Genomic DNA, 55217 nt, shown 5'->3' with positions numbered 1-55217 from the left:
TCAATCTGGCTTCGCAATGACCTAGAGAACTTCAAGAAACGTCTTATCGCACTGGAGAAACAGGTCGCAGAGAACGGTATTATCCTAACGGACGAGCAAGTCGCGGCTCTTGAGCGTAAGAAGCACGATGATGAGGCTTGTGGTGAGATAGAAACAGCGCATCCAGGTTATCTCGGCTCTCAAGACACGTTCTATGTTGGCAACTTGAAAGGTGTTGGGCGCATCTATCAACAAACCTTCGTTGATACCTACAGTAAAGTCGCCTTTGCCAAGCTCTACACAACGAAAACACCAATCACAGCAGCGGATATGTTGAATGATAAGGTTCTACCGTTCTTTGAGGCGCATGAACTGCCAATGCTGCGAATCTTGACTGACCGAGGCACTGAATACTGTGGTCGTGTTGAACAGCACGATTACCAGCTCTACCTAGCCATTAATGATATCGACCACACGAAAACTAAAGCGATGTCACCACAAACAAATGGTATCTGCGAGCGCTTCCACAAGACCATATTGAATGAGTTCTACCAAGTGACATTCAGAAAGAAACTGTATGGTTTTATCGAAGAGTTGCAGAAAGATCTGGACGAATGGATGGACTACTACAACAATCACCGTACTCATCAAGGAAAAATGTGCTGTGGCAGAACGCCGATAGAAACATTAAAGGATGGGAAATCAATCTGGGCTGAAAAGAATCTAGCCCAGATATAATCTGACAGGCACCAAGTCGAAAAGTGGGTAACTGTCAGATCAGGTCTGAATTAGTACAACAGATATGTAAAAGAAAGTATCTCTTGTTCTGTTTGTAACGTACCGCCTGCTCTTAGAAAGGAGGCAAGATGTTGAACTACCGATGCATCACCATATACACAAATACGAGATTTCGCATCCGCTAAGTTAGAAAGCTCTCTCTCGACCTCTTTACGATCATTTAACCGTTGAGCTACTGCAATTTTCGACGCTGCATTTAAAAAATCTGCGTACGATTTATTCTGCAGCTCCGAAAGATGACTAACTTTCTGATTTTTTCTGTTTAGGAAAGCTTGAAGTAAAGCACCGATTATAACGCCACACAATCCTATGAATGGAACGACAAAAATTAGTACGACGTCCAAGATTTCCTCCTATAAGGCTAACGCCCGCCTAAGGGGCTGGCAACGCATAACACTAAACCCAAACACAACAACTGCAACCACCGCGGCTCATTGGGACTGGAAACGCCGCGCGTTGACAGTCCCTCTTGAGGCGTTTGTTATGGCGCAATTTCACCCGTTAACTCTTGAATATCAATCAAATCAACTTCTCGGCCAAGCACACGTTTGTAAGCAACCAAATCATCAACAGGTATTGTCGGCACTACAACACCCAAGTATTCACCTGAAACTGAACGCTCAAAATTGGTATGTAGCTCATGCCACTTATCACCTTCCGATGCTCGTATTTTAGTTCCTGGCGCTAGGCCTATTTCGATTTTCTGTGAGCCATAAATCAACTGAAAATACTCTAAATCCCAAGAGCCTTCGATGTAATGAGTAAGAGGCTTTGAAATGTATTGGCTAACATCCGCCAAGATTTTATGCACGTCACTTTTGTGAATATAGAGGTCAATATCTGCGACTTCTCTTGAGCCACCGTGGATTTTGGCAGCCAAACCACCCACTATTTGATATGAAATTTGCTTCGACTCGAGAATATCTTTGAGCCACAGCAATGCAACTTTTACTTTCTGGCTCACAATCACCTCACTGGTTGTTTCATATTGCGCCATAACGCCCGCCTAAGGGGCTGACAACGCATTACACTAAACTCAACCACAACAACCGTAACCACCGCGGCTCATTGGGACTGGAAACGCCACGCGTTGACAGTCCCTCTTGAGGCGTTTGTTATAACCGTTTTTCCATTCGCACCAGATCCCATAACTTACCATTAAAAGCTCTTGTACCAATTTCTGTCGAAACCACTTCAAAACCTAATGACTCATAGCATTTTCTAGCAACTGTGTTCTGTTCAAAAACGCCTAAGCTAAGCTTGGTTGCAGAAAAATCTAATCGGGCTTTATCGATTAATAACATCAACATCGATTTTGATAGCCCTTGCCCACGATAAGCATTTGAAATAAAGACACGGCAAATCCGATATTGCTCATCGGTGACTTTGTACAACTCAACAAACCCGACATGTCTACCTTTCACTTTTAGCAGATAGGGAAATACTTCCGCTTTGCTACAGTGGGAATGGATCTGTTCATAAGTCAGCGGGAAAACATACGCAGGGCCACCCCATAAATAGTTCAACTCATCTGAGTCAATCCATTTTATAAGCAGGTCAAAATCCGATTCTTGAAACTCTTCTAAGTTCATGATTTCCCATTAGGTTATAACGCCCGCCTAAGGGGCTGGCAACGCATAACACTAAACTCAATCACAACAACAGTAACCACCGCGGCTCAATGGGACTGGAAACGCCACGCGTTGACAGTCCCTCTTGAGGCGTTTGTTATGCTTAAGCTTCAACACTTTACATTTGAACCAACTCAAGGATAACCAACTGAAATCATTGACCAAACTTCGAATTTTCTTGAACTAGAACTGACTCAACTTTTACCTATGAACTGACCCAATGCAGGCTTTCATTTAGCAACTAGGCCAATGTGGAAACCCTCTCCGACAAACTCACTCACCACGCATGGGCGCGACAACTCAATGAGGCAATAACACTGAAATTTACAGCGACAGACACATTGCTGTTTCATTAGACAGCGCAAAACAATATTGAATTGCCGACAAAACCTGAACGAAATGCCAAGGGAATCAACAAACACAACCTACTGATTTTTATGGATTAAGCATAACGCCCGCCTAAGGGGCTGGCAACGCATTAACACTAAACTCAAATACAACAACCGAAACCACCGCGGCTCAATGGGACTGGAAACGCTACGCGTTGACAGTCCCTCTTGAGGCGTTTGTTAGGCAAATTATTGAAATGGTGCTAAACAATTAAAAACTGGAGATGCATAGCCCCAAACAACAGTACCTATGCCTCCCAAGATGATCTCCATTTTGGTCAGGCGGTCATACTGTTCTTCGTTTGTTTTAATCGATTGTTTTACCGCTGGCACATTAATATCTAGAGCTATGAAAGGTTCCGCTTTTCCCTCTTTTACCTGTTCATATTGACTTTCGACTATAGATTTATAAGTTAACAATGATTGAGAAAGCTTCTTCTTTCGTGCCAGCCCAAACTGCCAAAAAGACGAAATGGCAACAACTACGACCAAAGAGCCAGCTCTCTCTAGCCACGACCAGTCTGAATAAACGAAAGATGTAAAAACTCCAAAAAGAATGCATAGAGTAGCTAAAACACATATCAATATCTCAATTTTGTATTTCCTGATTGTCAATTTACACTCCTTTTGCCTAACGCCCGCCTAAGGGGCTGGCAACGCATTACCACTAAACTCAAAAACAACAACCGTAACCTCCGCGGCTCATTGGGACTGGAAACGCTACGCGTTGACAGTCCCTCTTGAGGCGTTTGTTAGTTTCGTAGCCTATTGTTTAGCAATGACTTTTTTAACACATTTGCTTGAAAGTCATTTTATGCAAATGCATCACACAAACACACGTCCAACGCCAAAAGCTGTGAAGTTGGCTGCCAAAATTTAAAACGATCAAGGTTGAGTTGACCACGGTTAAGAGTCCGCGACAAAGAAAACCAGATCACAGCGATGATGCAGCCTTTATGAAACCAAACTTTCCGTGTGGAGCATCCAACAATATTGAAGCATCGAGGCTTGTTGGCTTTCAGCGACTTTGAAATAGCTGAACTTTCAACACTTTCTATCAAATCAGCATCAGGCAAGACTCAAAAGCCAAATAGTGCGACTTGAACGCTTAAGGCTGATTTTTCAGGGCATTGAATCTGAGCTTTTGATGATTTTTTCTAGATAGAAACTAACGCCCGCTTAAGGGGCAGCCAACGCCACTGCCAACTTGCCGCATAACATCGTAATCACAAAAGCCAACGCATGGTAAAAATGCCACGCGTTGGCTGTCCCTCTTGAAGCGTTTGTTATGTACGTGCGCTTTGTTCCAGCGAAACAAACAACGGCTTTACAAACTTTGCTTCTTCTTGATAACGATTTCTCGTATCCCAAAGGTCAACTGCATGTTGAATGTTAAGCCAAAATTCTGGTGTGTTGCCTAATGCCGCTGCTAACTTGATTGCTACCGGAGCTGTTAACACACCACCATTAATCAAATTACTCACCGTATTTCTGTGTACGCCCATCGCTTCAGCGAGCGCTTTTGATGTGATGCCCATTGGTTCAAGAAATTCAACTTTTAACATTTCCCCAACGCTAACTGGACGACGTTTTGTCTTACGCATAGTCGTTACCTCAATACTTATGTGGGTCTAAGTAAGTATTTAGTGCAACACCATCAACCCACTGAAAAATCAAACGATACTGTTTGTTCACTCGAATTGAACACCAACCTTTAAGATTTCCTTCAAGATGTTCAAAACGATTACCCGGTGGAATTCTTAAGTCTGATTCAGCTTGAGCTGCATCTAAGATTTCCAGCTTCCGAAATAGAGCATTCTCTATGCTACTTGGAATTAAACGATGTCGTTTATCATCCTCGTAAAACTGCTCTAACCACTTATCTTTAAATTCTAATGCCATTGCAACTTGCACTGTCTCATTGTGCATCCATAGACAAAGACTAACGCATAATGACACTGTGCACAAGTTTGATTTGTAGGAAGGATTTTAGAAAAGTACATAACGCCCGCTTAAGGGGCAGCCAACGCTACTACCAACTTACCGCATAACACCGTTACCACAAAAACCAACGCATAGCGAAAATGCCGCGCGTTGGCTGTCCCTCTTGAAGCGTTTGTTATGTTGCTTTACACGCCAGCCCAAAAAAACTCGATTCGAATACCGCTTGGGTCGTAACACATCAAATGTTTTGCCGGCCCCTCTCTTACAAGTTCAGGTTCAAACTCAATCAAAACCCCTTCTTCTTTCAAACGCTCATGGAGCGACACTAAAAGCTCTTCAGTTTCAATCAACAAAGCTAAGTGGTGCAAGCCAACATTAGCTTTTCTATCAAATTCAGTTGGTGAGTCAGTTTTCGTAGACCAAAGTGTCAACATTACCGTTCCGTCACTAACAAAAATAGCTGGATAATCAGGGTTTCTTTTCACCTCTTTCCAACCAAGTACACCAGTGAAGAACTTAGCACTTTCTTCTAATCTTGAAACGGTTAATCCGATGTGATGCACACCCTTTGTCGATGGAGTCATTGTTTTTCCTTACTGTTGAATTAATCTTCCATGGAAAATACATCAGAAATTTATATGCAACAATGCGAACTATTGGAGCAATATATTCAGATATTTAGAATGAGCTACTCGAATGCAACATAACGCCCGCCTAAGGGGCTGGCAACGCATTACCACAAAACTCAAACACAACAACCGCAACCACCGCGGCTCAATGGGACTGGAAACGCCACGCGTTGACAGTCCCTCTTGAGGCGTTTGTTAGTTTTCTTGACATCTACCGCCCAATTTTGCTCATAGCTTCCATATATTCCTCCAAGCCTCCCATGGCACTTATCATTCTGAACGGGTTTCGTTGAGCTGCGATTTCTCTATGGGACTCGGTGATAGTACACCATGGACAAAGCTCATTGTCGTTTACTAGAGGCTCGGAGCAGAGATTGCAATTGTGATCTGATAAAACTATTTGCTTATCTTTGAAGATGAAAACATCGCTATTATCATCTTTGACATATGGCTGAGGATGACTTTTCCCAATAACAAGCTCATACCATTTCATGTCCGCAATAGCAGTAATTTCATTTGAACGTTGAACCATATCGGAAGGGAATTTTGGGCCTGCAATAAATGCTGTTACAAATTCTAATGGTATAAACAGTATGTCATTACCTGCTACATTTTCAGTTACTTTTTTCATATCAACAAAGCGGCACTCTTGCTCATATGACCATTGATCATATTTTGAGAAATACGATTCAACAAAAACAGCCTCCTGCAATGCGTAAGAATGGCGAGGCTTTAGCGTACCTGCTGCTCTAGCAAGTATTCCCTTTAAGCTTTCGAGAGGAGCTTTACGATAGGATACTTTCCAGATTGGATTTCCCTCAAAATGTTTCTGTAAGCTATCAAGATCGAATTCAAGAACAAAGCCCGAATGATTATTAGCATAATGAGCCCACATTGGTGAAACGATAGGTGAATAAGAAAAGCAAGTTGTGGGGTTCTGAGGAATTCCGCTTATTACATCGTGATAAAAAGCCAAATGTTCTGTTGGAATAGACAAGTCCATTCCCAAGAAAAGCTCATACGGGTCATTGTAGTCTTTTGGCAACGAACATTTAACTCCACAGAACCCTTCTCTAGCAAAAACCAAATCTAAGACATCGTAGCTAAAGTATTTATAAATTTTTTCCATTCTTCCTAACTCATTTGTCGTTGAATTGCGGTTAATTTCTGATATGGCTAACTTTAGCCTTTTCATCTTAATTTTTTTACCAACACGTCCCATATTCAAACTCTACCGCTGAAAACTAACGCTCGCCTAAGGGGCTGGCAACGCATGACCACTAAACTCAAACACAACAACTGCAACCACCGCGGCTCAATGGGACTGGAAACGCCACGCGTTGACAGTCCCTCTTGAGGCGTTTGTTATGTGTTAGACAGACCAACCAAAACTTTTTCTGTAAACCAATCCCAGTCTGGTGCACTGAAAGCAATATCACGAACATCCTTTACTGCCGACATTGATTCTTCTACACCGAACCCTTTGGATTTTAAAAGGTATGCTGCTAATGCTAGCCCTGTCCGATCTTTGCCTGATTTGCAATGTACTACAACTTTGCCTTGAGTCTCATTTTGTTCAATAAACTTGATAATTCGAGGTAATGCATCAAGACAAACCTCAAAATCACCACTTTGAACTGGTGCATTACTCGAAAGAGGAATGTGTTCATACGCAAAACCAATAGCCTTTAGGCGTGAAATATGAACACTCTCTCCGTCATTGACCGAAATAATTGCTCGAACTCCAGATGACCACAACTCTTCTAGGTCCCACATGACTTTATCTGGCCCACAGCGCCCTGCTACAGAGTTTGTTACGAAAAAAAAGATTTTCCAATTGAGCCTCAAAACACATAACGCCCGCCTAAGGGGCTGGCAACGCACTACCACTAAACTCAAACACAACAACCGTAACCACCACGGCTCATTGGGACTGGAAACGCCGCGCGTTGACAGTCCCTCTTGAGGCGTTTGTTAGCTTCGTAGCCTATTGTTTAACAATGATTTTTAAACACATTTGTTTGAAAGCCATTTTACGCAGAAGCATCACACAAACACACGTCCAACGCCAAAAGCTGTGAAGTGAACTGCCAAAACTTAAAACGATCTAGGCTAAGTTGGCCACGGTTAAGAGTCCGCGACAAAGAAAGCAAGATCACAGCGATGATGCAGCCTTTTGTGAAACCAAACTTGCCGTGTGGAACATCCAACAACCTTGAAGCATCGAGGCTTGTGGGTTTTCAGCGGCTTTGAACCTGCTGAACTTTCAACACTTTCTACCAAATCGGCATCAGAAAAACTCGAAAGCCAAGTTGTGAAATTTGAATGCTAAAAGCTGAGTTTTCAAAGCAATTAAACCCAGATTTTGATAATTTTCGCTTTAAGAAGCTAACGCCCGCCTAAGGGGCTGACAACGCATAACGCCAAACTCAATCACAACAGCCGAAACCACCGCGGCTCAATGGGACTGGAAACGCCACGCGTTGACAGTCCCTCTTGAGGCGTTTGTTATGTTGCGGTGCTAACTATTATGCATGTTAGAAATGCAGGTAACCCTGAAACAAAAAGTTTGATACAAAGCATCGTGTTTGATGAAAAACGCTCACTGTCAATTTCATTAGCCACCGAGCTATCCACCATTGAACCCGCTACACTCTCTGCCCTATCACCACCAAAACCGCCTTCTGGTGGGTACATAAAAAATAAGGCTGCTAACCCCCAAAGGATCACCACAACAAAGAATGCATAATCGGGCCAAGACCTCAGGCCAAAGAAACCTGTAGATTTCTCAAACATGACCACAACTGCTGATGCAGTGAGATTGCTTATGAGAAAAAACCTCAATAAATTTAGCATGTTATTCCAACGTCCATCCTTAGCAACATACTTGTAACTTTTTTTTCTCCCTTCCAACTCCTCTTCAACAACACCCAACACAACACTCACTACCCCCATCCACTTATTTCCACCCACAATAATTAATAAAATACAAATAACCATCAAACAATCACTCCACTCATACCCCCCACCCCAACCAATTCACCATAAATCATCTTTAAATAATAACCCCCAACACCTATCACAACTTTAAACCAACTTAACCACTACCCTACACCCAAATCCCCTAAATCAACATAAAACACCCACACTCAATACTTACCCATCCACCCCTATACACACCAATAAAACCCACACATACATCAACCCCACAAAATTAACATCCCAACTACATCTCCCACACTTACCCCCAATCCCTAACCCCCCCACTCATACCTCACCAAAACATTATCACTTACTCCACCCAACCACCCAAAACAAAACTCTTCCCCACCTTCACTACCCAAAAAAACTCTCCATCACCCCCACATTATTATTCTACTCCTATAAACATACATCACAATTACCTATCCCAACACTCTCTACCCCTGATCCCATCCTCTACAAATCCCACCAAACTATACAACCTCCCAACTCATCTAACACTCTCATGCACTTTCGCTCACTTACAACCTTTCATACCAATATCTTCCCATTTACCATTATACACTCATTCTACAAAATATCCCCCATGCGAACACTCAAAATCACCTTCCAAACACCTCTATAACCCCAAAATTTAGGAGTACATGCTCCATAGTGTTTCCCTCTGCATCGCACATGTAACATTTTTCCACACTATCTCCTTTATTCATAACGCCCGCCTAAGGGGCTGGCAACGCATAAAACTAAACTCAAACGCAACAACCGTAACCACCGCGGCTCATTGGGACTGTAAACGCAACGCGTTGACAGTCCCTCTTGAGGCGTTTGTTATGTGCCCGTACTCATTGTGTACTCTGGATACCCTGTATGTTCATCTAATTGCTCACTGACCACGTTAAAACCTTGGGACAAGTAGAACTGATAACTAGCCTGATTTTCTTTATATACCGATAGCGTCAGAATCGTTCTCTGACTTTTTGCGTGATTCAGCAATTGCTTACCAATGCCTTTACCTTGCAGCTCGGGAGCTACAAATATGGCAGCTAAACGACTTTCATATAGAGCGTAAAATCCAACAACTTTCGAGTCCATTTCGTAAACGTAGACCTCTGAAGCCGGGATATAAATATTACGCATGTTCTCGACTTGAGATTCCCAAAACTCAGCCGAGATAAAATCGTGAGCTTTAACTGACGCATTCAGCCAGATTTCAAGAACTGAATCCAAGTCATTTTCGTTGTACTTTCTTATCATTTTCGGACTCTAGACAATCAAATTTATTAGGGGGCAACATAACGCCCGCCTAAGGGGCTGGCAACGCATAACAACCAAACTCAAACACAACAACCGTAACCACCGCGGCTCAATGGGACTCGAAACGCCGCGCGTTGACAGTCCCTCTTGAGGCGTTTGTTAGCTCGATAGTGTGAATATTTTACGGTATTCCGAGGCTTTGTTGCGTAAATCGATGGAACTAAATCAATAGCTTACGATCTGATCGGCTACATTCATTCACTCTGTAGCCTCATGCCGAAACCACGTTACAAAACAAACAACTGGAAACAATACAATCAAGCTCTCATCAATCGTGGTTCTCTGACTTTTTGGATTGACGAAGAAGCGATAAGTGAGTGGAAACAAGGGAAGCAAAACAAGCGTGGGAGACCTCGTGTTTTCAGTGATTTAGCCATCACTACTGCTTTGATGGTAAAGCGTATCTTTTCCATGCCACTGCGTGCTTCGCAAGGCTTTATGGATTCCGTTTTTCAACTTGCCCAACTCCCACTGCGCTGCCCACACTACAGTTGTATCAGTCGTCGAGCCAAAGACGTTAACGTGAGTTTCAAAACAAAAACCAAAGGACCGATTCAGCACCTTGCTATCGATGCTACTGGCCTCAAGGTTTATGGTGAGGGTGAGTGGAAAGTCAAAAAACATGGCACGGATGGTAAACGCAGAGTGTGGCGAAAATTACATCTCGCAGTAGATACGAGTACACACGAAATTATTGCCGCAGAGTTGAGCTTATCTTCGGTCACTGATGCAGAGGTGCTGCCTAACTTGCTCAAGCAAACACGGCGAAAAATCCTTGAGATATCAGGCGATGGTGCTTATGACACAAGGGGTTGCCACGCAGCAATCCGCATTAAACGAGCGATAGCGCTCATCCCTCCACGAGAAGGCGCAGCATTCTGGGAGCGAGGTCATCCAAGAAACTTAGCGGTGGGTTGTCAAAAGTTATTCGGTTCGAATAAACATTGGAAAGAGCGGTATGGCTACCACAAGCGTTCACTATCCGAGACGGCGATGTATCGCGTGAAACAGTTGCTTGGTGGACGATTAAGTCTAAGAAATTACAACGCACAAGTTGGTGAAACTTACGCGATGATCAAAGCGTTAAATAAGATAACAGGGCTTGGTATGCCTAAAACTTGCCGTATTGGCTAACTATCAATCTAAGTAGGGCTACTCGGCTTCGAAAACGAATTACGCAACAAAGCCGTATTCCGAATAAATTGATTCTGCTTCTCTCTGTATAGCTGGAACAAAGAAACGTGCATTAATATTGGGTTTTAAATCACATGGGTATCGACCAGACCACATAATAGCTTCGGTTAGCCTCTCTAATGTAAATTTGTATTTTTCTGACAAACCTGTATCTATCAACTCTGCAAGCTTTATTAGGTCATGTGTTTGGATTGTTTTCGGAAACCTCGACTCTGGCATCCAGTCCTCACTTAATGGCGAGCCATACTGCCTATAAATCCAAACTGCTTTGAATAGATTTTCTAACGCCAAACCATACAAAAGGTAGCAAACACTTTCTAATTCTTGCCGCTCAGTTTGGTTGATTAAGATATCTACTCTCTCCATTGAAATTCTTGCGGAAGCAATCAACGCTCTTGAGCGCTCAAACCAACAATTTGCATCACAAACAACATTTGCAAAACTAGCATTTTTCATTGTGTCTAATTCTGTATCTTCCAAATTTCCTCCCGAAAAGCTAACGCCCGCCTAAGGGGCTGACAACGCATTACACTAAACTCAACCACAACAACCGTAACCACCGCGGCTCATTGGGACTGGAAACGCCACGCGTTGACAGTCCCTCTTGAGGCGTTTGTTAGTTTCGTAGCCCATTGTTTAACAATGACTTTTAACACCTTTACTTGAAAAATATTTTACGCAAATGCATCGAACATGCACACGTCCAACGCCAAAAGCTGTGAAGTGAGCTGCCAAAACTCAAAACGATCAAGGTTAAGTTGGCCACGGTTAAGAGTCCGCAACAAAGAAAGCAGGATCACAGCGATGATGCTGCCTTTTGTGAAACCAAATTTGCCGTGTTGAATATCCGACAACATTGAAGCTTCAAGACTTGTGGGTTTTCAGCGACTTTGAAATAGCTGAAATTTCAACACTTTCTACCAAATCAGCATCAGGCAAAACTCAAAAGCCAAATTGTGCGACTTGAACGCTTAAAGCTGATTTTTTAGGGCATTTAATCTGAGCTTTGGATGATTTTTTCTAGATAGAAACTAACGCCCGCTTAAGGGGCTGGCAACGCTACCGCACGGCTTAACTAAACTGCCGTAACCACAAATGCCCACTCAAACCGAAAATGCCATGCGTTGACAGTCCCTCTTGAAGCGTTTGTTATGAGCGTGCCAATTAGAACCACATTACACTGTAAATTCAACCTCATAGCTCACATTGATGCATATCTACTGGGCAAATTTTTGCCTGTGAACTTTTGGGGTTATGATAGGGCAACTTACAAAACGTCAGAGAAAGAACATGCCCATATACGATATTTTTGATAAGACAAAACTCTATCGCTGCCCTTTTTGGAAAGACCCCATTACTTGTACCTGCTCGTCATGCCACATGCGTCGGGAATGGGAAAAAAGCTCTGCGGCATTAAAAGCCGCTGAAGCCCGTAACTTTGCACCACTTGGCTCTTCTGTGCCCAGTGTTCAATCGTTTCTAAAGCCTGAGCCTATCCAAGAAACAACACGAGAAAAAGTTGAGCGTCAGCGTAAAGAGCGGCTAGAACAATCAGAAAAAGATTGGGCAAAGCTTCAAGACCAACAAAAGAATAAAGAAGAATTTATGTTAGGCTGGATGCAAAACGCCGTTACTCAACCACAAGCGCAACTTTGGGCGGACTTATTTACTGCTGAAACCAGTGAAGAACAGAAACAATTTATTAAACAATGCAATACGCACCTCAATAATCCCGTCAGAGAAGGGGAAATTGTCATCGTCCCCACGACTAAACCGACTAATGAGCAAGAGAAGAAAGCACTCGCTGATTTACAAGAAGACGCACAAGCAGCAAGTACCGAGCTAGCAAAATTAACCAATGAATTAGTAGCAACAGTAAACCGACACTTAGAGCTGTTGGATTATTATGCAAATCAAGCATTTGCCAAAATTAAGCAAGATGGCCTACCCAGTGACTATTACGCTTATGCTTCTTTGGGTGTAGGCATGGCGACAGCTGGTGTTGAACAACGGTTAAAGAATATTAGTGATGTATTACTTGAGATTAATGACCTATACGCCTCTCAAGTTGCAATGGCGAGCAGAACTGGCGGCATCAATTACGGGCCATTTGTAGCCGAACGCGCAGAGCTTTTTAAAAAGCTAGATGGTTCATTTGCGGGTTTATCTAAACGCAGTGTCAAGTTACCGATTTACACACAAGTAAAACGCAACCTAAAACTGTCTACAAAATCAGTTATTCACAACGCTGATGAAATTCTTAAGACAGGTTTTGTTAAAAACCTCGGGAAACGTATTGCTAACGTGTCTATAGGCATAACAGCAGCAAAAGGCGTTGGTTACGTTGGATTGGTTCTTGGCGCTGCAAGTGGCGTAAATAATATTTATGAAGCCTGTAAAGTTGATAGCACAGGGAACTGTGGAAAAACAACATCAGTAGAAATTGGTGGCTTTGTTGGTGGCTTAGGTGGAGGAACTATTGGAGGCAAAATCGGAGTTGTGCTGGCTCTAAGCATTGCAGGTGCGGCCTCTGCCCCAATAATTGCAATAGCAACAATCAGTGGGTTTGTCTTCGGTGGTGCGATAGGTGGAATTATTGGATCTACAACTGGCAAAGCTGGAGCTGAATTCATTTATGAGCATACTTTAGAGCTAATGGATTAATATCAGATGAATAGTTTGATCATTGTTATTTTCGGTTGGTATGCATTGGCTTGGTCAATTCCAGGTGGAATTATTCTATTTACCATTTCACACGGAAATATAAAGCACATAATAAGCTTAGATAAAATTTTAGCTAAAAATATAGAACAACTTTATGACTCTAAAGGCCAATTAATTGACCAGCTTTCCGTAACGATTGGAACTAGATACATAAAATACCTTATTAAATACCCATTTATACGCTCAAAAAATCATGCTGAATCTCTCAAATTTCGTGCATTTATGTGGATTAATTCACTATGGGTTTGGTCGTGGGTTTTCATATTAGTGCTAATGTTGTTTGACAACTGGATATAAACACACCAAATTTCGGAAAGGGCTGATCGCCCTTTCTATTAACCCCAAAAAGCTCATAACGCCGCGTTAAGTGGTGAACAACGCCAACCACCAAACCTAAACCATTGTGCCGTAAACACTAAATTCAATGCAAACCGAAAATGCCAAGCGTTGTGAATCCGTCTTAAACGCCTTGTTAGCAATACGAACTCATAGGTTGAGATAGCCTCTTATTCTTTGCTGGTTGGATGGCACAGCGTCTGAGAGGGCTAAGTACGTTTCTATGTCCATAAGCTTCCAATATTGCCCCTCATCGCCAAACTGAATTTCGCGTAACTCACTTTCGGTTATCGTAACCGCTAGAAAATACGCACAACCAAAGCCTGTATGACTTTCCACTTTTTGCTTGTAATGAATACGCGATGGGCACAGTTCGATACCGAATTCTTCTTTCAATTCTCTTAGTGCACAATCCTCTGGCGTTTCGTTCCCTTCACGACCGCCACCAGGTAAATCCCAGCAATTTGGGTATGAGATGGAAGAAATATTATCTCTTTTATAGGTAAGAATTTGCTCGTTACAATGAACAACTAATTTGCATCCCTTAAAATGTTGCACACTGTCTCTCCTAAGATTGCTAACGCCCGCCTAAGGGGCTGGCAACGCACTACCACTAAACTCAAACACAACAGCCGTAACCACCGTGGCTCAATGGGACTGGAAACGCCACGCGTTGACAGTCCCTCTTGAGGCGTTTGTTATGTGGCCGAGCACCGCTATACGATGAAGCAAAAAATCAATGACAATAGACTGGCGATTAAAAATCTATGCCCTAAACCAGTGCTCTCCAGTCTTGTAACCACGGTCTTTTTAGCTGAATCGTTGTCGATCAAGCTACTCGCTGCAACTCCCGCAACATTACTTGGATCGCTGTAACCAACACCATGTCCAGAGAAGGAAAAAATGCCCCTAGCGCCAGAAGAATAAGCATCGAATAAAACGCATAATCTTTGAGAAAAGCAATTTTTAAGTATCCAAAACTGAACTCAAATAGATAAACACATGCTACTGCAATTAGATTGGACAACACTATGAATGCTAAGAATTTCTTCATTTGGGCTCCCTTTCTGGATTGCCACATAACGCCCGCCTAAGGGGCTGGCAACGCATTACCACTAAACTCAAACACAGCAACTGCAACCACCGCGGCTCATTGGGACTGGAAACGCTACGCGTTGACAGTCCCTCTTGAGGCGTTTGTTAGCTTCGTAGCCCATTGTTTAACAATGACTTTTAACACCTTTACTTGAAAAGTATTTTACGCAAATGCATCGAACATGCACACGTCCAACGCCAAAAGCTGTGAAGTTGACTGCCAAAACTCAAAACGCTCAAGGCTAAGTTGGCCACGGTTAAGAGTCCGCGACAAAGAAAGCCAGATCACAGCGATGATGCAGTATTTTGTAAAACTAAGCTGACCGCGCTGAACGTAAAACAATACTGAAGCATCGAAGCTTGATAGGTTTCAGCGACTTGAAAACTGCTGAACATTCAACACTTTCTACCAAATCAGCATTAGGCAAAACTAAAAAGCCAAATAGTGCTACTTGAACGCTTAAAGCTGAATTTTCACAACAAATGAGCTTAGATTTTGATGATTCTAGCCTTTAAGAAGCTAACGCCCGCCTAAGGGGCTGACAACGCATTACCACTAAACTCAAACACAACAACCTTCACCACCGCGGCTCAATGGGACTGGAAACGCCACGCGTTGATAGTCCCGTTTGAGGCGTTTGTTAGCTTCGTAGCCTATTGTTTCCAAATAACTTTTTAACACATTTACTTAAAATGCATTTTACGCAAAAGCATCACTCAAACACACGTCCAACGCCAAAAGCTGTGAAGTTGGCTGCCAAAGCTCAAAACGGTCAAGGTTAAGTTGGCCACGTTTAAGAGTCCGCGACAAAGAAAGCACACTTTCAGCGATGATGCAGCCCTTTGTGAAACCAAACTTTCAGTGTGGAACATCCAACAACATTGAAGTATCGAGGTTTGATGGCTTTCTGCAACTTTGAAACTGCTGAACATTCAACACTTTCTACCAAATCAGTATCCGAAAGACTCGAAAGCCAAGTTGTGGAATTTGAACGCTAAAAGCTGATTTTTCACAACAAATGAGCTTAGGCTTTGTTGGTTTTAGCCTTTAAGAAGCTAACGCCCGCTTAAGGGGCAGCCAACGCTACTACTAACTTTCCGCATAGCACCGTAACCACTGAAACTAACGCACAGTAAAAATGCCACGCGTTGGCTGTCCCTCTTGAAGCGTTTGTTAGCTGCCTTTAGTCACTTGGTTCAATAATGGTAGCGACACGAAATAACCGTTATTGCATTATCATCAACAGCATAAACCAGTCTATTTGTATCATCGATCCGTCGAGACCAAAAACCAGATAGATTTTCCTTTAGAGGCTCTGGTTTACCAATGCCTTCAAACGGTGAACGCTTAACATCATTGATGATTTTATTGATCCGCTTGAGTGTTTTTTTGTCTTGTGTTTGCCAGTACAAGTAGTCATCCCAGGACTCATCTGTCCATGACAGTAAACGACTACTCATCAATCAGATCTCTTTGGATAACTTTTCCCGCTTTGAACTGGGCAATTGAACGGTTTAGATGTTCAGCGTTCGCTGGAGAGCGAAGCAAATGTACGGTTTCCATTAGACTATTGTAATAATCCAGCGACATAACCACAGCATCTTCTGAATCACGTCGGGTGATGACGGTTGTATCCGCATCATTCACAACGGCATCCAAGACTGCTTTTAAACTATTCCTAGCTTCTGTAAAAGAAACGATTCTCATAGAACCTCCCACATGTACTGTTTACGGAACAAGTATAGTATTTACAACTCAACTTGTACAGCTAAAGGAACATATTTGCCAGTAGGCAGCTAACGCCCGCCTAAGGGGCTGACAACGCATGACCACTAAACTCAAACACACCAACCATAACCACCGCGGCTCAATGGGACTGGAAACGCCACGCGTTGACAGTCCCTCTTGAGGCGTTTGTTATGGCGTATTTCAAACCATTTGCCTTAAGCCAACTATCAAAATCGGTGACCCCATACTTCCGGCGTATCCTAGCGACCTCAACCGCAAGGAATAAACCAGTAATCACACCAAAAAACATCGACGCATAAACTTGAGAAGCGACAAAGCCTTGAAACTGCCAGACTAAGAGCCACATGAACCCACCCCAAAAGACAGTACCAAGCACTGATTGGAGAACAAATAGTTTCAATGGACTTTCAAACACCCTAGGCTTCATATCTAAACGAGCAAATTTGTAGAATAGATATGGATAAGGTTTAGCTAAACGAGCACTAATACCCTTTTCGATCAATAGTGAGCGAACAAATTCCATTTTATTCATAATCGTTCCTATAAATGTGTGTGTCATGCCTTGCGCCATAACGCCCGCCTAAGGGGCTGACAACGCATAACACATAACACAAAACTCAAACACACCAACCGTAACCACTGCGGCTCAATGGGACTGGAAACGCCGCGCGTTGACAGTCCCTCTTGAGGCGTTTGTTAGGTGAATTTACTCGTACACCTGCCCATTGTGTTTCAACCAACCATGAGCATGACGATTTTGAGGATCTTTATGAGTCCAGTGAAGAACTCCACCCTTTTTGTTCCATTCGTATTCACCATAAAACTCAACACTATCGCCAACTTTCAAGTTCGGAATTCTTGGTGCTAAGTCGATGTTATGCGCAACTAACAATGTTTGTCCGCTATTGAGCTTTAAGATGAATTTTTGATGTCTTGAACCATCATTGTCATCAGGCAGCACTTTCGATACCTGTCCAAATCCTTGGACCTGTAAATCACTTTGCTGCGATAGATAAGCTTGTTGTAAAACGGCGTCATTGGCATACAAGCTAACCGAAAAACAGCTTGTGAGGACGAGCCAAAAAGCTAAAAACCATTTCATAAAACTGTCCTTGTTCAATCCACTGACCATTCACCTAACGCCCGCCTAAGGGGCTGGCAACGCATTACCACTAAACTCAAACACAGCAACTGCAACCACCGCGGCTCATTGGGACTGGAAACGCTACGCGTTGACAGTCCCTCTTGAGGCGTTTGTTAGCTTCGTAGCCCATTGTTTAACAATGACTTTTAACACCTTTACTTGAAAAGTATTTTACGCAAATGCATCGAACATGCACACGTCCAACGCCAAAAGCTGTGAAGTTGACTGCCAAAACTCAAAACGCTCAAGGCTAAGTTGGCCACGGTTAAGAGTCCGCGACAAAGAAAGCCAGATCACAGCGATGATGCAGTATTTTGTAAAACTAAGCTGACCGCGCTGAACGTAAAACAATACTGAAGCATCGAAGCTTGATAGGTTTCAGCGACTTGAAAACTGCTGAACATTCAACACTTTCTACCAAATCAGCATTAGGCAAAACTAAAAAGCCAAATAGTGCTACTTGAACGCTTAAAGCTGAATTTTCACAACAAATGAGCTTAGATTTTGATAATTCTAGCCTTTAAGAAGCTAACGCCCAATTAAGGGGTGAGCAACGCTACCACCCAACCTTAAGTATTGTGCCGTAACCACTAAAATTGAAGTAGAAGCCAAAATGCCAAGCGTTGGGAATCCCTCTTAAATTGATTGTTATACGCGTTTCGCTAGTTGTTGCCTAACTACTTTTTACACCTTCTAAATCAATAACCTTCCCACTTTTATTTACAAAAGAAAGTTGAAAGCCATTGTTTGTTCGGCGCATCATGCAAGGGCTATTTACATCAATTTCAAGGTTACTAAATTCTTGCCTTGTCACGCCAGAGATAGCTATAACTATGCCTGCCTCACCAAAAAATCCGGATATCTTTACACGAGATGTAATATGAAATTTCTCGATCAGTTTGATGATAAATGGATTGAATTTATTGGCTTCAAACTTTCCTACTCGGCTACTGATAGGGAAGTTTTCCGATGGAATTATTTTTACCTTGAGAGTGTGATTGTCTGTGCAAGGGTGCTTCTCCCAAGGTTTACCCAATGAATCAAAAAACACTCTGCCACCATTAGGGGATTGATAAAAAAACACAGATGCCCCACAGACTGGGCAGTAAGCACTTGGATTTACGTAGCTCACAAACAATTTGCTTTGCTCGCGAATATTCCCAACACTTCTTTCTACGGTCTTACTTTTTTGATTATCTACACCACTCATGCCCTTGAATTTACAACACCAACCGCAAGTACAATCAGGGTAATGATTATGTCCACTCATTTATCTTTACCGAACCTTATTACTTATCTGCATTATCAACTTAGCGCATGAGCTAAGAAGAACAGGGCCATGTCAGCTGATTTGAAAAACCGCATAGCGTATAACGCCCGCCTAAGGGGCTGGCAACGCATTACTACAAAACTCAATCACAACAACCGAAACCACCGCGGCTCATTGGGACTGGAAACGCCGCGCGTTGACAGTCCCTCTTGAGGCGTTTGTTATAAGGTGGATAACTACTTAATTAGATTGAGTATTCCTTTAAACTCTGGCGCTCGACAATCTTTAACCAGTTCATAAAGACTCATTTCTAAACCTGTTATTTCAACACCAGCTCCTGCTAGCTTTGTAATTGCTAGCTCCTTGTTTGATGCATCACGTGAAGACACGCAATCACTCACTAAATGTATGTCGTAACCTAGATTTTTGAGATGAATAGCCGTTTGATAAACACATATGTGAGCTTCGATACCACATATTAACCAAGACGTTTTATTCGATTTTTGGATAGTTTCGATGAAACGAGGCTCACCACAAGCACCAAAACTGAACTTGCTAATCGGTTGTTGATTACTCAGTAACACAGTGAGCTCTTCGATGGTTTGGCCTAATTTATCTGGATTTTGCTCAAGCCAAACTATTGGCAATCCTAGCAATTGAGCTCCTTTAATTAGTTTTATGCAATTTGAAACAAGCTCATTACTGTCAGAAACCAATCGAGCCAACTTGCCTTGGATATCAACGATAATCAGACCAGTATTTTCCTTGTCAAGCATACAGACTCCTTTGCTAAACCACCTTATAACGCCCGCCTAAGGGGCTGACAACGCATTACCACTAAACTTAAACACAACAGCTGCAACCACCGCGGCTCAATGGGACTGGAAACGCCACGCATTGGCAGTCCCTTTGAGGCGTTTGTTAGTTTCGTAGCCTATTGTTTAACAATGACTTTTTAAACTCATTTTCTTGAAAGTAATTTTACGCAAAAGCATCACGCAAACACACGTCCAACGCCAAAAGCTGTGAAGTTGGCTGCCAAAACGTTAAGAGTCCACACAAAGAAAGCCAGATCACAGCGATGATTCAACCTTTTATGAAACCAAACTGATCAAGTTGAACGTCCGACAAAATTGAAGCATCAAAGCTTGTTGGTTATCCGCGATTTTGAAACCGCTGAACTTTCAACGCTTTCTACCAAATCAACATCAGGAAAAACCCAAAAGCTAAATTGTGCAGCTTGAACGATAAAGGCTAAATTTTCAGAACCTTGTGCGTGAATTTTTGATGATTTTCCTGAGAGAAACTAACGCCCGCCTAAGGGGCTGACAACGCATTACCACCAAACTCAAACACAACAACCGTAACCACTTCGGCTCAATGGGACTGGAAACGCCGCGCGTTGACAGTCCCTCTTGAGGCGTTTGTTAGTTTTATTATTTTAGATATAGCCTACGGTATCTATGCCTCAGCTCATCTTGGGTTACATTGTGTATTTTACTTGCCAAATTAAAATTTAGTTCTGTAGAAACGGATAACAGGTCCTTAGATTCGTTATTATCAGGCAAGTTCATTGTGATTATCTGTCGATACTTTTTCTTGATTTTTTTCGGAACGGCTTTCTTTGAGACATCAGAAAAACCCAATAAAAAGCAACTAATTTCCACAACTAAATCGTCCGTAATCATTATTGCTTGCTCCGTAAGATCAGACAAAATGGCGATATGACCACGACCAATGACTTTTTCAAGCTCCTCCAATGAAACACCTTTACCGTGGAATTGCAGTACATGAGGCATAAGCTCTTGCATCAGTTCATTTCGTTTTTTCCAAATGTTGAGCAAGTTATTATAATTTTTAAAGAGAGTTTCTACGTACTCTATGCGCTGCCACTTTGAGTTATTTTCACTATTTTCAGAAGGAACAAGAAAAGCGAGAGAAGCTACATGGAAGTTTATCGGTTCTGCATTTAATACAAGTGGAGGAATTACTAACATTCGTTGAAAAGGATTTGGGGTTAACCGCCTAAAATAATTGCTTTTTATTGCAATTAGACTATTTCGTGCTTCATTTGCGTTTAATAGGGTCTCATTAAGTACGTCTACGTTTTGGATTTGAACACGATTGTATTCTTGGGTTGAAACTGCATAAAACGCAGCCCAAGCACCTAACGCTGCTGTAGACAAGGCACTAATACTCGGGAATACATAATCTTTGATAGGGTTTGAATGTAAGCCTATTATGGCTTCCGCTATGGCATTTAATGCATTTTCCAAAGATTAACTCCTTTCTAAAACTAACGCCCGCCTAAGGGGCTGGCAACGCATTACCACCAAACTCAAACACAATAACCGTAATCACCACGTCTCAATGGGACTGGAAACGCCGCGCGTTGACAGTCCCTCTTGAGGCGTTTGTTAGTTTCGTAGCCCATTGTTTGCCAATGACTTTTTTAACACATTTGTTTGAAAGTCATTTTACGCAAATGCATCAAACAAACACACGTCCAACACAAAAAGCTGTGAAGTTAGCAGCCAAAACTCAAAACGATCATGGTTAAGTTGACCACGGTTAAGAGTCCACGACAAAGAAAGCCAGATCACAGCGATGATGCTGCCTTTTGTGAAACCAAACTTTCCGTGTGGAACATCCGACAACATGAAGCATCGAGTTTTTTTGGCTTTCAGCGACTTTGAAACAACTGAACTTTCAACGCTTTCTACCAAATCAGTATCAAGCAAAACTCAAAAGCCTAATTGTGCAACTTGAACGCTAAAAGCTGAATTTTCAGAACATTGTGCGTGAATTATTGATGATTTTTCCTGAGAGAAACTAACGCCCGCCTAAGGGGCTGGCAACGCATAACACTAAACTCAAACACAACAACCGTAACCACCGCGGCTCATTGGGACTGGGAACGCCACGCGTTGACAGTCCCTCTTGAGGCCTTTGTTAGTTTCGTAGCCTATTGTTTAGCAATAATTTTTTAAACAATTTTGCTTGAATGTCATTTTACGCAAATACAATGAGCAAACACATGTCCAACGCCAAAAGCTGTGAAGTGGACTGCCAAAACTTAAAACGATCAAGGCTGCGTTGACCACGGTTAAAAGTCCGCGACAAAGAAAGCACAATTCCAGTGATGACGAAGCCATTTGTGAAACCAAGCTGATCATGTTGAGCATCCAACAACCCTTGAAGCATCGAGACTTGTTGTTTTTCAGCGGCTTTGAAACTGCTGAACTTTCAACACATTCCACTAAGTAACCATCAGGCAAAAACTCAAAAGCCAACTTGTGGCATTTGAACTCTAAAAGCTTCATGTCCAGAACAAATGAGCTTAAGTTTTGATGATTGGTTCCTGATAGAAACTAACGCCCGCCTAAGGGGCTGACAACGCATTACCACCAAACTCAAACACAACAACCGAAACCACCGCGGCTCAATGGAACTGGAAACGCCACGCGTTGACAGTCCCTCTTGAGGCGTTTGTTATGTTTTTACAACGCTAGCTAGTATGCAATCATATTTATGAAGTCAACTTCGTACTTCCTTTCACCATACTTTCTTTCATTGTCAATAATGGTGCCCCGTTTAGGAGTAACACGAAGAACAATTGAGTCTGGATTATCCTCATCACCAACTTCAGAAAACCAATCGAATATCTTTTTAAATTTTGACCTAATTTGTGCATTTTTTTCGTTTTTGACCCAGCCTAAGTTTTCTGCCTCACATTCAAGAGAGAACCAATCTAACCCACCTACCGATACTTCGTTGTTCTTCTCGATTTGCATAATCTTATTTGTTGTCGCATCTGTAGATATATAAAAGAGACCCTCTTCATAGTAAGCACAAACCATACGTACAGCAGGAACTGGGTTACCAACGGCGTTACAAGATAGTGATATTGTCGCGAGAGCCATAATTACTTCTTTATCATTGCCACAACGCTCTTCCATCAATTTTATTGCATCATCATATTTACTCATTTGTATTTCCCTCTAGAAATGACATGTAATACGACTAAATTATCCGACCTGAAACATAACGCCCGCCTAAGGGGCTGACAACGCATACCGCCAAACTCAATCACAACAACCATAACCACCGCGGCTCAATGGGACTGGAAACGCCACGCGTTGACAGTCCCTCTTGAGGCGTTTGTTATGTGAAATTTGTTTGGTATGTTTGACTTAAAAGTTTATAAAGTTCTTCTCTTAACTGTTTGATGTCAGATTTCTTTTTTTCGATTTCGTCTTCAGTTAAAGAGGGTTTATCAACGTAGCAAGAACGTCGAAATTGGACGACTGCTTCACCTAGTTCTCGGAGTTTATTGTAGGCTTCAACTTCGCCAACAAGCAGCAATTTTGACTCAGCATTAGTCAAAGAACCAAAGGTTGTAAACAGCTCTACTTTAACTTCCTCTAATTCGTCCCTTCTAGATGGGGGCCAATCTTTTCCATTTTTAGTAAACCTAACCCATTCAACTACTAGCGCCCAATATTTCAGATAAACATGATTTAATTGTTCTGTTTGTTCTGCTACTTGCTCAAGCAATGTGCGGTGTCTTTTTTCATACTCACGTGCTGACTCTGACTTATCTTTTTGTTTGGTATGCCAGTGAGTAGCAAATGCTGTAATTATCGCACCTAGACCAATCTTTACTGCGGTATCTAACACTTCAACTAAAGTTGTCAAACAAATCTCCTTCACATAACGCCCGCCTAAGGGGCTGGCAACGCATACCACTAAACTCAATCACAACAACCGAAACCACCGCGGCTCAATGGGACTGGAAACGCCACGCGTTGACAGTCCCTCTTGAGGCGTTTGTTAGCTTCGTAGCCTATTGTTTAACAATGATTTTTAACATATTTGCTTGAAAGGCATTTTACGCAAAAGCATCACACAAACACACGTCCAACGCCAAAAGCTGTGACGTTGGCGGCCAAAACTTAAAACGATCTAGGCTAAGTTGGCCACGGTTAAGAGTCCGCGACAAAGAAAGCAAGATCACAGCGATGATGCAGCCTTTTGTGAAACCAAACTTTCCGAGTGGAACATCCAACAACATTGAAGCATCGAGGTTTGATGGCTTTCAGCAACTTTGAAACAGCTGAACATTCAACACTTTCTACCAAATCAGCATCCGAAAAACTCGAAAGCCAAATTGTGGAATTTGAACGCTAAAAGCTGATTTTTCACAACAAATGAGCTTAGATTTTGATGATTTTAGCCTTTAAGAAGCTAACGCCCGCCTAAGGGGCTGACAACGCATAACACAAAACTCTAACACAACAACCATAACCACCGCGGCTCAATGGGACTGGAAACGCCGCGCGTGGACAGTCCCTCTTGAGGCGTTTGTTATGTGTTTGAATACGTTGATACTTCAATAAGATTCCCATCAGGGTCTCTGAAATAGAATGATGTGATTGCACCTTGTGCACCTGTACGTTTTACAGGCCCCTCCATGATAGTCACACCTTGATCCTCCACATGCTTCATCGCATCAGACAGAACTGTGTCGGTAATAAAGCACAAATCTGCGCTCCCAACTCTGACATTTTGGGCTTTAGGTTCAAACTCATTACCGAGTTGATGAAGATTGATCTTCTGGTGACCAAACTCTAGAGCAATCCGACCAGCGCCAAAACTAACAGCTTTCATGCCCAACACTTTTTCATAAAAGTTCGTTGTTGTTGGAATATCTGCAACAGTCAGAACCAAATGATCAAGGTGACTAATTTTCATCAGAAACTCCATTTTCTAGGAAAACACATAACGCCCGCCTAAGGGGCAGGCAACGCATACCACTAAACTCAAACACAACAACCGAAACCACCGCGGCTCAATGGGACTGGAAACGCTACGCGTTGACAGTCCCTCTTGAGGCGTTTGTTATGTTTGTGGTTCTGAAACGGCTACTCTTTCATTTTTTCTAATGTAGATCAGATGGTTATTATAAAACTCACTTTCAACATAACCATGCTGGAGAGCTTTCTTGTAAATTGACGCTACAAAAATATCCGCAAGACTAAAAGTCCGACCAATAATAAAACCTGATTCATTACAAATCGTCTGACTTAACTTATCAAGACACAGCATAATCCACTCTCCCCGAACTTTCCGTTTGGATGTTTCATCTAGGTCGGGCCTAAAAAAGTTAAGCACAGTTCGGTTTTGAGGTGAATGAATACTGGAGTTCACGTATTCACAAACTGAGCGGATTTTTGTTTTTTCCTCAAGACTTTGACCTAGCAATGGACTCGTTGGAAATCGCTCTTCGAGGTATTCGGCAATAGCCATTGACTCAGTAAATACTAGACCATCAACTAACAACGAAGGCACATAGCCAAATGGATTCATCACACGATAAGTCGTAGCAAGGTCGTCCGAGCTAACTTCAATTCGTTCGTACGGGATACCTTTGAAATTAAGCATCCATTCAACCCTTTCTGAGCTGTTGGAACCCTTTGCGCTATAAAGTGACAAGTCCATTTTAACTCCGAAAAACATAACGCCCGCTTAAGGGGCTGGCAACGCTACCGCACAGCTTAAACCAACAGCCGTAACCACTTCGGTTCAATGGGACTGGAAACGCTACGCGTTGACAGTCCCGCTTGAAGCGTTTGTTATGTGCCTGACTGTAATGCCTTTTATGGCATATTTTCAATTCTAGAAACTTACGATTGAGAGCTGACAACGCTTTACATTTCAAATTCGGAGTTTCTTACCATGGTCATCAGTAAGAGCATCGGGATCCTCAAACCCTTTAAGTAAGGGTAATAGACTGAATAGTCTAACGATTTTGCTTACGACAAATGCAGGTCCGCCTAGATTAAGCGTTGGCGCCTTGGGGGCATATTATGCCAAACGACATTCGATAAAACTCATGACAAAGAGAACGTAACAAACTGAATTTATTAGGGATGAATAAGAAGAAAAGGTGTGTTTAACAAAAAAGCACATAACGCCCGCCTAAGGGGCTGGCAACGCATACCACTAAACTCAATCACAACAACCGTAACCACCGCGACTCATTGGGACTGGAAACGCCACGCGTTGACAGTCCCTCTTGAGGCGTTTGTTAGGTTTGTGCTACGAAGCTCATGTAGTAATAACCACCCAATTCATCATCCACTTGCGACACAATTTCAAAACCTTGCGACAAATAAAAGTTGAGTGCTTTTTGATTTTGAACCATGCACTTAAGGCTTAAATTGCCATATTTCATTTTTGCACCGTTAAGCAGCATCGAGCCCACACCTTGCCCCTGATATTCGGTTGCAACATAGAGATGATGAATAAAATTGTCAGGTTCCCAAATGGAAATGAAGCCGGCAACATTCCCTAAAACCTCAGACAACCAAATTCGTTCACCTTGACTATCGCGGTCGAAGTCTTCTATCCGAAAACTATCCGCCTTGAGCCATGGGAAACTATCCCGTCTAGAGTCCAAGTAGAGCTTTCTCAACGATTCGAGATTACAGGCACTAAACTCTTTGATTTCCATGAGCAACCTTAAACCTAACGCCCGGCTAAGGGGCTGGCAACGCATAACATAAAACTCAAACACAACAGCCGAAACCACCGCGGCTCAATGGGACTGGAAACGCCGCGCGTTGACAGTCCCTCTTGAGGCCTTTGTTATACCTATTTTTCATCCTTATAGACCAGTAACTCACCTTTACCTATAGGCACTAACGAAACGCTCAGGTTGTGCTGAGAGCTTACCCACGCTCTGAATTCTTCAAGTTCATCTGCATGAGAGGTGGCATTGTCACAGACCAACAAACCACCCGTTTTTAGAAGATTGAATAAGTCGTCAGCTAACGATACATAGGTTTTCCTGTCAGCATCAAGGAAGATAAAGTCCATGCTTTCAGGCACATTAGATAGGACCTCCGTAGCGTCTCCGACAAGTTGAACTATCTTCGAGCTTGTATGCGTCTGATTGAAATTTAACGAGGCCTCTTCGATTTTCTGAGGGTTAGCTTCAATGGTGTAAACCTTACCATCATCGGGAAGTGCAGAAGCTAACCAAATCGTCGAGTATCCGTTAGATGTACCAATTTCCAAGATCCTGTTTGCCCCAGTGGCTTTAACAAGCACAGATAGAAACTCACCAGTGTCTCTTGTGATATTCAGGTACTTCTTTGATTTATCAGATTGAGCAAGATCGTTTTGTATCCCGAACTGCTCTAAATCTTCCATGATTCTTTGAAATTCCAACGTATTTCCCTCAATAGGTATAACGCCCGCCTAAGGGGCTGGCAACGCATTAACACCAAACTCAACCTCAACAACCGAAACCACCGCGGCTCATTGGGACTGGAAACGCCGCGCGTTGACAGTCCCTCTTGAGGCGTTTGTTATGTGGCCGGCCACTCTCGCGATAAAACGGACATTTGGACTTTGTCCATGAATCGGCCATTGCGATAGCCCGATTCTCTTTTGATACCTTCATGCTGATAGCCTGCATTTTCATACGCTTTGACTGCCGCTACGTTGTCACAATATGCGGTCAATTCTATTCGATGTAAGCCAAGCTCTCGGAATCCATAATTAGTGACTAAACGCGTAACTTCTGTTCCTAGCCCCTTGCCCCAAAATGCTTTATCACCAATGAGGATAAAATACTCACCACTTCGGTTAAGTGAGCTAATCCCCGAAATACCAGCATAACCAATCAGCTTTTGGCTTTCTTTACACTCGATACCAAAAGAAATCGTCTTTGAACTTGAGTTAATCTCTGACAGCCACTTAGCGATATCTGAGCGAGATTGGGGATAGGCATAAGCAGATAAGCTGAATTGTGTCACTTCCCTATCACCAGACCACTGATAAAAGGATTCTGCATCCTCCACTTCAAGTGAACGAAGCCTGATTTTTAATGATTCTATGAACATAGTTTCGTCTTATTTCCACTGAGGACACATAACGCCCGCCTAAGGGGCTGGCAACGCATAACAACCAAACTTAAACACAACAACCATAACCACCGCGGCTCAATGGGACTGGAAACGCCACGCGTTGACAGTCCCTCTTGAGGCGTTTGTTAGGTATTTATTGCTGCTGAACGTAAATGAGCCGATTTGTATCAAAACCACGCTCTTTCGACATTTCTATGAACTTGTCCAGAATGCCTCGTTCTACAGTCGGCGTTCTTGAAAGTAACCACAGATATTCTGTATTCGGCCCTGACACAAAAGCATAACTGTAGTTTTCACGGTCTAACTCAAACACTACGTAGGAGCCATAAAACGGACCAAAAAATGAAACCTTCAGATAGCCGTCTGTTGAGCCGTTCACAAAGTAAGCTTTGCCTTCCGCTTCTTTCCACTCACCTTTCTCTTCAGAATAACCACGATTAAGAACCGAAACACCACCATCATTTCGAACACGGTATTCCGCTGTAACCTGACTTAAGCCTCTTTCAAAGGAGTGATCGAGTCGAGCAACCTCGTACCATTTGCCTAAATAGTTGTTCAGTTCAAAATCCGACACTGGTTTTACTGATTCGGGCATGCCCAAGCAACCATTCAATAAAACAGAGCAAAGAATCAAAAAGATAGCTCTCATGATGTCTCCAAATACCTAACGCCCTGCTAAGGGGTGAGCAATGCACTACGAAAGCTACCGCACACCGCCTTAATCACGAAAACCCAAAGCATGCTGAAAATGCCACGCATTGCGAATCCCTCTTAAGCAGTTTGTTAGCTTAAATTTCAGCACATTAAGATTGACCAAACCTGAAACTAACTCGATTTAGGAAACCGGCAAACCACTTGAGTTTTAAAACCCGAATTGATTCAAACTTTGTGGCCTTTCATGCGATTTGAAAACCCGAAAATTTTGATAAGTCACTTTCGGAAAGCTCAAAGCGAAACGTCCAAAGCGACTTTGCGCCAAACTTACTGACCTCGCGCAATCCCAAAACTCCATTGAGGCAACGGCTCAAAACTCGCGTTGGCAAACAATACTGATTTGCCGATAAACCTGAACGAATTGCCAAAGGAAGAAAGAAAAGACCACAATCAATTGATTTTAAATGTTTTAAGCTAACGCCCGCCTAAGGGGCTGGCAACGCATACCACCAAACTCAAACACAACAACCATAACCACTGCGGCTCAATGGGACTGGAAACGCCGCGCGTTGACAGTCCCGCTTGAGGCGTTTGTTAGTTGTATTTACGGTATGTCAAATATATCCTGCCAATCACACGGACTTCCTCCATGATAAATGCTATCGTCATCTTCATAGCTTTCATCATCATCCCACGCCCCGATAAAGTCTTCCGTTTGACCTTCTGTCATAAACAAAGCCAAATTATATGGTCTTGACTGTTTTCTTTGGACATAACTTAAACGGATTGAGTCATAGCGATCATAGAAATGATGTCCCTCTATTTCCACATTAACAATTTTTATAATATCCGAGGAATGGACAACGAAATGTTCATTTGATGCATTTTTGCTTACAGATGCTTCCAATAACTCTGAATTAAATTGAGCTACCTCAGCTAAAATTGTACATACTTCCGTAATATTATAGCTACTACTTAGATTACTATCTCCGCTTGCAGGAGCACGATAGGAAATTAATTCACGCTGTGCTTTGAGTAATTTACATACTTTTTTCAATTCCTGAGATTTTTCAATACTAAATTTTGCAAGCCAATCGATCGCTAAATTCAAAGCTTTTGTATGCGATATCTTAATTAGCTCTCCATCTTTCCATTCCATTTCAGGTAGTGTGTAAACAACACAACGGAGCAAAGATAAAACTGCATAATATTCAAGATAAGGTCTTACTATACGAACATTCTTCTCTTCTGCGTAATCAGCGTTTTTTAGTAAAACTGTCGCATTGAGAATCATGTTTGTTGCAAAGTAAATTCGACATGTCCATTCAGAGTTTAAGTCTTCATTCCAATTCTTTGTTATCTTGGAATATTTTTGTAGAATATCCCCAATCAATTTTGAAGAATTTTTTTCGCTAATGATCGAATCTAGCTCTCTAAATGAATAAAACCAATCTCTATCATTAAATGACAATCTAAAACTCTCCAGTTACAACTAACGCCCGCCTAAGGGGCTGGCAACGCATACCACAAAACTCAAACACAACAACTGCAATCACCGCGGCTCAATGGGACTGGAAACGCCACGCGTTGACAGTCCCTCTTGAGGCGTTTGTTAGTTTCGTAGCCTATTGTTTAGCAATGACTTTTAACACATTTGCTTGAAAGTCATTTTACGCAAATGCATCGAACAAGCACACGTCCAACGCCAAAAGCTGTGAAGTTGACTGCCAAAACTCAAAACAATAAAGGTTAAGTTGGCCACGGTTAAGAGTCCGCGACAAAGAAAGCAAGATCACAGCGATGATGCTGCCTTTTGTGAAACCAAACTTTCCGAGTAGAACATCTAACAACGTTGGAGCATCGAGGTTTTTGGGCTTTCAGCGACTTTGAAACTACTGAACTTTCAACGCTTTCTACCAAATCAGCATCAAGCCAAACTTAATAGTCCAGTTGTGCAGTTTGAACGCCAAAAGCTGAATTTTCAGAACCTTGGGCGTAAATTTTTGATGCTCTTTCCTGAGAGAAACTAACGCCCGCCTAAGGGGCTGGCAACGCATAACACTAAACTCAACCACAAGAACCGAAACCACCGCGGCTAATTGGGACTGGAAACGCCACGCGTTGACAGTCCCTCTTGAGGCGTTTGTTATGTACGACGCTCCAACAATTGTTGCCAATGTTCATGGCTTAGCGCATTTTTCGGAATGTAAATACTACGTTTCTGCATAGTCTCTTCAAAATATGAGACCTTTATGGTCGAGCCTATTCCTAACGGCAAAAAGTCATATAACAAAGTTACATCGCACGCTAAACCTTTGAAAAATAACTGCCCACCTAATATTTTTAGAGAACCTTGCCGAAACTTATTCCATAACATAAGAATCCTAGTAGCTGCACCAAAACACATTATTAATGTAAGTAGTTGTATCCACTGATGATTACCACTTGAAAGCCAATATAAGACAAGCCACAAAAACACGATATAAGCGAGCTCTGTGAACACATATCCGTACATATTCAATCTAATGTTATTGTTCATTTTTTCTACCTAGTACATAACGCCCGCCTAAGGGGCTGGCAACGCATAACACTAAACTCAAACACAACAACCGTAACCACCGCGACTCATTGGGACTGGAAACGCCACGCGTTGACAGTCCCTCTTGAGGCGTTTGTTAGTTTGCGTGCCAAAATGACACAAAGATTGCTTGTTGAACACTTTAATACCATAATAACCATGTGACAGTTTGACACAACAGGAGATAAAACTATGGCAACGACTTTGCCTCGCATCACCGCTAGAGTTGATGTCGATACTCAAGATTTACTCACTAAGGCTGCTGCTCTTGCTGGCATGTCTAGTATTAACTCATTTGTTTTGAATGCGGCAATCGAAAAAGCAAAACAAGTCATTGAACGTGAGCAAGCTCTAAAGCTTAGCCAAGCTGATGCCGTATTGCTGATGGAAGCTCTTGATAATCCAGCGGTAGCAAATGCAAAGCTCAAATTGGCATCCGAACGTTATGAGAGCAAAACTCAATGATGAATACGGTACTTCTCGATAAAGATAAGCACGATAAGAACCGTTTCAATTGTGGCATTGAAGCCCTCAACAATTACTTAAAAGTAATAGCGAGTCAGCAAGCCAAAAAAGACAACACCAGAACCTTCGTTTTGGAGGATGATAATAACAGTGCTTATATCATCGGCTTTTACACTCTGACTATGACACCCATTGATTTGAAAGCCTTACCCGACAAGTTACAAAAGAAGCACCAATCCTCAACCTCTGGAGGGCTCATTGCTCGTTTAGCTGTCGACGATAGATACAAAGGAAAAGGTTTTGGTGAGTGGCTACTCATTGACGCTCTCAGAAAGCTACTCGCAGCCAGTGACAGCGTAGCGTTCCCTGTTGTGATCGTTGATGCCAAAGATGGTGCAAAACATTTCTATGAGCGCTATGGGTTTCAAGCGTTTCAAGATGCTGAAAACAAACTCTTCATCACCATTGCTGATATCAGAGCAAGCTTAGGCTAGTTATCCACTACCTTTAGCAAACTAACGCCCTGTTAAGGGGTGAGCAACGCAATACCGAAGCCGCCGCATACCACCTTAAACACTTAAGTCAACGCATAGTAAAAGTGCCACGCGTTGCGAATCCCTCTTAAACAGTTTGTTATGTGCCTATTTATCAAATGCTGATTTATATAGGTTATAGCTAGAGTTTAGCGATTGTGCTAAGTCAGAAATTTCAATTAGAACAAGCCCGATATCGTCTCTTTCTGTCACGATATAGGCTTCAAACCAAAAACTTAAGGTATTACCGAGCTGGACTGTATCACCTACAATCGGCGGTAAACCAATAGTTCGTATTTGAACATTATCACCAGACCTTGATAGATCACGAACCCACCAAGAAAGAAATTCTAATGCTTGCAGCCCTAATGCATCCTTTTGAATCTCAAATACAACATTAATTAAAATTTCATTATTAAGGTTTCCTCCACTCCTTCTATACATTGATATTGGTAAATCAGCATATTCTCTAGGAAAATAAATCTCGTTTAATGTAACAATATCTTCTTTCGAGTAATGATGCTTACCTACTTCGGCAGTCCTAATTCCAGGTATAGCTTGAAATGCTTTCTTAAGTGCTACTACCTCTGAAGGCATATCATTTGCGTAAACAGAACTAACCATAAAGGCAAAAGAAATAAGTATTAATCGAAACTTCAAAATTACTCCTTGGCACATAACGCCCGCTTAAGGGGCTGGCAACGCTACCGCACAGCTTAAACCAACAGCCGTAACCACTTCGGTTCAATGGGACTGGAAACGCTACGCGTTGACAGTCCCGCTTGAAGTGTTTGTTATGTTTTGGGCTTAAGTTTAGAAACCAGACCCACAACCCTCTGCCCTAAATACTTCGCTGAAAGTAAGTCAACCTCGTCAGCAACACCATCAACTGATTGAGAAACAACACCAAGCTGGCAGCCAAAACGATTTAAACCTTGATCTTTATAACCATGAGCCAAATCTAGGCCAACCCAATACATACCGTGTTGATTTGCCAAAGTAACCAAATAATTTAGCGTACTTGATTGATCGCCATTCGGAGCGCTACCACTTGTAAAACCAGCCGCCACTTTACTTGACCACATTTGCTCACTCCAAAACTCACTACTTGCGTCAGCAAATGCTTTGAATTGAGCAGAAACGCCACCCATATATGTAGGTGAGCCCATTATGATGGCATCACATTCGAGTAGACTTTCGAAAAGTGTGGGGTTGATAAACCGACCCTCTACAATTTCCTTTCCGTCAATACGATGTTCAAGAACAACTGCATTCGGCTCTGCGCCACAGATCCCTTTGATAACTTCTTGCGCCAACTTTCCTGTAACATCTGTTTTAGTAAAGTAAATTACCGCTATTTTCACTGATGTGTCCTTTTTCTACGGAAAAACATAACGCCCGCCTAAGGGGCTGGCAACGCATTACCACAAAACTCAATCACAACGACCGTAACCCCCGCGGCTCATTGGGACTGGAAACGCCACGCGTTGACAGTCCCTCTTGAGGCGTTTGTTATGCTTAAACTTCAACACTCTACACTTGAAACAACTCAAAAATAAACCATTGAAATTATTAGCCAAACCATAGAGTTTCTCGAATTGGAACTGAATCAAAGTTTACTTATGAGCTGACCAATGCAGGCTTTCACTTAGCAACTAGGTCAATGTGGAAACCCTCTCCGACAAACCAACTCACCACGTATGGGCACAACAACTCAATGAGGCAATGACACTGAAATTTACAGCGACAGACATATTGCCGTTTCATTAGGCAGCGCAAAACAATGCTCAATTGCCGACAAACTTTAAGCCTATAAGTAAAGGCACCAAACTGCTCAAAGCGACTTGAGAGAGCCAAACTCACCTCGCGTGGACTCAAAAACCCAATGAGGCAATAACTCAGAATTTACAGTGCCAGACACATTGCCGCTTCATTAGGCAGCGAAAAACAATATTGCATTGCCGAAAAAACCTGAACGAAATGCCAAAGGAATCGACAAGCATAACCTACTGATTTTTATGAATTAAGCATAACGCCCGCCTAAGGGGCTGGCAACGCATTACCACTAAACTCAAACACAACAACCGTAACCACCGCGGCTCAATGGGACTGGAAACGCTACGCGTTGACAGTCCCTCTTGAGGCGTTTGTTATGCGGTTAATAGCTTAGACATGTACAGCTCATTAACATACTCACCATCGACAACCAGAGAATGGCGCTTTAAACCCTCAACTTCAAAACCACATGACTCATAGAGCCTTTTAGCTCTCTCATTGTGCTGCATTACGGTCAACTCTAGCCGGCTATATCCATGAGAAATCGCCCAACCTTCAAGCTTGTTTACTAATTCTTTTCCAAATCCTTGGCCTGTAACAGCTTGGAGAAGGCCAATGACCAAAGACATGCAGTGTTTATTGCGATTGGCTGTATTACCTACACCGACAATGAAACCAAAAGCCTTTTCATCATTGGTCAGTAAATACATCACCTTATTAGATGAATCATTGAATGAGTGAATAATTTGGATTTGCTGCTCCAGTGTGGTTGTCCTTTCTTCTGGTTCAAGCAGCATGAATTTAGACTCTCGATCTAATTGGTACATTAATGACAATACTGACTCTGCATCTTCGACTGTTACTTTTCTAATAATCACTTTTTCATCCATGTTCAAATAACTGCATAACGCCGCGTTAAGGGGCGCCGGCACGCACTACAAAAGTGACCGCATCACGCCGTAACCACTAAACTTACCGCAAATTGAAAATGCCACGCGTGCCAAGTCCCTCTTTAACGCTTTGTTATGTGCGTAGTTCAAACTCATACTCGGTAAGACACCATTGCTTTGGGTTTCTCCAACTGATTTCTTTAAATGAAGTTGTTAAATCACCACTTAATAAAAGCTGCTTCATATAGTAGCTAGGTGAAATATAAGCTTTATAGTCGTAAGCAAATACAAAACCCTGTCTATTAAGCTCAAGCATTGCCTTCTTGGTTTCTTCGGATTCAATTCCATTACAAGCCATAACTGCATCAGTATAGCCACTGTCAAGGATATCTTGGCTGTTTCCACTCAACCGTATTGAGGTATTGTCTATAGAAATAACGTGCATAGGTGGAACCTCTCCTAGCTGGCCAAACTCAACTTTATAAGGGGGCTGTTTTATCAATTTTCCTCCTAGCACATAACGCCCGCCTAAGGGGCTGACAACGCATTACACGAAACTCAAACACAACAACCGAAACCACCGCGGCTCAATGGGACTGGAAACGCCGCGCGTTGACAGTCCCTCTTGAGGCGTTTGTTATGTTGCTGGCGTCCAATAGTATGACTGACTACTTTTCCCTTTAGAAAGAACATAGTCCAATTTATCTAAACATCTGCAAGTTGGAGTTGAAAGTAAACTTACTGCCCTGAGTTTTAAGCTTGTAAAATTGTGCTCATAGGGAAAATAATGTTGCGATTCCAACCCTTTTAGCAGAGGAATAACTGCGCACCATAAGCCCCAAACTTTCTGATACTTGATAGAGAACTGCTGACATAATTTAATACACTCATCAGTCAATAAATTATCGTCAGGTATCGAATCTAACAAGGCAACCAAGATGTAACTTACTGTTAAATCACCGTCCACTTTTTCGCTGAGAACGGAATCAAGACGCTCAATATAGAAATTGAAATCTTGCTTCGCATCATGGATGTATACCATATTTCTAGAGTGCTGTTCTGAGAGCAACTGCACCCTCGTTTGGGCAAATATTACGAAGAAAGCTAGTAGCGCAATTATAGGTGAATATATTCCACCCAAAGCGCTGCCCATAGTTGCCCAATCTTCATGTTTGCTCCATACACCAAAACCAAATTGAAGAGAATAGATTGTGATTGGAGCAACCAGAATTGAAAGCAATATAAACCAAAACATCAATGGGTAATTTTTATTCAACTCAAGACCATCCTCTGATTACAACATAACGCCCGCCTAAGGGGCTGGCAACGCATACCACTAAACTCAAACACAACAACTGCAACCACCGCGGCTCAATGGGACTGGAAACGCCACGCGTTGACAGTCCCTCTTGAGGCGTTTGTTAGGGCGTACTTTCATTACACCTTAGGGCTTCTAATATTCTTAACCCATCACTTTTTGTGCCACTATAACCACCGAAAAAACTTGGATATTTTATTGGTGCTAAAGTAAAAACTAATTGAAACACCGTGAAGTAAAAACCAAAGCTTGCTAAAAAAGTGAACCATTGACCCGCGTCAACCATTCTTAACTCATTTAATAACATAGCCAAAAGTAATGTTACTAGTGGACCACCAAGCAACGTGACCACCAAACCGACTCTCAACAGCCTTGAACTTATGCTACAAAAGCCATGAAAAGTAGAAAATGGCGCAATTCTGATAAACAAGCGGCTCACTTTTATTATCGGGATTGGACTAGAACCCCCCAAATCAATGACAACTTTCTTTTTCATACACAACTGAGGTATCGCATGACCAAGCTCATGCATGAGCGTCAGTAACGGCATCAACACCAAAAATCCCAGTGCGTAGCCAAAAACAAGCTCCATTGTTTCCTTTCTCCATTAAGCCCTAACGCTCGCCTAAGGGGCTGGCAACGCATTACCACTAAACTCAATCACAACAGCCGAAACCACCGCGGCTCAATGGGACTGGAAACGCTACGCGTTGACAGTCCCTCTTGAGGCGTTTGTTATACGAACATTTCCTCGTATGTACAGATTGCTTTTATTGCACCACTTAGATCATTTTTGCCATTGAAGCTATGCTTAATAGCAATGACGTCACAACCACTTGACTTTCCAGCTAGGATACCCGCTGTAGAATCTTCAAACACTATTGTTTGTGCTGGTGAAGCTGCTAATTTGGCAAGAGCTAAAGTGTAAGCTTCAGGGTCAGGTTTATGCTTAGTTACATGCTCTTGTGTGATAACAAGGTCAAAAGCATTATCTAGCTGCAACGAGGTTAGAATTTTCTCTACCATCCATGTTGCTGCTGAACTCACAACACCACATTTTTTGCCCGATAGTTTCAACTGTTCTATATAAGCCTTCGCTCCAATATTGAGCTCAAGCTCGTCATTGAGCATTTGTTCGTAGTGAGCGCGAAAGTAGCGATTGAACTCTGTTAAATCAGGAGCAATATTAGCTTTTTTAAAGAAGTGCCCCGTTACAACCTGCCAACTTTCACCCATAACATCTTTATATATATTGTTATCTACGTGCGCGCCATAATCAGAGCACGCCAATGCTAACGCTTTGCCCTTTAAAGGCTCTGAGTTTACTAATGTTCCGTCCATATCGAACAGATAAACTTCATAATCTTTCAATTCACTCTCCGTGCTAAATTTTACGAGTTCGTATAACGCCCGCCTAAGGGGCTGGCAACGCATACCACTAAACTCAAACACAACAACCGAAACCACCGCAGCCCAATGGGACTGGAAACGCCGCGCGTTGACAGTCCCTCTTGAGGCGTTTGTTAGCACACACTGGTTACATAACGCACTCTTTCGCCGTTTTAGCTTGTGCCACGCCTTTTTCGATAATTGCTAACACTTGATCGTTCTTTACTGATGATACGATTTTATCTAGCAAGTTTTCCGCTGTTGCTTCCGAAGAAACGTCAACTAAACAACTGTAGGAATTAGAAATTTTCTCTGTAGCGGCAACAACTGCTTGGTGATCGGTGAAATCGGTATTGATCAACGAATCTATTGATTGAGTAAACTCTTGTGCTTTTTGAGTCGCATCACCAATAACGTCAAGATTAAGGTCTTGCAAATTTAGTGAGTCCGCTTTTTGCTGCAAGTTATCTACGGCTTTATTCGCTGCAGCTTGAGCCCCATCAATCGCTTTAGTTGCATCATCGCAACCCACTAAAGCAATCATTACAGTCAGTACCATTAACGATTTTTTCATTTTTCAGCCTCTCAAATAAAGGTTACGTCTCGATACTAAACCAAGGCAAAAGACCATTGAACAGAAATACCGTAACAGGATACAAGCTCCAGCTTATGAGATGTGTGTGCTAACGCCCGCTTAAGGGGCAGCCAACGCTACTACTAACTTTCCGCATAACACCTTAATCACAAAAACCAACGCATAATAAAAATGCCACGCGTTGGCTGTCCCTCTTGAAGCGTTTGTTATGTGAAATATCCCCACACCATAACCAAAAATAATGAAACAACCAGAAGTACATAAACTCTACGTTTTTGAGAGATTTCTTTTGGGTACATTCCCTCAAAAGCTGGAGCGAGCATACCCAACAAAAACACTACAGAATATATGAAGCCGAGCAAGCTATATACTATTAGCTTTGTTGTTTCTAAGTCACCACTATAAACAACAAGAAAGCTCAGAAGAGCCGTGAAAAACGGCATGGAACAAGTCAACGAAAGACCCGGCAACCAAAATAATATTACTTTCCTTTTACCAGAAAGTTTCCTAGGAATTTGCCCAAAGATAAAAACATAAATAGCAAAAATTAATACTGACAGTGGTGCAGCAATATTAAACAAGTCCGACTGAGAAAAACCAACTATAAAGCCAACCATTTCTTTCTGCTCTTGGGTATCCAAAGATGGAAACCTTAACCCCACATAAGCGCCTGCAAGTAATGAGGGAACAAAAAATAAACCAAGTTTCAGCTTTGTCATCATTTAGACACCTTCACATAACGCCCGCCTAAGGGGCTGGCAACGCATAACACTAAACTCAAATACAACAAGCCGTAACCACCGCAGCCCATTGGGACTGGAAACGCCGCGCGTTGACAGTCCCGCTTGAGGCGTTTGTTAGTTGCGTTCTTCCCATTCGCTTCGAATCACACCATATTTCACTGAGTCATAATAGATCCCTTGGTAATAACGAACTTTCCGCAGCCGTGCCTCTTGCTTCAAACCTAGCCTTGTCGCTAATGACATCATGCGATCATTTCCCGACCATGTTGTCATACCTACACGCTCTATTTCTTGTGTTTTGAACAAATACGAAATCCATTGAGATAATGCTATTGATGCGATCCCTTTTCCCCAATAACTTTCGTCATAAATGACAATACCAGCTTCAAGCCAACGGGTTTTCTCACATTCCCAATAACAACTCACCGTCCCAACGGGTAATTCATTACAAATGACTAACTGCATATCTGAACCAACCAATAACCGTTGGAAGGTTGAATCAGTAAAATCAGCCAAAGTCGGATGAGAATACGGAAAGTAAGGAGCATTAAATCGAGTCCATTCGTTATGCTCAGTCACCAGCTTAAACACACGCTCTAACTCATTTTCCTGTGCTGGCCTAACATCGACTGATAAGTCATGTTTCATAGTGATTTTTCCAAAGAGCAACTAACGCCCGCCTAAGGGGCTGGCAACGCATTAACACTAAACTCAACCACAACAACTGCAACCACTGCGGCTCATTGGGACTGGAAACGCCGCGCGTTGACAGTCCCTCTTGAGGCGTTTGTTATGCGATTTTCATTCGACCAGACAAGACCGTTACAGCTTGACCAGATAGCTTCACTTGGTTTGGATTGAGTAGTTCCACATCTACAAAACCACCTCTCTTTGAGGCCTGATAACCTTTGAGCTGAAACTTACCAAGCCTTTTCGACCAGTAAACACACAAAGCACAATGTGCAGAGCCGGTCACTGGATCCTCATTGACTCCAACCCACGGCGCAAAATAACGCGATACAAAATCTACACCAGAGCCTGACTGAGTTGTAACTAAAATACCGCGCCCCTCCAGTTTTGACAGTCCGCTGAAATCTGGGGAAAGATCGTTGAGTAAGGACTCATTATCAATGACGATGATCTGCTTGTTATCAAACTGACCGTAAGCGATTAAGTTTGATTGTGCCAACCCTAAGAAATTGAGCATATCTATGTTTGGGGACACTTTCATATCAAGCATTGGAGTTGGGAAAACCAAGTGGATGCTATTTTCGTCTAAATGGGCAGTCAAAATGCCCGATAGAGTTTTAAACTCAAGAACATCACCCGTTTTATAAATCCCCTGCTCTTTTAAAACATGAGCTACAGCTAAAGTACCGTGGCCACATAGGCTCACTTCAATTTCTGGTGTAAACCAACGCAGTTGCATCGTGCTCAGCGATAAAAACGCCGTTTCAGACACTGCCATTTCAGCAGCAATTGCTCGCATTGTCGCTTCATCAAGGCTAGTTTCTGTAATGCATACCCCAGCAGGATTGCCCTTAAACACTTCTGATGTAAACGAATCTACCTGAAAAATACTGACTTCCACTCGATATCCTTAATTTCTTATGATGTCAGAAAAATCGCATAACGCCCGCCTAAGGGGCTGACAACGCATAACAACCAAACTCAAACACAGCAACCGTAACCACCGCGACTCAATGGGACTGGAAACGCCACGCGTTGACAGTCCCTCTTGAGGCGTTTGTTAGCTTCGTAGCCTATTGTTTAGCAATGATTTTTCAAACACATTTGCTTGAAAGTCATTTTACGCAAAAGCATCAAGCAAACACACGTCCAGCGCCAAAAGCTGTGAAGTGAGCTGTCAAAACTCACAGCGTTCAAGGTTGAGTTGGCTACTTACCGAATTTCCGACAAAAAAAGCGCGATTTCAGCGACGATGCAGCCTTTTGTGAAACCAAGTTGGCAGTGTTGAACATCGAACAACTTTGAAGCATCGAGACTTGTTGGCTTTCAGCAACTTTGAAATTGTTGAATTATCAACGCTTTCTGCTACTTAAATATCCGACTGAAACGCAAAGGCTGATTCGTGAACTTTCAAAGCATGAAGCTGATTTTTCAAGAGCATTGAACTCAAGATTTTGATAACCCTTGCTTCAAAAAGCTAACGCCCTGCTAAGGGGTGAGCAATGCACTGCGAAAGCTACCGCACACCGCCTGAATCACGAAACCCACCGCATGCCAAAAATGCCACGCATTGCGAATCCCTCTTAAGCAGTTTGTTAGCTTAAATTTCAGCACCTTAGATTTACTAAGCCCTAGATTAACCTGATTTGCAAAACCCGCAAACAACCTAAGTTTTGAAACCCGAATTGACTCAAACTTTGTGACTGTCCATTGGCTTTGAAACCTGTAAATTTTGATAGCTCACTTTCGGAAAACTCAAAACGAAAGCAAGACTTCCAAAGCGACTTTGCCGCAAACTGGCTCACCTCGCGCAACCCAAAACTCAATTGAGGCAACTGCTCAAGACTTGCGCTGGCAAACAATGCTGACTTGCCGAGAAACCTGAACGAATGGCCAGAGGAAGAAAAAACAGGCTGCAAACAATTGATTTTTATTGTTTTAAGCTAACGCCCGCCTAAGGGGCTGACAACGCATAACAACTAAACTCAAACACAACAACTGTAACCACCGCAGCTCATTGGGACTGGAAACGCCACGCGTTGACAGTCCCTTTGAGGCGTTTGTTAGCTTCGTAGCCCATTGTTTAACAATGAATTTTTAGACACATTTGCTTGAAATGCATTTTACGCAAAAGCATCACTCAAACACACGTCCAACGCCAAAAGCTGTGAAGTTGGCTGCCAAAACTCAAAACGGTCAAGGCTAAGTTGACCACGTTTAAGAGTCCGCGACAAAGAAGAATACTTTCAGCGATGATGCAGCCTTTGTGAAACCAAACTTTCCGAGTTGAGTATCCAACAACATTTAAGCATCGAGGTTTGATGGTTTTCCGCGACTTTGAAACCAATGAACTTTCAACACGCTCGACCAAATCGGCATCAGAAAATCTCGCCAGCCAAGTTGTGAAATTTGAACGCTAAAAACAGCTTTTTCAGAACAATTGAGTTGGACTTTGATGATTCCAGCCTTTAAGAAGCTAACGCCCGCCTAAGGGGCTGGCAACGCATAACACAAAACTCAAACACAACAACCGTAACCACCGCGGCTCAATGGGACTGGAAACGCCACGCGTTGACAGTCCCTCTTGAGGCGTTTGTTAGCTGTATGGCTCGATGTCCATTCCCAACTGAATTAAGTAAGCTTTCATAAATTTCATTCTCTTTTCAGCCTCTACCTTTGCTGACGCTGTATGCATTATTTCAGGCAATTTAAATAGCTTAGTGTAGAAATGATCTACCGTATTCACTCGATCATTCAGCTCACGTGTACCGCAAAAGGGGTCAGTTGCATCATATAAACCCACGCCTAAATTTGTGCTCACCTGAATGCAACGAGCAATCCCAATTGCACCTAGAGCATCGAGTCTATCAGCGTCCTGTACAACCTTTGCTTCAAGCGTATCAGGTTGAACCTTGGCGCTAAAACTATGAGCAATAATTGCGTGCTTTATAGCGTCGTGATATTCATTCGGATAACCAATCTCATTGAGAAACTCCAGTGCCTTATCTGCTGCAATACGAGAGCTTTCAGCTTTGTTAGGATGATTCTTGGGAAATGAAAAACAATCGTGGAGATACGCTGCAGGTAAAACTACCTCAAGCATCGCACCTTCAATTTTGCTCAGCAGTTTGGCCGTTTTGACAACACGAAATACATGGTTTAAGTCATGCGCCAAATCTTGCTCCATTTCAGACTCGACGAAAGTGACAAATTGAGTCTCATAGTTTTCTACCACATTACTTCCTTGTTCATCGTATACAGCTAACGCCCGCCTAAGGGGCTGGCAACGCATAACACTAAACTCAAACGCAACAACCGTAACCACTGCGGCTCAATGGGACTGGAAACGCCACGCGTTGACAGTCCCTCTTGAGGCGTTTGTTATGCCTTTGAACGCTTTTTACAGCGATCTATACGTTTATCCCAGTCACCAGCCCAACCTTGAGATTTGGCTTTTTCACACAAAGAAACCACCTCACCGTAGCGTTTTTGTTTTTCTAGGACTATTGCTAACTGGCGATAACCTTTATGGGCTGGTAGATTACCGCCATGTTTCTCAATGAACACTGTCGCAGCGAAGGGGGCATTTTCAATTTGTTGCTCGCAAGCTTGAATAGCAAGCTCAAGACCATTTGGGCGTAAGTCTCGATCTCTATAGCAAACATCCAATTTTGCGCCATAAAGAAAATGTATATCTAAAGGTTCTGATTGCTCATTAATCAAAGTTTCAGCTTTAGCAATTAATTTATAAGCAACGTGCCTTAGATCTGGTTTGTTGAACCAGCCGATTAGCCCCCAGAAAAAATGCAGCGGTGTTTGATTACTACGGCATATTTCACCATCAATTATCGAGCTTTCACTACCGATTGGAGAGTATGTGCTCAGAATGATTCGACGTTCTTCATCATTCAACTCATTCAGCCACCAATCTTCTAACTTTAGGTATTTTATCATTCCATTTATTTTTGTTTTTTTCTTGAACATATCAAAAATGCCCATTGTGCCCTCCTCTGAGGCATAACGCCCGCCTAAGGGGCTGGCAACGCATACCACTAAACTCAAACACAACAACTGCAACCACCGCGGCTCAATGGGACTGGAAACGCCGCGCGTTGACAGTCCCTCTTGAGGCGTTTGTTATAAGCCCGAACCCTAGACTTCTGGGTTACTCGAACTGTTGTACGAAAACATTCGGATTTCATCTCTCGGGTACCAATCTAACTTGGTATAGAAGTCCTGTGCCGCAACATTCTCAATCAACACAAACAAATGCGTCTTAGAAATGCCTATTCTTGATAGTGCATCTGTCGCTTTTTGAATTAAAGACTTACCAATCCCTTGGCCTCGGAAGTCAGATGAAACCGCCAGATGTTGTACGTAACCTCGCCTACCGTCTGTACCAACCAAAACAGCGCCAAGCACAAGAGAATCTGAAACTGCGACAAAGCTTAAACCTTGATTTCTTTTCAAATAAGCTTCGATGTTTGGCCGAGAATCGGCATCTCTGAGGGATAAGTTTTCAGTAGTAGCCCATAAAGCAATCACTTCGTTGTAATCGGAAATATCCATTTCCCTAAATGTAACCACAATTTCTCCTTGGCTTATAACGCCCGCCTAAGGGGCTGGCAACGCATTACAACCAAACTCAAACACAACAACCGATATCACCGCGGCTCAATGGGACTGGAAACGCCACGCGTTGACAGTCCCTCTTGAGGCGTTTGTTATGCGCAACTCACCGTAACTTCATAATTACGTTCAACATTAGCGGAAACTTTACCCCACGTAGAAGATTTAACTCTTAGCTGATGCTTATCAAAAGCAGCTTGATCTCTAAACTCTTCATACACATCGAATCGATATGGGTTTTCTTCGTTTTGCGTGACTTCAAAAATCAGACAACCATCTTCTAATCTCGTGAAACGAATATGATTGTCTAGCTCATTGATAACAGCAGTTAGCTCTGCTTTGGGCACAACAATGAAGCCTTTTAGAATTACCTTGCTCAATTTCTATCCTTTTAAATTTTGCAAATGTGGCTGATTTTTTATGTTAGGCGCATAACGCCCGCCTAAGGGGCTGACAACGCATGACACTAAACTCAAATACAACAACCGAAACCACCGCAGCCCATTGGGACTGGAAACGCCGCGCGTTGACAGTCCCTCTTGAGGCGTTTGTTAGCTGAATTACTTCCAAAGTACCTCAATTTTTCTTCGAATAGCAATAGTAGCAACTTCCATTTCATTTTCAGTCAACTGTGCAACCGTTGTCTTGTCTTTCAATTTCAACAATTCTTGTGGCAATTGAGTTTGATAAGAAAGAGATTTAATTTGTTTTTGAAGCTCTCCGAAGGTCGACTCAATACGACTAAACTCCGAATCTGTCGAGCCATAAACATCACACAAAACAAGCCTTATATTTATGAGCAAATTTAAGATACTGTTTAACTGAACTGATACTGCTTGGTTACTAGCAAATTTCTTTTGAAACGTAAGCGAATCCCTTGATACTTTGAAAGAAATCCACGCAGCTACTGCTGCGGCAAACGCAGAGATAGCAGATAAGGCAACAAATAAGTCTTCCACGTCAATTTTTGATAAAGATTCCACTACCACCACACCTGATTGATTACTACTATTCAGCTAACGCCCGCCTAAGGGGCTGGCAACGCATTAACACTAAACTCAATCACAACAACTGTAACCACCGCGGCTCAATGGGACTGGAAACGCCGCGCATTGACAGTCCCTCTTGAGGCGTTTGTTAGCTTCCTAGCCTATTGTTTCAAAATGATTTTTAACCACTTTTCTTGAAAGGCATTTTACGCAAAAGCATCATGCAAACACACGTCCAACACCAAAAGCTGTGAAGTAAACAGCCAAAACTCAAAGCATTTAAGGTTAAGCTGGCCACGGTTAAGAGTCCGCGACAAAGAAAGCATAATTTCAGCTATGATGAAGCCATTTTCGAAACCAAACTTTGAATGTTGAACATCCAACAGCGTTGAAGCATCGAGGTTTGATGGCTTTCTGCAACTTTGAAACTGCTGAACATTCAACACTTTCTACCAAGTCAGCATCAGAAAAACTCGAAAGTTAAGTTGTGAAATTTGAGCGCTAAAAGCTGATTTTTCACAACAAATGAACTTAGATTTTGATGATTACAGCCTTTAAGAAGCTAACGCCCGCCTAAGGGGCTGGCAACGCATGCCACTAAACTCAAACACAACAACTGCAACCACCGCGGCTCATTGGGACTGGAAACGCCACGCGTTGACAGTCCCTCTTGAGGCGTTTGTTATGTGCGTGGTTAACCATTTGTAAAAGCAATATACGCCTGCATAAGGCCTACAATTATTAAGACAAAAGTCAACCAACTCATTGCTTTTGATTGTTTGAGAGTTTCTTTATGTTTTCTTTCGTCTTGTTCAAATTGAGACAATGAAACCATTGCATAGCAAGATAATTTATAGCCATATTTTTCTTTTATAAGATCATTGCTTGCTACTAATGAATCCAGAAGCAGAACATTATAATTATAGTTACGTTCCCGATCAGGATGATAATACCATCGCTCTGTATACAATAGGTTTGACAACTTATAGGGAGTTATTGAAAACGTATTATCATCAACAGTTTTTTCTAGAATAAGTTGAAGAGCTGCCATTCTTTCCGAACGCGTAAGTTCTTTACGGTTATAAAAAACTTGAGCTGTATTATTGCTCTGAATTTTTAGTTGATCATATCGAAACAAGCTTTTTAAAATGTAGCTATTTAAACTGAAATACTGAATGTCATATATTTTGTAAAAATGAGTAATTTCGAATTTAGAATTCTCAATTTCGTCAAAATTTACTATTGATTGCTCAGTGTAGCCTTCACCAGCCCATTTGCGTCCGGTAATGCCTTTATCATTAATTCCATCAGCCAACATGCTCCAAGAATCATCATGTGCTCTGATATACATTACATAGCAATCAACATCCTTAGCCTTATCACCAGTACGAGGAACCCTTTCCGGTGCTGGTTTAGACAATATTTTCTTAATTGCCCATCGATAGATTTTATTCAACTTATAACCTCAAATCACTTATTTGACTAAAGCACATAACGCCCGCTTAAGGGGCAGCCAACGCCACGACCAACTTTCCGCATAACAACGTAACCACAAAAACCAACGCATAGTAAAAATGCCGCGCGTTGGCTGTCCCTCTTGAAGCGTTTGTTATGTGCCGTGGCTAATGTTTTTCACAATCCTTTTTATCTTTGAACAGATTCGTCAATGCCGTCGCTTCCGTTCTCTCTAGATCTTGATAAGCATCGAAAATGTCACCATCCTTGTACCCAAGAAGGCACAGCCCGCCTTGAATAATTAGGGTGAAAAATGACACAACTAGAACCAGAAATGGAATGACACCAAACATATCAAGAGACAGTAAAAGCGAAGACAGCGCTATAGCTACAGCTGAAATTACCAATTTAACTTTGCTACTAAAAACCATAACACCCTCTAAAATATGAATTTTTAGCCATTCTATAAGTCAATGGTTGCACATAATGTTGTTTGCTTCACAGGAAAGGCACATAACGCCGCATTAAGGGGCGAACAACGCACAAAAGCACTCAATGCATAGCACATTCATCACAAAAACAAACGCATGGCGAAAATGCCACGCGTTGTGAGTCCCTCTTAAATGCTTTGTTAGGCGCCACCTCTCCCCAGCTAAAACACATCTTCATCTGGGGCAAATTCCTTAGGCCGCTTGGCTTCTTTTTCGGCTTTCATTTCGGAAACTAAATCGTTCATGAACCAGTTGCCATTCATGTCCTGGAAGTCAGCCATTTGAACTCGCATCAAATACAAAGCGCCACCGTTGTGCGTCTCGTATGCTTTGGTGCCATCGAGCAAAGTTAGCTTTTCTGGAAAAGTACGAATTGTGTACATAGGGTTTTGCTCACCAAATTCCTCCCCAATGACTTTGAAATCATCGCCACCCAAAACAAATTTTGTTTTATTTCGGAAGCAAAGTTCTACTTTCTCGTAGTTATTCTCTTTGAGAAGATCAGCAGTCTGTAGAAGTATCCGAAAGACATCCATTGCACTACCTTCTCCCGATAAGTTATTGACGCAAAATCTCAGATCCTTCCCAGACTTGAACAAGTTAAAATCAACGCTTGTGTTTCTCGAATCATTTGCCAACACGGATTTTTCTTCAGCTTTAAGTTGTCCTCCGAATGCAGCAAACGATATAGATGCCATTCCTATAATGATGACTTTTTTTATCATGTCCATTCCCCTATCTCCTGATCAACTAGAATGCATCGGCATCTGATTGAAGATCACCGTTCTCAATTTCCTTCTTCGCCATCAAGAACTGAGGGCTTTCATACCCGATTGTTAAGAATCCCTCACCGCGTCGCTTGCCCTTAAGTTGGACAGAAATCACGCCACCTGCGTAATCAAAAATTGATAGATACGCCCCACAACCAGAATAATCTAGGCATTGATAAAACTCATCAGCATCGTCGTAAAGATCGCCGCCCACTCTCTCATAGTGCGTAGAGGGCGAACCGTACTTTTTCGTGAGAAGGCTTTTGACTTGTTCGTAGTTAGACTTGCCCTTTGAGCCATAGATATCATCTGTAAAGTCCGTAGACATTGCCGCCACCTTTACAAGTCTTCCCTTGTAGGTGACGGCCACATAGTTTTCTGCTTTGGACCAAGCCTTAGGCACAGAGACCGAGGAGAAAATTCTAAGTCCATTGGCATCACTTACTTGCGTAAATCCCAACTTTTTCAATCCAGCCTCAGACATTCCCCATGACAACCCAAATGGTTCAGGAAATGTATCTGCCGCTTGAGCCCCCGCAACTACTATGGCCAGCAGCAGTCCTACTAAAAATTTTCCCATTGCTTTTCTCCTTCGTCTTTAGTTTCTCGATTAGGCAAGTACTGGCATTGCACCCTCCAAGTGGTGCCTAACGCCCGCCTAAGGGGCTGGCAACGCATAACACTAAACTCAATCACAACAACTGCAACCACCGCGGCTCAATTGGACTGGAAACGCCACGCGTTGACAGTCCCGCTTGAGGCGTTTGTTATGTGACAATTTCCAACGCTTGTCTAGTTGTCTCTTTTAGTTTACTTAGGTCATCTTCAGATTGGACCGATACATACGTACAACCTTTGTAAACAAGCCCAAGATAGTCTGCAGTCAGTTGAAAAGGCTCTGAAAAGCAACTGGGACATGCTTTGTTAAAGCCCGTTGATATTACCGAAACTGACTTACCCTTTAAGCATCGACCGAGCTCTTTTTCGATTGTTAGTAAGTCTGAAAGACGATCGAAGAACACTTTTAGTTGCGCGGACATTGAATACCAATAAACAGGTGAGGCAAAAACCAGATGGTCAAACTCAACCAATTTATTGATTAAATGGATAAAGTCATCATTTCGATTCATATGCTCATAATCGTAAAAGGAAATCGCATAGTCCGATAAATCGAATAGCGTTGTATCTGTGCTTGCTTGAAATACTTCAACCAATTTACGAGTATTTCCGTCAGATTTAGAAGTCCCTAAAACAACAGCAATTTTCATTGTGACTCCTTGTCACATAACGCCCGCCTAAGGGGCTGACAACGCATTACCACTAAACTCAAACACAACAACTGCAACCACCGCGGCTCATTGGGACTGGAAACGCCACGCGTTGACAGTCCCTCTTGAGGCGTTTGTTATGTGTTTGAATACGTTGATACTTCAATAAGATTCCCATCAGGGTCTCTGAAATAGAATGATGTGATTGCACCTTGTGCACCTGTACGTTTTACAGGCCCCTCCATGATAGTCACACCTTGATCCTCCACATGCTTCATCGCATCAGACAGAACTGTGTCGGTAATAAAGCACAAATCTGCGCTCCCAACTCTGACATTTTGGGCTTTAGGTTCAAACTCATTACCGAGTTGATGAAGATTGATCTTCTGATGACCAAACTCTAGAGCAATCCGACCAGCGCCAAAACTAACAGCTTTCATGCCCAACACTTTTTCATAAAAGTTCGTTGTTGTTGGAATATCTGCAACAGTCAGAACCAAATGATCAAGGTGACTAATTTTCATCAGAAACTCCATTTTCTAGGAAAACACATAACGCCCGCCTAAGGGGCTGACAACGCATACCACAAAACTCAAACACACCAACCGTAACCACTGCGGCTCATTGGGACTGGAAACGCCACGCGTTGGCAGTCCCTTTGAGGCGTTTGTTATGCTTAAGCTTCAACACTTTACACTTGAACCAAATCAAGAATAACTCACTGAAATCATTGACCAAACTTCGAATTTCCTTGAGTTAGAACTGACTCAAATTTTACCTATCATATGAACTGACCAATGCAGAGTTTCATCCTACAAATCAGCCAATGTGGAAACCCTCTCCGACAAACCAACTCACCACGCATGAGCACAACAACTCAATGAGGCAATGACACTGAAATTTACAGCGACAGACACATTGCCGTTTCATTAGGCAGCGCAAAACAATGCTCAATTGCCGACAAACTTTAAGCCTATAAGTAAAGGCACCAAACTGCTCAAAGCGACTTGAGAGAGCAAGACTCACCTCGCGTGGACTCAAAAACCCAATGAGGCAATAACTCAGAATTTACAGCGCCAGATACACTGCCGCTTCATTAGGCAGCGACAAACAATATTGAATTGCCGACAAAACCTGAACGAAATGCCAAAGAAATCGATAACACAACCAACTGATTTTTATGGATTAAGCATAACGCCCGCCTAAGGGGCTGGCAACGCATTACCACTAAACTCAAACACAACAACCGTAACCACGCGGCTCAATGGGACTGAAAACGCCACGCGTTGGCAGTCCCTTTGAGGCGTTTGTTAGCTTCGTAGCCCATTGTTTACCAATGATTTTTAAACAAATTTGCTTGAAATGCATTTTACGCAAAAGCATTACTCAAACACACGTCCAACACCAAAAGCTGTGAAGTGAGCAACCAAAACTCGCAGCGATGGTTAAGTTGGCCACTTACCGAATTTCCGACAAAGAAAGCGCGATTTCAGCGACAATGCAGCCTTTGTGAAACGAAACTTTCCGTGTGGAGCATCCAACAACATTGAAGTATCGAAACTTGATGGGTTTCAGCGACTTTGAAACTGCTGAGCATTCAACACTTTCTACCAAGTCAGAATCCGACAAACTCGAAAGCCAACTTGTGCAATTTGAACGCTAAAAGCTGATTGTTCAGAACGATTGAGTTTGGATTTTGATGATTCCAGCCTTTAAGAAGCTAACGCCCAGCTAAGGGGCTGACAACACACAGCCACACTCAACATTAACAACCGTAATCACTGATGCTAACCGTACCAAAGATGCCACGTGTTGGCAGTCCACTTGAGCTGTTTGTTAGGTGCAGTGTCTAAGTTTTAGTGTGATTCTCACCGCACTACTATCCGATTTTCGTGATTCTCAGCCCTTTGCTCGACCAAAATCACAGTTGCATAATAGCTGTAAATCAACAACTTATGCACCATTAATCACACGATAAGCCTCACATATTGAAGTGAAGTTATAAGGATATAGAGATATATGATTATTGGAGTATAAACTATGACAGAATCAGCACATAATAAAACCAAACGTAAGCTCATAAGTAACATCAAAGATATTAAGCCAACACATCAGACAGCGATATTTTATAACAACTTTGATGAAGCCATTGAGTTCAATGATTTGATGCAGAAGATTAAAAAACCTGTCAGTGCTGCATTCAAAAGTATCACTATGATTTGGGTGCTGAGATTAAAACATCAGTTCAAATATGGTGTGGTCGGATACATTCAAATTCTCACCTCTGCCGAACTTGATTTGAAATTGCTTAACAAAGTGCTCGCCAAATACACATGTGAGAACCAAATTACAACAAAGCAACGTCCATTTGACCGAGAAAAATATACAGATACAGTATCAAAGCAAAGGCTTGCCAATTTAGCCGCCTATTTAGGCTCCAAAACAAGCCCAAGACGATATGCCATAACTAACAAGCCACAAATTAATAAAAACGCTCAAAATTGATTACAGAGAGATTATTGAGAATCATTACCAAAGGAACAAGGGGTTCATGTGATAGGTGTTGTTCCTTTAAATTGTATTAGTTCCGACTAGATCTGACACTTCAATTTGAAAAGAAGAGAGTTACCCACTTTGATTAAAGGTGCTTAATCACTAGTCAAAGACAAAAAGAGGTAACTCTCATGCTTCATACTAGCAATCCAATCATCAAACACAAAGCGGGCCTTCTCAATCTTGCAGAAGAACTCGGTAATGTATCTAGAGCCTGTAAGGTTATGGGGGTATCAAGAGATACTTTCTACCGTTATCAAGAGTTGGTTGAGACGGGCGGTATTGATGCTCTGATTAACCAGAGCCGAAGAGCACCGAACTTAAAGAACCGTGTTGATAGTGAAACTGAGCAAGCCGTTATCAAATACGCCATCGACTTCCCAGCTCATGGACAAGTTAGAACGAGTAATGAATTACGTAAACTGGGGGTGTTTATCTCTCCAAGTGGCGTACGCTCAATCTGGCTTCGCAATGACCTAGAGAACTTCAAGAAACGTCTTATCGCACTGGAGAAACAGGTCGCAGAGAACGGTATTATCCTAACGGACGAGCAAGTCGCGGCTCTTGAGCGTAAGAAGCACGATGATGAGGCTTGTGGTGAGATAGAAACAGCGCATCCAGGTTATCTCGGCTCTCAAGACACGTTCTATGTTGGCAACTTGAAAGGTGTTGGGCGCATCTATCAACAAACCTTCGTTGATACCTACAGTAAAGTCGCCTTTGCCAAGCTCTACACAACGAAAACACCAATCACAGCAGCGGATATGTTGAATGATAAGGTTCTACCGTTCTTTGAGGCGCATGAACTGCCAATGCTGCGAATCTTGACTGACCGAGGCACTGAATACTGTGGTCGTGTTGAACAGCACGATTACCAGCTCTACCTAGCCATTAATGATATCGACCACACGAAAACTAAAGCGATGTCACCACAAACAAATGGTATCTGCGAGCGCTTCCACAAGACCATATTGAATGAGTTCTACCAAGTGACATTCAGAAAGAAACTGTATGGTTTTATCGAAGAGTTGCAGAAAGATCTGGACGAATGGATGGACTACTACAACAATCACCGTACTCATCAAGGAAAAATGTGCTGTGGCAGAACGCCGATAGAAACATTAAAGGATGGGAAATCAATCTGGGCTGAAAAGAATCTAGCCCAGATATAATCTGACAGGCACCAAGTCGAAAAGTGGGTAACTGTCAGATCAGGTCTGAATTAGTACAAAGAATCTAGCCCAGATATAATCTGACAGGCACCAAGTCGAAAAGTGGGTAACTGTCAGATCAGGTCTGAATTAGTACATTTGAGATGCTTTTGGGGCAGCTGTGATTGCCCTAATACCGCGACAATGAGAATGCAGTCTGCTTCTTTGGTGTAATAAGCCATGTGTTTCCCCACTGGAAAGTAAAAACCATTTTGGTAAATATCTTCACAGCTTTTTCCTAGTCCTGGGTTATCCGCTAGAGTTTGGAAACCTGAAAGCAAGGTCGACTTATATTTTTGCCACTGCGCTTCAGCGAAATTTTCAATGGTGTAGTGTTTAATCTTGAGTAAGTGCTCTTGGGCTAATTGGCTGAGCTTATATTGTTTATTTTGCATATTGAGGTAAACGCTCAATCAAAGGGTGTTTAGAAAAGTGGCACCATCAACGGTTTTGCCACTATCTAAGTCTTTCTGAGCAGACTCAAAGCAGTGTTTGAGATAATCGAGTTTCATGGCTTCAAGTTCTTCAAAGTCCTTAATAGACATGACAACGACAGTATTCTTACTGTTTTTGCTGATGATGACAGGTTCGCGCTGTGCGCTTAGAAGAAGTTCACCAAAATTTCGTTTAGCATCATTTGCTGTTAGTGTGTGCATAACTAGGCTCCTCACTCAAAGTTTGAAAGAGTATAGCTCATGGTGCGAAGTGTTTAAAATGATTAAATCGCACGATCTGGGTGAAAGCAAACTAACAAACGCCTCAAGAGGGACTGTCAACGCGTGGCGTTTCCAGTCCCATTGAGCCGCAGTGGTTTCGGTTGTTGTGTTTAAGTTTAGTGGTAATGCGTTGCCAGCCCCTTAGGCGGGCGTTATGCATTATTTGGGGAAATGTGATGTGATTTTGAAAAAAGTATTATTTAACTGGTTATTACCAGAATTAATTAACCATGCTTGCAAATCTTGTATTCCTCGCTCTGGAGATGAGGGGAGGAAGATAAATTGTTTTGTCATTGCAGTAGATCGGAATAAGTCACCATTTTTTGTGGCAAATGAATATAAAAATAAGAGTGTGAAAGGTTTAAGGTGGCAAGATGGAAGCTATTCTCAAGAGCATGAGATTTCTCTCGATGATTTTTGTAATGAGGAAGTAAGGATTACGCATTACTATGGATTGTCAGAAATTACATTTGATAGTATTTATGACTTTTCTTGGAATCACATATCAAAGTATGTTTATACAAAAATCCACTTGTGTAATTATATTGAATCTAAATATCAATCTTTTTTTAATAAGCGTAAGTTGATTACAAAAAAACGCATGGAATTATTGAGATTTATGATGGATGATCAGCTATCTCGTGAGCATGATTCAATAGATTTATTCGAATTAATGACAAAACTATATTCTATTCGTTGGGTAACACATCCGTCGGGAGATGAGCTGGAGCGTAAACTTCAATTATATTTAGATTCCCTAGTTAAAAGTGGTGATTTAACAGAATGCGATAATTTGAGCTATAAAGTTAATGGTAATGCTCTTATTACTATTGAACGATATGAGGAAGAAGAGAGACGCCATATTGAAGCTGTTAAATTGCAAAAGAAAATGGTATTCCTAACCGTGGTTTTAGCAATAATAGCGGTTGTCCAGTCAGGTTTGGTGAAACTCCCAGTTTTTATAGACTTTACTGTTCATTAGGATGTAATGCATAACAAACGCTTTAAGATGGACAGCCAACGCGCGGTATTTTTACTATGCGTTGGTTTTGGTGATTACGCTGTTATGCGGAAAGTTAGTAGTAGCGTTGGCTGCCCCTTAAGCGGGCGTTATGCTTAATCCATAAAAATCAGCAGGTTGTGATTGTCGATTCCTTTAGCATTTCGTTCTGGTTTTGTCGGCAATTCAATATTGTTTTTCGCTGCCTAATGAGACAGCAATGTGTTTGTTGCTGTACTTTTCAGTGTTATTGCCTCATTGAGTTGTCGTGCCAATGTGTTGTGAGTTGGTTTGTCGGAGAGGTTTCCACATTGGCCTAGTTGCTAAATGAAAGCCTACATTGGTCAGTTCATAGGTAAAAATTGAGCCAGTTCTAATTCAATGAAATT

Annotated in this window: 76 protein-coding genes and 9 pseudogenes (1 of these 85 cut by a window edge); 10 read left to right on the top strand and 75 right to left on the bottom strand. The window is 42.2% G+C overall.

Features of this window, described 5'->3' with window-relative positions:
• Window positions 1-717: the 3' portion of an IS481-like element ISVvu4 family transposase gene (locus tag F0316_RS19145; RefSeq protein WP_057569038.1), read on the top strand. It extends 324 nt beyond the left edge of the window; only the last 717 of its 1041 coding nucleotides appear in the window; its start codon lies beyond the left edge, outside the window; its stop codon occupies window positions 715-717.
• A gap of 50 nt (window positions 718-767) precedes the next feature.
• On the opposite strand, the gene F0316_RS19140 is transcribed toward F0316_RS19145, so the two are convergent.
• The 15 genes and pseudogenes from F0316_RS19140 to F0316_RS19050 all read right to left on the bottom strand — a co-directional run bounded on the left by F0316_RS19140 (window position 768) and on the right by F0316_RS19050 (window position 9606).
• Window positions 768-1121, bottom strand: coding sequence for a hypothetical protein (locus F0316_RS19140; RefSeq protein WP_233447430.1), 354 nt, complete (start codon window positions 1119-1121; stop codon window positions 768-770).
• A gap of 137 nt (window positions 1122-1258) precedes the next feature.
• Window positions 1259-1774, bottom strand: a complete 516-nt coding sequence (locus F0316_RS19135; protein WP_000090010.1) for a hypothetical protein — start codon at window positions 1772-1774, stop codon at window positions 1259-1261.
• A 118-nt stretch (window positions 1775-1892) separates the two neighbouring features.
• Window positions 1893-2369, bottom strand: a complete 477-nt coding sequence (locus F0316_RS19125; RefSeq protein ID WP_001047183.1) for a GNAT family N-acetyltransferase — start codon at window positions 2367-2369, stop codon at window positions 1893-1895.
• A 269-nt stretch (window positions 2370-2638) separates the two neighbouring features.
• On the bottom strand, window positions 2639-2830 hold the full coding sequence (locus F0316_RS20230) for a DUF3709 domain-containing protein (RefSeq protein ID WP_052145417.1): 192 nt from the start codon (window positions 2828-2830) through the stop codon (window positions 2639-2641).
• A 156-nt stretch (window positions 2831-2986) separates the two neighbouring features.
• Window positions 2987-3412, bottom strand: a complete 426-nt coding sequence (locus F0316_RS19115) for a hypothetical protein (RefSeq protein ID WP_149560839.1) — start codon at window positions 3410-3412, stop codon at window positions 2987-2989.
• 197 nt (window positions 3413-3609) lie between these two features.
• Window positions 3610-3791 (bottom strand): annotated as a pseudogene (locus tag F0316_RS19105) (DUF645 family protein).
• Between the two features lie 292 nt (window positions 3792-4083).
• Window positions 4084-4401 carry a HigA family addiction module antitoxin gene (locus F0316_RS19095; RefSeq protein WP_001232701.1) on the bottom strand — a complete coding sequence of 106 codons (318 nt, stop codon included), beginning with the start codon at window positions 4399-4401 and terminating at the stop codon, window positions 4084-4086.
• 10 nt (window positions 4402-4411) lie between these two features.
• Window positions 4412-4699 carry a type II toxin-antitoxin system RelE/ParE family toxin gene (locus F0316_RS19090; protein WP_001162670.1) on the bottom strand — a complete coding sequence of 96 codons (288 nt, stop codon included), beginning with the start codon at window positions 4697-4699 and terminating at the stop codon, window positions 4412-4414.
• Between the two features lie 227 nt (window positions 4700-4926).
• Window positions 4927-5325 carry a VOC family protein gene (locus tag F0316_RS19080; protein ID WP_021706447.1) on the bottom strand — a complete coding sequence of 133 codons (399 nt, stop codon included), beginning with the start codon at window positions 5323-5325 and terminating at the stop codon, window positions 4927-4929.
• A gap of 256 nt (window positions 5326-5581) precedes the next feature.
• Window positions 5582-6592 carry a DUF2971 domain-containing protein gene (locus F0316_RS19075; RefSeq protein ID WP_199369743.1) on the bottom strand — a complete coding sequence of 337 codons (1011 nt, stop codon included), beginning with the start codon at window positions 6590-6592 and terminating at the stop codon, window positions 5582-5584.
• 143 nt (window positions 6593-6735) lie between these two features.
• Window positions 6736-7146: a protein-tyrosine phosphatase family protein gene (locus F0316_RS19070; RefSeq protein ID WP_149560879.1), complete on the bottom strand. Its 411-nt coding sequence runs from the start codon at window positions 7144-7146 to the stop codon at window positions 6736-6738.
• 211 nt (window positions 7147-7357) lie between these two features.
• A complete protein-coding gene (locus F0316_RS20370; protein ID WP_320205350.1) occupies window positions 7358-7477 on the bottom strand; it encodes a Tfp pilus assembly protein in 120 nt (39 codons plus the stop codon).
• Window positions 7467-7529 (bottom strand): annotated as a pseudogene (locus tag F0316_RS20365) (DUF645 family protein); the annotation flags it as partial. The gene F0316_RS20370 and the pseudogene F0316_RS20365, both read right to left, overlap by 11 nt.
• Before the next feature lie 349 nt (window positions 7530-7878).
• A complete protein-coding gene (locus F0316_RS19055; RefSeq protein ID WP_000933409.1) occupies window positions 7879-8226 on the bottom strand; it encodes a hypothetical protein in 348 nt (115 codons plus the stop codon).
• Between the two features lie 954 nt (window positions 8227-9180).
• A complete protein-coding gene (locus tag F0316_RS19050; protein WP_000620001.1) occupies window positions 9181-9606 on the bottom strand; it encodes an N-acetyltransferase in 426 nt (141 codons plus the stop codon).
• A gap of 273 nt (window positions 9607-9879) precedes the next feature.
• Here F0316_RS19050 and F0316_RS19045 point away from each other — a divergent pair, with 273 nt between their 5' ends.
• Window positions 9880-10800 (top strand): IS5-like element ISVch8 family transposase, encoded by a 921-nt coding sequence (locus F0316_RS19045; protein WP_149560805.1) that lies wholly within the window; start codon window positions 9880-9882, stop codon window positions 10798-10800.
• Window positions 10801-10839: 39 nt separating this feature from the next.
• Here the strand turns inward: F0316_RS19045 and F0316_RS19040 are convergent, their stop codons facing one another.
• Together F0316_RS19040 and F0316_RS19030 are read right to left on the bottom strand one after the other, a co-directional pair.
• A complete protein-coding gene (locus F0316_RS19040; protein ID WP_149560836.1) occupies window positions 10840-11340 on the bottom strand; it encodes a hypothetical protein in 501 nt (166 codons plus the stop codon).
• Window positions 11341-11534: 194 nt separating this feature from the next.
• Window positions 11535-11717, bottom strand: a complete 183-nt coding sequence (locus F0316_RS19030; RefSeq protein WP_000947517.1) for a DUF645 family protein — start codon at window positions 11715-11717, stop codon at window positions 11535-11537.
• A gap of 523 nt (window positions 11718-12240) precedes the next feature.
• On the opposite strand from F0316_RS19030, the gene F0316_RS19020 reads away from it, so the two are divergent.
• Together F0316_RS19020 and F0316_RS19015 are read left to right on the top strand one after the other, a co-directional pair.
• Window positions 12241-13524: a hypothetical protein gene (locus F0316_RS19020; protein ID WP_114725992.1), complete on the top strand. Its 1284-nt coding sequence runs from the start codon at window positions 12241-12243 to the stop codon at window positions 13522-13524.
• A gap of 6 nt (window positions 13525-13530) precedes the next feature.
• A complete protein-coding gene (locus F0316_RS19015; RefSeq protein WP_076008713.1) occupies window positions 13531-13881 on the top strand; it encodes a hypothetical protein in 351 nt (116 codons plus the stop codon).
• A gap of 189 nt (window positions 13882-14070) precedes the next feature.
• Here F0316_RS19015 and F0316_RS19010 read toward each other — a convergent pair whose 3' ends face one another.
• The 27 genes and pseudogenes from F0316_RS19010 to F0316_RS18855 form a co-directional block, all read right to left on the bottom strand.
• On the bottom strand, window positions 14071-14478 hold the full coding sequence (locus F0316_RS19010) for an NUDIX domain-containing protein (protein ID WP_061058663.1): 408 nt from the start codon (window positions 14476-14478) through the stop codon (window positions 14071-14073).
• Between the two features lie 271 nt (window positions 14479-14749).
• The gene (locus tag F0316_RS19005) at window positions 14750-14974 is read right to left on the bottom strand and encodes a hypothetical protein (protein WP_162797377.1); all 225 of its coding nucleotides are present in this window, start codon (window positions 14972-14974) and stop codon (window positions 14750-14752) included.
• Between the two features lie 204 nt (window positions 14975-15178).
• Entirely contained in the window at window positions 15179-15358 is a 180-nt protein-coding gene (locus F0316_RS19000; protein WP_001898535.1) for a DUF645 family protein, read from the bottom strand.
• Window positions 15359-15715: 357 nt separating this feature from the next.
• Window positions 15716-15850 carry a DUF645 family protein gene (locus tag F0316_RS18995; protein WP_230613057.1) on the bottom strand — a complete coding sequence of 45 codons (135 nt, stop codon included), beginning with the start codon at window positions 15848-15850 and terminating at the stop codon, window positions 15716-15718.
• 362 nt (window positions 15851-16212) lie between these two features.
• Complete coding sequence (locus F0316_RS18985; protein ID WP_000098716.1) at window positions 16213-16476, bottom strand: Txe/YoeB family addiction module toxin; 264 nt, start codon at window positions 16474-16476, stop codon at window positions 16213-16215.
• Entirely contained in the window at window positions 16469-16723 is a 255-nt protein-coding gene (locus tag F0316_RS18980) for a type II toxin-antitoxin system Phd/YefM family antitoxin (RefSeq protein ID WP_149560835.1), read from the bottom strand. The genes F0316_RS18985 and F0316_RS18980 overlap by 8 nt, the downstream gene beginning before the upstream one ends.
• Window positions 16724-16883: 160 nt before the next feature.
• A complete protein-coding gene (locus F0316_RS18975; protein WP_172626089.1) occupies window positions 16884-17297 on the bottom strand; it encodes a DUF6404 family protein in 414 nt (137 codons plus the stop codon).
• Window positions 17298-17471: 174 nt separating this feature from the next.
• A complete protein-coding gene (locus F0316_RS18970; protein ID WP_044128232.1) occupies window positions 17472-17867 on the bottom strand; it encodes a DUF3465 domain-containing protein in 396 nt (131 codons plus the stop codon).
• A 213-nt stretch (window positions 17868-18080) separates the two neighbouring features.
• Window positions 18081-18260, bottom strand: a complete 180-nt coding sequence (locus F0316_RS18965; RefSeq protein ID WP_001898535.1) for a DUF645 family protein — start codon at window positions 18258-18260, stop codon at window positions 18081-18083.
• A 322-nt stretch (window positions 18261-18582) separates the two neighbouring features.
• Window positions 18583-19179 (bottom strand): hypothetical protein, encoded by a 597-nt coding sequence (locus tag F0316_RS18960; protein WP_149560833.1) that lies wholly within the window; start codon window positions 19177-19179, stop codon window positions 18583-18585.
• Window positions 19180-19415: 236 nt separating this feature from the next.
• Window positions 19416-19955: a hydrolase gene (locus tag F0316_RS18955; RefSeq protein WP_000884561.1), complete on the bottom strand. Its 540-nt coding sequence runs from the start codon at window positions 19953-19955 to the stop codon at window positions 19416-19418.
• Between the two features lie 205 nt (window positions 19956-20160).
• Window positions 20161-20313, bottom strand: a pseudogene (locus tag F0316_RS20210) (DUF645 family protein).
• Between the two features lie 302 nt (window positions 20314-20615).
• Window positions 20616-21455 carry a hypothetical protein gene (locus F0316_RS19940; protein ID WP_142993905.1) on the bottom strand — a complete coding sequence of 280 codons (840 nt, stop codon included), beginning with the start codon at window positions 21453-21455 and terminating at the stop codon, window positions 20616-20618.
• Window positions 21456-21656: 201 nt separating this feature from the next.
• Complete coding sequence (locus F0316_RS18945) at window positions 21657-21839, bottom strand: DUF645 family protein (protein ID WP_149560877.1); 183 nt, start codon at window positions 21837-21839, stop codon at window positions 21657-21659.
• 352 nt (window positions 21840-22191) lie between these two features.
• Window positions 22192-22383 carry a DUF645 family protein gene (locus F0316_RS18940; RefSeq protein WP_001898520.1) on the bottom strand — a complete coding sequence of 64 codons (192 nt, stop codon included), beginning with the start codon at window positions 22381-22383 and terminating at the stop codon, window positions 22192-22194.
• A 308-nt stretch (window positions 22384-22691) separates the two neighbouring features.
• A complete protein-coding gene (locus F0316_RS18935; RefSeq protein ID WP_148555385.1) occupies window positions 22692-23168 on the bottom strand; it encodes a pyridoxamine 5'-phosphate oxidase family protein in 477 nt (158 codons plus the stop codon).
• A 175-nt stretch (window positions 23169-23343) separates the two neighbouring features.
• Window positions 23344-23877 (bottom strand): hypothetical protein, encoded by a 534-nt coding sequence (locus F0316_RS18925; RefSeq protein ID WP_000210269.1) that lies wholly within the window; start codon window positions 23875-23877, stop codon window positions 23344-23346.
• Window positions 23878-24045: 168 nt separating this feature from the next.
• Window positions 24046-24144: a Tfp pilus assembly protein gene (locus tag F0316_RS20195; RefSeq protein ID WP_229767840.1), complete on the bottom strand. Its 99-nt coding sequence runs from the start codon at window positions 24142-24144 to the stop codon at window positions 24046-24048.
• Window positions 24134-24253: pseudogene (locus F0316_RS18920) on the bottom strand (DUF645 family protein); the annotation flags it as partial. The gene F0316_RS20195 and the pseudogene F0316_RS18920, both read right to left, overlap by 11 nt.
• 293 nt (window positions 24254-24546) lie before the next feature.
• Window positions 24547-24933, bottom strand: a complete 387-nt coding sequence (locus F0316_RS18910) for a VOC family protein (protein WP_000703159.1) — start codon at window positions 24931-24933, stop codon at window positions 24547-24549.
• A gap of 147 nt (window positions 24934-25080) precedes the next feature.
• Window positions 25081-25680: a glutathione S-transferase family protein gene (locus F0316_RS18900; protein ID WP_001891245.1), complete on the bottom strand. Its 600-nt coding sequence runs from the start codon at window positions 25678-25680 to the stop codon at window positions 25081-25083.
• Between the two features lie 589 nt (window positions 25681-26269).
• Complete coding sequence (locus tag F0316_RS18885) at window positions 26270-26695, bottom strand: GNAT family N-acetyltransferase (RefSeq protein WP_002045007.1); 426 nt, start codon at window positions 26693-26695, stop codon at window positions 26270-26272.
• A 140-nt stretch (window positions 26696-26835) separates the two neighbouring features.
• A complete protein-coding gene (locus F0316_RS18880) occupies window positions 26836-27396 on the bottom strand; it encodes an O-methyltransferase (protein WP_229023017.1) in 561 nt (186 codons plus the stop codon).
• Between the two features lie 158 nt (window positions 27397-27554).
• Window positions 27555-28091 (bottom strand): GNAT family N-acetyltransferase, encoded by a 537-nt coding sequence (locus F0316_RS18875; protein WP_000469482.1) that lies wholly within the window; start codon window positions 28089-28091, stop codon window positions 27555-27557.
• Window positions 28092-28248: 157 nt separating this feature from the next.
• Window positions 28249-28764: a lipocalin family protein gene (locus tag F0316_RS18870; protein WP_001201533.1), complete on the bottom strand. Its 516-nt coding sequence runs from the start codon at window positions 28762-28764 to the stop codon at window positions 28249-28251.
• A gap of 609 nt (window positions 28765-29373) precedes the next feature.
• Window positions 29374-30240, bottom strand: a complete 867-nt coding sequence (locus F0316_RS18860; protein ID WP_149560829.1) for a hypothetical protein — start codon at window positions 30238-30240, stop codon at window positions 29374-29376.
• Window positions 30241-30439: 199 nt separating this feature from the next.
• Window positions 30440-30619, bottom strand: a complete 180-nt coding sequence (locus F0316_RS18855) for a DUF645 family protein (RefSeq protein WP_002021999.1) — start codon at window positions 30617-30619, stop codon at window positions 30440-30442.
• 920 nt (window positions 30620-31539) lie between these two features.
• Between F0316_RS18855 and F0316_RS18840 the strand changes: the two genes are divergently transcribed.
• Together F0316_RS18840 and F0316_RS18835 are read left to right on the top strand one after the other, a co-directional pair.
• Window positions 31540-31812, top strand: coding sequence for a type II toxin-antitoxin system TacA family antitoxin (locus F0316_RS18840; protein WP_000246254.1), 273 nt, complete (start codon window positions 31540-31542; stop codon window positions 31810-31812).
• Entirely contained in the window at window positions 31809-32306 is a 498-nt protein-coding gene (locus F0316_RS18835; RefSeq protein WP_149560828.1) for a GNAT family N-acetyltransferase, read from the top strand. The genes F0316_RS18840 and F0316_RS18835 overlap by 4 nt, the downstream gene beginning before the upstream one ends.
• 147 nt (window positions 32307-32453) lie before the next feature.
• Here F0316_RS18835 and F0316_RS18830 read toward each other — a convergent pair whose 3' ends face one another.
• From F0316_RS18830 to F0316_RS20355, 29 genes and pseudogenes are all read right to left on the bottom strand, one after another.
• The gene (locus tag F0316_RS18830; protein WP_000672156.1) at window positions 32454-33005 is read right to left on the bottom strand and encodes a hypothetical protein; all 552 of its coding nucleotides are present in this window, start codon (window positions 33003-33005) and stop codon (window positions 32454-32456) included.
• Between the two features lie 134 nt (window positions 33006-33139).
• The gene (locus F0316_RS18825; RefSeq protein ID WP_000686204.1) at window positions 33140-33709 is read right to left on the bottom strand and encodes a flavodoxin family protein; all 570 of its coding nucleotides are present in this window, start codon (window positions 33707-33709) and stop codon (window positions 33140-33142) included.
• A 280-nt stretch (window positions 33710-33989) separates the two neighbouring features.
• Window positions 33990-34223 carry a DUF3709 domain-containing protein gene (locus tag F0316_RS18820; RefSeq protein ID WP_057562222.1) on the bottom strand — a complete coding sequence of 78 codons (234 nt, stop codon included), beginning with the start codon at window positions 34221-34223 and terminating at the stop codon, window positions 33990-33992.
• A gap of 272 nt (window positions 34224-34495) precedes the next feature.
• A complete protein-coding gene (locus F0316_RS18810; protein ID WP_000343786.1) occupies window positions 34496-35011 on the bottom strand; it encodes a GNAT family N-acetyltransferase in 516 nt (171 codons plus the stop codon).
• A 133-nt stretch (window positions 35012-35144) separates the two neighbouring features.
• Entirely contained in the window at window positions 35145-35513 is a 369-nt protein-coding gene (locus F0316_RS18805) for a hypothetical protein (RefSeq protein ID WP_057558163.1), read from the bottom strand.
• A 135-nt stretch (window positions 35514-35648) separates the two neighbouring features.
• The gene (locus F0316_RS19930; protein ID WP_172626087.1) at window positions 35649-36287 is read right to left on the bottom strand and encodes a hypothetical protein; all 639 of its coding nucleotides are present in this window, start codon (window positions 36285-36287) and stop codon (window positions 35649-35651) included.
• Between the two features lie 145 nt (window positions 36288-36432).
• Window positions 36433-36921: a hypothetical protein gene (locus tag F0316_RS18800; protein ID WP_000424240.1), complete on the bottom strand. Its 489-nt coding sequence runs from the start codon at window positions 36919-36921 to the stop codon at window positions 36433-36435.
• A 143-nt stretch (window positions 36922-37064) separates the two neighbouring features.
• Window positions 37065-37670: an HAD family hydrolase gene (locus tag F0316_RS18795; RefSeq protein ID WP_149560873.1), complete on the bottom strand. Its 606-nt coding sequence runs from the start codon at window positions 37668-37670 to the stop codon at window positions 37065-37067.
• Between the two features lie 196 nt (window positions 37671-37866).
• Window positions 37867-38292 (bottom strand): hypothetical protein, encoded by a 426-nt coding sequence (locus F0316_RS18790; protein WP_033930536.1) that lies wholly within the window; start codon window positions 38290-38292, stop codon window positions 37867-37869.
• Window positions 38293-38519: 227 nt separating this feature from the next.
• Entirely contained in the window at window positions 38520-39035 is a 516-nt protein-coding gene (locus F0316_RS18775) for a hypothetical protein (RefSeq protein WP_114717184.1), read from the bottom strand.
• Between the two features lie 135 nt (window positions 39036-39170).
• The gene (locus F0316_RS18770; RefSeq protein ID WP_000679873.1) at window positions 39171-39704 is read right to left on the bottom strand and encodes a GNAT family N-acetyltransferase; all 534 of its coding nucleotides are present in this window, start codon (window positions 39702-39704) and stop codon (window positions 39171-39173) included.
• Window positions 39705-39846: 142 nt separating this feature from the next.
• Window positions 39847-40647: a PhzF family phenazine biosynthesis protein gene (locus F0316_RS18755; RefSeq protein ID WP_080389385.1), complete on the bottom strand. Its 801-nt coding sequence runs from the start codon at window positions 40645-40647 to the stop codon at window positions 39847-39849.
• Between the two features lie 279 nt (window positions 40648-40926).
• Window positions 40927-41020: pseudogene (locus F0316_RS20145) on the bottom strand (ggdef family protein); the annotation flags it as partial.
• Window positions 41001-41045: pseudogene (locus tag F0316_RS20140) on the bottom strand (hypothetical protein); the annotation flags it as partial. The pseudogenes F0316_RS20145 and F0316_RS20140, both read right to left, overlap by 20 nt.
• Before the next feature lie 878 nt (window positions 41046-41923).
• Window positions 41924-41980: pseudogene (locus F0316_RS20360) on the bottom strand (DUF645 family protein); the annotation flags it as partial.
• A 362-nt stretch (window positions 41981-42342) separates the two neighbouring features.
• Window positions 42343-42981 carry an HD domain-containing protein gene (locus F0316_RS18725; RefSeq protein WP_149560826.1) on the bottom strand — a complete coding sequence of 213 codons (639 nt, stop codon included), beginning with the start codon at window positions 42979-42981 and terminating at the stop codon, window positions 42343-42345.
• A 146-nt stretch (window positions 42982-43127) separates the two neighbouring features.
• Window positions 43128-43745, bottom strand: coding sequence for a hypothetical protein (locus F0316_RS18720; RefSeq protein ID WP_054103946.1), 618 nt, complete (start codon window positions 43743-43745; stop codon window positions 43128-43130).
• 153 nt (window positions 43746-43898) lie between these two features.
• Complete coding sequence (locus F0316_RS18715) at window positions 43899-44333, bottom strand: GNAT family N-acetyltransferase (protein ID WP_149560825.1); 435 nt, start codon at window positions 44331-44333, stop codon at window positions 43899-43901.
• A gap of 137 nt (window positions 44334-44470) precedes the next feature.
• Window positions 44471-44755, bottom strand: coding sequence for a putative quinol monooxygenase (locus tag F0316_RS18710; RefSeq protein WP_000048762.1), 285 nt, complete (start codon window positions 44753-44755; stop codon window positions 44471-44473).
• A 180-nt stretch (window positions 44756-44935) separates the two neighbouring features.
• Window positions 44936-45358, bottom strand: a complete 423-nt coding sequence (locus tag F0316_RS18700; RefSeq protein ID WP_149560823.1) for a hypothetical protein — start codon at window positions 45356-45358, stop codon at window positions 44936-44938.
• A gap of 212 nt (window positions 45359-45570) precedes the next feature.
• The gene (locus F0316_RS20130) at window positions 45571-45747 is read right to left on the bottom strand and encodes a DUF645 family protein (RefSeq protein ID WP_032475961.1); all 177 of its coding nucleotides are present in this window, start codon (window positions 45745-45747) and stop codon (window positions 45571-45573) included.
• A 311-nt stretch (window positions 45748-46058) separates the two neighbouring features.
• Window positions 46059-46820: a hypothetical protein gene (locus F0316_RS18690; RefSeq protein ID WP_069730946.1), complete on the bottom strand. Its 762-nt coding sequence runs from the start codon at window positions 46818-46820 to the stop codon at window positions 46059-46061.
• A gap of 166 nt (window positions 46821-46986) precedes the next feature.
• Entirely contained in the window at window positions 46987-47250 is a 264-nt protein-coding gene (locus tag F0316_RS18680; protein WP_149560822.1) for a hypothetical protein, read from the bottom strand.
• Window positions 47251-47471: 221 nt separating this feature from the next.
• Entirely contained in the window at window positions 47472-48041 is a 570-nt protein-coding gene (locus tag F0316_RS18670; RefSeq protein WP_149560821.1) for a hypothetical protein, read from the bottom strand.
• A 19-nt stretch (window positions 48042-48060) separates the two neighbouring features.
• Window positions 48061-48660 carry a hypothetical protein gene (locus F0316_RS18665; RefSeq protein ID WP_119567062.1) on the bottom strand — a complete coding sequence of 200 codons (600 nt, stop codon included), beginning with the start codon at window positions 48658-48660 and terminating at the stop codon, window positions 48061-48063.
• Window positions 48661-48847: 187 nt separating this feature from the next.
• A complete protein-coding gene (locus F0316_RS18655) occupies window positions 48848-49348 on the bottom strand; it encodes a flavodoxin family protein (protein ID WP_000686370.1) in 501 nt (166 codons plus the stop codon).
• Window positions 49349-49485: 137 nt separating this feature from the next.
• Window positions 49486-49872, bottom strand: coding sequence for a VOC family protein (locus F0316_RS18650; RefSeq protein WP_000703159.1), 387 nt, complete (start codon window positions 49870-49872; stop codon window positions 49486-49488).
• 295 nt (window positions 49873-50167) lie between these two features.
• Complete coding sequence (locus tag F0316_RS18640) at window positions 50168-50389, bottom strand: DUF3709 domain-containing protein (RefSeq protein ID WP_033839066.1); 222 nt, start codon at window positions 50387-50389, stop codon at window positions 50168-50170.
• A 328-nt stretch (window positions 50390-50717) separates the two neighbouring features.
• Window positions 50718-50895 (bottom strand): annotated as a pseudogene (locus F0316_RS20355) (DUF645 family protein).
• Window positions 50896-51388: 493 nt separating this feature from the next.
• Between F0316_RS20355 and F0316_RS18625 the strand changes: the two are divergent.
• Window positions 51389-51853, top strand: coding sequence for a hypothetical protein (locus F0316_RS18625; protein WP_057563740.1), 465 nt, complete (start codon window positions 51389-51391; stop codon window positions 51851-51853).
• A gap of 179 nt (window positions 51854-52032) precedes the next feature.
• On the top strand, window positions 52033-53073 hold the full coding sequence (locus F0316_RS18620; protein ID WP_057569038.1) for an IS481-like element ISVvu4 family transposase: 1041 nt from the start codon (window positions 52033-52035) through the stop codon (window positions 53071-53073).
• 113 nt (window positions 53074-53186) lie between these two features.
• On the opposite strand, the gene F0316_RS18615 is transcribed toward F0316_RS18620, so the two are convergent.
• Together F0316_RS18615 and F0316_RS18610 are read right to left on the bottom strand one after the other, a co-directional pair.
• Complete coding sequence (locus tag F0316_RS18615) at window positions 53187-53507, bottom strand: type II toxin-antitoxin system RelE/ParE family toxin (protein ID WP_172626086.1); 321 nt, start codon at window positions 53505-53507, stop codon at window positions 53187-53189.
• An 18-nt stretch (window positions 53508-53525) separates the two neighbouring features.
• The gene (locus F0316_RS18610; RefSeq protein ID WP_000557292.1) at window positions 53526-53768 is read right to left on the bottom strand and encodes a type II toxin-antitoxin system Phd/YefM family antitoxin; all 243 of its coding nucleotides are present in this window, start codon (window positions 53766-53768) and stop codon (window positions 53526-53528) included.
• 238 nt (window positions 53769-54006) lie between these two features.
• Between F0316_RS18610 and F0316_RS18605 the strand changes: the two genes are divergently transcribed.
• Together F0316_RS18605 and F0316_RS20110 are read left to right on the top strand one after the other, a co-directional pair.
• Window positions 54007-54810, top strand: a complete 804-nt coding sequence (locus tag F0316_RS18605; RefSeq protein ID WP_149560819.1) for a hypothetical protein — start codon at window positions 54007-54009, stop codon at window positions 54808-54810.
• A 158-nt stretch (window positions 54811-54968) separates the two neighbouring features.
• Window positions 54969-55159: pseudogene (locus tag F0316_RS20110) on the top strand (DUF3709 domain-containing protein).
• Window positions 55160-55217 lie beyond the last annotated feature (58 nt).

The sequence above is a fragment of the Vibrio cholerae genome (genome assembly GCF_008369605.1).
GTDB lineage: Bacteria > Pseudomonadota > Gammaproteobacteria > Enterobacterales > Vibrionaceae > Vibrio > Vibrio cholerae.
Note: the sequence above shows the minus strand (reverse complement) of the source record. Positions and strands in the feature narration are given on the sequence as shown.

Excerpts from the sequence above, each read along its gene's own strand:
- F0316_RS19125 (WP_001047183.1), bottom strand. The coding sequence starts at position 2,369 with ATGAACTTAGAAGAGTTTCAAGAATCGGATTTTGACCTGCTTATAAAA.
- F0316_RS18655 (WP_000686370.1), bottom strand. The coding sequence starts at position 49,348 with ATGAAAATTGCTGTTGTTTTAGGGACTTCTAAATCTGACGGAAATACT.
- F0316_RS18980 (WP_149560835.1), bottom strand. The coding sequence starts at position 16,723 with ATGAGAATCGTTTCTTTTACAGAAGCTAGGAATAGTTTAAAAGCAGTC.
- F0316_RS18940 (WP_001898520.1), bottom strand. The coding sequence starts at position 22,383 with ATGCTTCAAGGGTTGTTGGATGCTCAACATGATCAGCTTGGTTTCACA.
- F0316_RS19050 (WP_000620001.1), bottom strand. The coding sequence starts at position 9,606 with ATGATAAGAAAGTACAACGAAAATGACTTGGATTCAGTTCTTGAAATC.
- F0316_RS18935 (WP_148555385.1), bottom strand. The coding sequence starts at position 23,168 with ATGAGTAAATATGATGATGCAATAAAATTGATGGAAGAGCGTTGTGGC.
- F0316_RS18670 (WP_149560821.1), bottom strand. The coding sequence starts at position 48,041 with ATGGACATGATAAAAAAAGTCATCATTATAGGAATGGCATCTATATCG.
- F0316_RS18795 (WP_149560873.1), bottom strand. The coding sequence starts at position 37,670 with ATGGACGGAACATTAGTAAACTCAGAGCCTTTAAAGGGCAAAGCGTTA.
- F0316_RS18650 (WP_000703159.1), bottom strand. The coding sequence starts at position 49,872 with ATGAAAATTAGTCACCTTGATCATTTGGTTCTGACTGTTGCAGATATT.
- F0316_RS18835 (WP_149560828.1), top strand. The coding sequence starts at position 31,809 with ATGATGAATACGGTACTTCTCGATAAAGATAAGCACGATAAGAACCGT.
- F0316_RS18960 (WP_149560833.1), bottom strand. The coding sequence starts at position 19,179 with ATGAGTGGACATAATCATTACCCTGATTGTACTTGCGGTTGGTGTTGT.
- F0316_RS18955 (WP_000884561.1), bottom strand. The coding sequence starts at position 19,955 with ATGCTTGACAAGGAAAATACTGGTCTGATTATCGTTGATATCCAAGGC.
- F0316_RS18810 (WP_000343786.1), bottom strand. The coding sequence starts at position 35,011 with ATGGATGAAAAAGTGATTATTAGAAAAGTAACAGTCGAAGATGCAGAG.
- F0316_RS19015 (WP_076008713.1), top strand. The coding sequence starts at position 13,531 with ATGAATAGTTTGATCATTGTTATTTTCGGTTGGTATGCATTGGCTTGG.
- F0316_RS19020 (WP_114725992.1), top strand. The coding sequence starts at position 12,241 with ATGCGTCGGGAATGGGAAAAAAGCTCTGCGGCATTAAAAGCCGCTGAA.
- F0316_RS19135 (WP_000090010.1), bottom strand. The coding sequence starts at position 1,774 with ATGGCGCAATATGAAACAACCAGTGAGGTGATTGTGAGCCAGAAAGTA.
- F0316_RS18615 (WP_172626086.1), bottom strand. The coding sequence starts at position 53,507 with ATGCAAAATAAACAATATAAGCTCAGCCAATTAGCCCAAGAGCACTTA.
- F0316_RS18720 (WP_054103946.1), bottom strand. The coding sequence starts at position 43,745 with ATGGGCATTTTTGATATGTTCAAGAAAAAAACAAAAATAAATGGAATG.
- F0316_RS18985 (WP_000098716.1), bottom strand. The coding sequence starts at position 16,476 with ATGAGTAGTCGTTTACTGTCATGGACAGATGAGTCCTGGGATGACTAC.
- F0316_RS18885 (WP_002045007.1), bottom strand. The coding sequence starts at position 26,695 with ATGGAAATCAAAGAGTTTAGTGCCTGTAATCTCGAATCGTTGAGAAAG.
- F0316_RS18840 (WP_000246254.1), top strand. The coding sequence starts at position 31,540 with ATGGCAACGACTTTGCCTCGCATCACCGCTAGAGTTGATGTCGATACT.
- F0316_RS19045 (WP_149560805.1), top strand. The coding sequence starts at position 9,880 with ATGCCGAAACCACGTTACAAAACAAACAACTGGAAACAATACAATCAA.
- F0316_RS19075 (WP_199369743.1), bottom strand. The coding sequence starts at position 6,592 with ATGGGACGTGTTGGTAAAAAAATTAAGATGAAAAGGCTAAAGTTAGCC.
- F0316_RS19070 (WP_149560879.1), bottom strand. The coding sequence starts at position 7,146 with ATGTGGGACCTAGAAGAGTTGTGGTCATCTGGAGTTCGAGCAATTATT.
- F0316_RS18770 (WP_000679873.1), bottom strand. The coding sequence starts at position 39,704 with ATGAAACATGACTTATCAGTCGATGTTAGGCCAGCACAGGAAAATGAG.
- F0316_RS18790 (WP_033930536.1), bottom strand. The coding sequence starts at position 38,292 with ATGAAAAAATCGTTAATGGTACTGACTGTAATGATTGCTTTAGTGGGT.
- F0316_RS18875 (WP_000469482.1), bottom strand. The coding sequence starts at position 28,091 with ATGTTCATAGAATCATTAAAAATCAGGCTTCGTTCACTTGAAGTGGAG.
- F0316_RS18775 (WP_114717184.1), bottom strand. The coding sequence starts at position 39,035 with ATGATGACAAAGCTGAAACTTGGTTTATTTTTTGTTCCCTCATTACTT.
- F0316_RS19005 (WP_162797377.1), bottom strand. The coding sequence starts at position 14,974 with ATGAAGAAATTCTTAGCATTCATAGTGTTGTCCAATCTAATTGCAGTA.
- F0316_RS18900 (WP_001891245.1), bottom strand. The coding sequence starts at position 25,680 with ATGGACTTGTCACTTTATAGCGCAAAGGGTTCCAACAGCTCAGAAAGG.
- F0316_RS18870 (WP_001201533.1), bottom strand. The coding sequence starts at position 28,764 with ATGAGAGCTATCTTTTTGATTCTTTGCTCTGTTTTATTGAATGGTTGC.
- F0316_RS19030 (WP_000947517.1), bottom strand. The coding sequence starts at position 11,717 with ATGTTGTCGGATATTCAACACGGCAAATTTGGTTTCACAAAAGGCAGC.
- F0316_RS18945 (WP_149560877.1), bottom strand. The coding sequence starts at position 21,839 with ATGTTGTCGGATGTTCCACACGGAAAGTTTGGTTTCACAAAAGGCAGC.
- F0316_RS19080 (WP_021706447.1), bottom strand. The coding sequence starts at position 5,325 with ATGACTCCATCGACAAAGGGTGTGCATCACATCGGATTAACCGTTTCA.
- F0316_RS18800 (WP_000424240.1), bottom strand. The coding sequence starts at position 36,921 with ATGGAGCTTGTTTTTGGCTACGCACTGGGATTTTTGGTGTTGATGCCG.
- F0316_RS18970 (WP_044128232.1), bottom strand. The coding sequence starts at position 17,867 with ATGAAATGGTTTTTAGCTTTTTGGCTCGTCCTCACAAGCTGTTTTTCG.
- F0316_RS18880 (WP_229023017.1), bottom strand. The coding sequence starts at position 27,396 with ATGGAAGATTTAGAGCAGTTCGGGATACAAAACGATCTTGCTCAATCT.
- F0316_RS19055 (WP_000933409.1), bottom strand. The coding sequence starts at position 8,226 with ATGCTAAATTTATTGAGGTTTTTTCTCATAAGCAATCTCACTGCATCA.
- F0316_RS18610 (WP_000557292.1), bottom strand. The coding sequence starts at position 53,768 with ATGCACACACTAACAGCAAATGATGCTAAACGAAATTTTGGTGAACTT.
- F0316_RS18975 (WP_172626089.1), bottom strand. The coding sequence starts at position 17,297 with ATGAATAAAATGGAATTTGTTCGCTCACTATTGATCGAAAAGGGTATT.
- F0316_RS18625 (WP_057563740.1), top strand. The coding sequence starts at position 51,389 with ATGACAGAATCAGCACATAATAAAACCAAACGTAAGCTCATAAGTAAC.
- F0316_RS19095 (WP_001232701.1), bottom strand. The coding sequence starts at position 4,401 with ATGCGTAAGACAAAACGTCGTCCAGTTAGCGTTGGGGAAATGTTAAAA.
- F0316_RS18620 (WP_057569038.1), top strand. The coding sequence starts at position 52,033 with ATGCTTCATACTAGCAATCCAATCATCAAACACAAAGCGGGCCTTCTC.
- F0316_RS19090 (WP_001162670.1), bottom strand. The coding sequence starts at position 4,699 with ATGGCATTAGAATTTAAAGATAAGTGGTTAGAGCAGTTTTACGAGGAT.
- F0316_RS18665 (WP_119567062.1), bottom strand. The coding sequence starts at position 48,660 with ATGGGAAAATTTTTAGTAGGACTGCTGCTGGCCATAGTAGTTGCGGGG.
- F0316_RS18910 (WP_000703159.1), bottom strand. The coding sequence starts at position 24,933 with ATGAAAATTAGTCACCTTGATCATTTGGTTCTGACTGTTGCAGATATT.
- F0316_RS18680 (WP_149560822.1), bottom strand. The coding sequence starts at position 47,250 with ATGGTTTTTAGTAGCAAAGTTAAATTGGTAATTTCAGCTGTAGCTATA.